Source organism: Rhodovulum sulfidophilum DSM 1374 (assembly GCF_001633165.1).
GTDB classification, from domain to species: Bacteria; Pseudomonadota; Alphaproteobacteria; order Rhodobacterales; family Rhodobacteraceae; genus Rhodovulum; species Rhodovulum sulfidophilum.
Genome location: NZ_CP015418.1, coordinates 2171667 through 2226180, shown reverse-complemented (window position 1 = coordinate 2226180; position 54514 = coordinate 2171667). Strand labels below are relative to the sequence as shown.

Here is a 54514-nt window from a genome sequence, read left to right as displayed (position 1 = left end):
GTCACGGCACTGGGTCGAGCGCGAGATCGGCATGGAGCGGTTCGTGGCAGAAGTCCGCAGGCGCGGCTTTCACATGGTCGAATGCGGCGGACAGCTCATCGTCATCTGCAACCCGCATGGCCTGCGTGTCATCTGCTAGGCAAGTCTTCGTCGAGGAATTGAAACGATTTTTCGATGAAAAATCGAGCCCCGCATGAAACAGGATGCCCCCCTCGTCGTTTTCACGCCATCCGGCCGGCGTGGCCGGGTGCCTTCGGGAACCTCCGTTCTCGATGCCGCGCGGCGCCTCGGCGTCGATCTCGACAGCGTCTGCGGAGGGCGCGGCATCTGCTCGAAATGCCAGATCGCGCTTGGCACCGGCAGCTTCCCCAAGCATGGGATAACCGTCACCGAAGAGGCCCTGTCCCCGAAGAACGCCGTCGAGCAGCGCTATGACGAGAAACGCGGCCTGCCCCCTGCCCGCCGCCTGGGCTGTCAGGCACGCATCCTCGCCGATGCCGTGATCGACGTGCCCCCCGAAAGCCAGATCCACCGCCAGGTCGTGCGCAAGGATGCCGAGCTCCGCGCCATCGAGATGGACACGGCCACCCGGCTGTGCCTCGTCGAAGTGGCCGAGCCCGACCTGCAGGCGCCCAGTGGCGATCTCGAACGGCTGAATTCGGCCTTGGCCGCGCAATGGCACATCGGCCCCGCACGCTGCCCGCTGCCGGTTCTGGCCCGGCTTCAGGCGACACTGCGCCGGGGCGACTGGCAGGTGACCGTCGCGCTGCATCGCGCGCCGGACGGGCTTGAAATCCTCGACATCTGGCCCGGCTTCTTCGAAGGGCCGCTCTGCGGGCTGGCAATCGATATCGGGTCGACCACCATCGCCGGGCATCTGACCGATCTCTCGACCGGGACGGTCATCGCCTCCTCGGGCCGGATGAACCCGCAGATCCGCTTCGGCGAAGACCTGATGAGCCGGGTGTCGCATGCGATGCTGACCCCGGGCGGCGCGACCGAGATGACCGCTGCCCTGCATGCCGGGCTCGACCGGCTTGCCACCGAGATCGCCACCGAGGCCGGGGTTGCGCCGCGGCAAATCGTCGAGACGGTCCTGGTCGGCAATCCGGTGATGCACCACCTGGCGCTGGGTCTCGATCCGGTCGAGCTGGGACAGGCGCCCTTCGCGTTGGCAAGCTCGGGCGCGCTGTCGCTCGCGGTCAGCGATCTGGGGATTGGCGCGATCAATCCCGAAGCCCGGGCCTATCTGCTGCCGCTGATTGCGGGCCATGTCGGCGCGGATGCGGCCGCCGTGGCGCTCAGCGAAGCCCCCGAAGAAGCCGACGAGCTGACCCTCATCGTCGATGTCGGCACCAATGCCGAGATCCTGCTCGGCGACCGAAGCGGTGTGCTGGCCTGCTCCTCGCCGACCGGCCCTGCCTTCGAGGGGGCGCAGATCAGCGCGGGTCAGCGCGCCGCCCCCGGGGCCATCGAGAGGGTCCGGATCGACCCCGCCACGAAAGAGCCGCGTTTCAAGGTGATCGGCTGCGAGCTGTGGTCCGACGACCCGGATTTCGCCGAAACCGTGGGTCCTGCCGGCGTCACCGGCATCTGCGGTTCGGGCATCATCGAGGCGGTTGCCGAAATGCGGCTGGCCGGACTTGTCGACATGTCGGGCCTGATCGGCTCGGCCGCCCAGACCGGGTCCGAGCGCTGCCGCCCCGAAGGCCGAACCCAGTCCTATCTGCTGCATGACGGCTCTTCTGCGGGCGGGCCGGTCATTGCCGTGACGCAAACCGATATCCGGGCGATTCAGCTTGCCAAGGCAGCGCTTTACGCCGGCGCGCGGTTGCTGATGGACCGCCGCGGCGTCGACCGGGTCGAGCGGGTGGTGCTGGCCGGGGCCTTCGGTGCCCATATCAGCCCGCTGCATGCCATGGTGCTGGGCATGATCCCCGACGTGCCCCTCGACCGGGTCCGTTCCGCCGGAAATGCCGCCGGGACAGGCGCGCGGATCGCGCTGTGTTCGGTCGCCGCGCGGCGCAAGATCGAAGAGGTCGTGCGCAGGATCGAAAAGGTCGAAACCGCGACCGAGCCCCGGTTTCAGGAGCATTTCGTGGCCGCGAATGCCCTGCCCCATGCCTCGGATCCGTTCCCGGAACTCGCCCGCCAGCGGCATCTGCCGGAGGTCGTCTTCAATGCCGATGGCGGCGGAAACCGGCGCAGACGTCGCCCGCGCTGATCGCATTCGGAACGTCTCCCGGATGGGCTCCGACCACGGCCATCCGCGCAGGCCGCGGTCGCATGGCACGCCGTCCGCTCTCAGGGGCCAGACCGGACATCCGGGGAGGTTATCGGAGATGTCCGGATGGCATATACTGCCGACATCTTTGCAAATCGGCCGCTCGGGGCAGCCCGTGGCGAATGCAGGCTTCTGCCTGATTTTTATTTTATATCAATAATATAACGACCCCACGGGACGTTCGAACATAAAGAGCATGCCACGAACGAACTGCCATCCTGCAAAGCGTATCCTGAGCCTTTACGGCAATGACATGCGGCGGCGGGGCTGCTCTGCCCATTTGCGACACACGGCCTGCGACACGGTTCGCAAAGCCTCATTTCCGGCCCCTGGCTGACCTTCTCACGACCCGCCGTCACGCAGGACGGCCGACCGCGGTCGTTCATCGCCACTGCAGCATAGTCAGGTGCCGCCAAGGCCCGGGATGCGTGAAGCCCGACCATTTGCATGGCCTCCGGACACCGTTTCCTTCGGTGGCGTTTCAGTCGGCGCTGGCCAGCTTCATCGTGACGATGCCGCTGATGATGAGAAGCGCCGCAATGATCCGGGCCGGCGTGATGGCCTCTCCCAGGACGGTGATCCCGACGACGAATGCGCCAACGGCGCCGATGCCCGTCCAGATCGTGTAGGCCGTGCCCAGCGGAAGCGACTTCATCGCCACGGATAACAGCCCGAAACTGGCAAGCATCGTGATGATGGTGATGGCGGTCGGGGTGAGAAGCGTGAAACCGGCGGACTTCTTCATCGAGAAGGCCCAGACGACCTCCAGGATACCGGCCGCAAAAAGACAGATCCAGGCCATGCTCGATCTCCTTGTGGCGGGCCGTCCCGCATGATGACCAGAATGGTGAGGCCGTCCTCGGGCGAGCAATTAGGACCTCGCGAAGACGTTGGCAACCAGAGGCTCAAAACGACCGTCATGGAGGGGCCGCGCCCGAGGCGGCACGCGGGACGGCGGGGCCAGACAGGCCCGCTGCGGATTGTCGACGGGAACGTAGCATGCGGCAGATGTCTACTTGCCCCCATAGCCGATTTCCGACGTCTTGAGCGCGTCGGAGATTGCGGGGCTGCCCGCAGGCCATCAAGACAAGGGCCGTATATCGCATCGCCTTGTCCGGAAGCCGGTGTTGCCCGATAGTGTCATCTGCCATGAACATCGGTTCCCTGCCCTTCCCGCCACTGCGCCGCGGTCGTGCCCATGAGGTCTGCGGCCCGGGGTCGGTTTTCTTTGCCCTGGCCCAGGCTGCCCGGATCGGGGGGCCGCTGCTCTGGGTCGCCGAAAGCTGGCAGACCGAGCGGATCAACCCCGCCGGGATCGCCGCCCTGATCGACCCCGGACGCCTCCTGCTGGCCGAGCCCCGGGACCAGACCGAGGCGCTGGCCGTGACCGAAGAGGCGCTGCGCTCGGGCGCGGTGCCGCTGGTGGTGACGGAACTGACCAAGCCCCTGGGGCTGACACCGGGGCGGCGGCTGCAGCTTGCGGCGCGGGACGGCAACGCCACCGCCCTGTCGATCATCGCCGACCGCCTCGAAAACGGGGGCGCTGGCAGCAACGCGGCCGAGACCCGCTGGCACTGCGCCCCCGTTTTCGACGCGGTCTTCGATGCGGCCGGGTCGACTCTGCAGCGCTGGTCCCTTATAAAGAACAAATCGGGAACACTTGAGGGCTGGCATGTTCGATGGGATGCACAGACGCATCGTCTCGATCTGGTTTCCCCGGCTGGCGAGCGACCGGGCCCTGAGGCTGCGCCCGGTTGAGGCGCCTTTCGCGCTGAGCCTGACCCGCGCCGGGGTCGAGCGGATCCACTGCCTGAATCTCGCGGCCGTCTCCCGTGGCCTGCATCGCGGCATGGGCCTTGCCGATGCCCGCGCGCTCTGCCCCGATCTGCTCAGCCGCCCGGCCGATCCGGCCGCCGATGCGCGGTTTCTTCGCGCGCTCTGCCGCTGGGCCACGCGCTACTGCCCCTGGGCGGGGATCGAGGGCGAGGATGGGCTGGTCCTCGACATCACCGGCGCGGCGCATCTTTTCGGCGGCGAGGCGGAGATGCTCGCCGACATGCGGGCGCGGCTGCTGCGGGCGGGGATCGCCGCGCGGCTGGGACTGGCCGCGACCCGTGGCGCGGCCTGGGCCCTGGCCCGCCATGGCGAGGGCGTGGCCGCCCCCGGCGCGGACCCGCTGCAGGCTCTGGGCCATCTGCCGGTCCGGGCGCTGCGGCTGGAGGAGGACACCGCCGCCGCGCTGGACCGGCTGGGGCTGCGCAGGGTGGCCGACCTGGCCGCGCGGCCGCGCGCGCCGCTGGCCCGCCGCTTCGGACCCGAGTTGCTGAAGCGGCTGGACCAGGCGCTCGGGACCGAGGCCGAGGCGATCGCGCCCGTGGCCGAGCCGCCGCATTACGCCGTCCGCCTGAGCCTGCCGGACCCGATCGGGCTGGTCAGCGATGTCATGGCCGGGACCGGACGGCTGCTCGAGGCGCTTTGCGCCCGGCTGAAAGACCGGCAGGACGGTGCGCGCGTGCTGCGACTGACACTGAACCGGGTCGACGGGGACAGCCGGCAGGTCGAGCTGCGCCTGGCCCGCCCCCTGCACGAGCCCGCGCGCATCCTGCCCCTGTTCGAGCGTGGCGTCGCGGGCGTCGAGGCGGGCTTCGGCATCGACCGGCTGCGGCTCGAAGCGGTGCAGGTGGAACCGCTGCCGCCTTGCCAGACCGGCTTTCACGGCGGCGACCGGACGGACGGGCTGGACGACCTGATCAGCCGGATCGGCACCCGGATCGGGCTGGAGAACATCCGCCGCTTCCTGCCCGCCGACAGCCATATCCCCGAACGCAGCTTCCTGATCGCCCCCGCCGCCTGGTCCGAGCCGGGCAGGGCCTGGATCGTGCCGCATCCGCGCCCGCTGCGACTGTTCCCGCCCGAGCCCATCGCCGGGACCGGGCCGCAGCCGCCGGGGCGGTTCCGCTGGCGGCGCATGACGCTGGAGACCGCGCGGGCCACCGGCCCCGAGCGGATCGCGCCGGAATGGTGGCTGGAGGACGAGGCCTGGCGCTCGGGCCTGCGCGACTACTGGCGGATCGAGACCCGGCAGGGCCGGCGGCTGTGGCTGTTCCATACGCCGCAGGCCCCGGGCTGGTTCGTGCAGGGAGAATTCGCATGAGCGGAGAGCCCCGAGACCCGCTGCCCAATGCCCCGGGCACCGCGGGCTATGCCGAACTCTGCGTGACGACGAATTTCACCTTCCTGACCGGTGCCTCGCATCCCGAGGAACTGGTGCTGCGCGCCGCCGAGCTGGGGCTTGCCGCCATCGCGATCACCGACCGCAACTCGCTGGCGGGCGTCGTGCGCGCCCATGCCGCGCTGAAGGAGATGCGGCGCGAGCGGATCGAGGCGCTGCGCATCCGCTCGCAGCACCGCATCGACACCTGTTCGCGGCAGGCAGTTGGCGAGCCGCAGGACCTCGGCCTCCCCGAAACGCCCGCCCTGCCGCGACTGATCGTGGGCGCCCGGCTGGTGCTTCGCGACAGTCCCGTCGACTGGATCGCGCTGCCTACCGACCGCGCCGCCTATCAGGGGCTGAGCCGTCTTCTGACCCGGGGCAAGCGGCGGACCGAGAAGGGCGGCTGCCATCTCGACCGGCAGGACCTGACAGAGGCCGCGCAGGGCCTGATCCTGATCGCGCTGCCGCAGGCCGACCCCGAGACCTGCGCCGAGCCGGTCCGCGAGATGCAGCGCCGCCATCCCGGCCGGGTCTTCCTGGGCGCGGCGCCACGCTATGACGGAACCGACCAGGCCCATCTGGCCGCCTGCGCCCGGCTTGCGCTGCGGGCTGCCGCGCCGATGGTGGCGGTGGGCGACGTGCTGATGCACCGCGCCAATCGGCGGCGGCTGGCCGATGTGCTGACCTGCCTGCGCGAGAAGATCACCATCGACCGGATCGGGACACGGGCGCTGCCCAATGCCGAGCGGCGACTGAAGGGCGCCGCCGACATGGTCCGGGTGTTTCGCGACCATCCCGCCGCGCTCCGCCGCAGCCTCGAGATCGCGGCGCGCTGCTGCTTCGATCTCGACGAGCTGGCCTATGAATATCCCGACGAGGCCGCCGGGGGCGAGGCCCCGCAGGCACGGCTGGACCGGCTGGCGCGCGACGGTCTGGCCCGCCGCTGTCCCGAGGGCATTCCCGAGCGCTATCAGGCGCTGGCCGAGAAGGAGCTGCGGGTGGTGGGCGAGCTGGGCTTCGCCGCCTATTTCCTGACGGTGCACGACATCGTCGCCCATGCCCGCTCCATCGGCATCCTGTGCCAGGGGCGCGGCTCGGCGGCGAATTCGATCCTGTGCTGGGCGCTCGGGATCACCGATGTCCCGCCCGACCGGATCGCCATGGTCTTCGAACGCTTCGTGTCGAAACACCGGGGCGAGCCGCCCGATATCGACGTCGATTTCGAGCATGAGCGGCGCGAGGAGGTGATCCAGCACATCTACGAAAAATACGGCCGCGACCGGGCCGGGCTCTGCGCCACCGTGATCCATTTCCGCACCCGCGCCGCGATCCGCGAGGTGGGCAAGGTCATGGGGCTGTCGCAGGATGTCACCGCCGCCCTGTCGGGCCAGGTCTGGGGCATCTCGGGCAAGGGCCCCGATCCGGAGCGGATCCGCGAGCTGGGGCTCGATCCGGCCGACCGGCGGCTGGCCCAGACGCTGCGCCTGATCGGCGAGATCATCGGCTTTCCCCGGCATCTGTCCCAGCATGTCGGCGGCTTCGTCATCACCCGCGGGCTGCTGGACGAGCTCTGCCCGATCGAGAACGCGGCGATGGAGGACCGCACCGTGATCGAATGGGACAAGGACGACATCGACACGCTGGGCATCCTCAAGGTCGACATCCTGGCGCTGGGGATGCTCACCTGCATCCGCAAGGCCTTCGAGCTGATCGAGCGCCACGAGGACCGGACCCTGACCCTCGACACCGTGCCCCAGGAGGACGCGGCCACCTACCGGATGCTGCAGCGGGCCGATGCGGTGGGGGTGTTCCAGGTCGAAAGCCGGGCGCAGATGAACTTCCTGCCGCGGATGAAACCCGCCACCTTCTACGATCTCGTCATCGAGGTCGCCATCGTCCGCCCCGGCCCGATCCAGGGCGGCATGGTGCAGCCCTATATCCGCCGCCGCCAGGGGCTGGAGGCGCCCGAGGCCTTCGGCCCGGCACTGGAAGAGGTCACGCGGCGCACCCTCGGCGTGCCGCTTTTCCAGGAACAGGCGATGCAGATCGCGGTGGTGGGCGCGGGGTTCAGCGCCGAGGAGGCAGACCGGCTGCGCCGCTCCATCGCCTCGTTCCGGCGCATGGGCACCATCGGCCGGTTCCGCGACAAGTTCGTGGCGGGGATGCTGGCAAACGGCTACGGCCCCGAGGTGGCCGAACGCTGTTTCGGTCAGATCGAGGGCTTCGCCGATTACGGCTTTCCCGAAAGCCATGCCGCGGCCTTCGCCCTTCTGGTCTATGTCTCGGCCTGGCTGAAATGCCATCGCCCGGCGGTCTTCGCCTGCGCGCTGCTGAATGCCCAGCCGATGGGGTTCTACGCCCCCGCCCAGATCGTGCGCGATCTGCGCGAGCACGGCGTCGAGGTCCGGCCGGTCTGCATCAACCACAGCGCCTGGGACAACAGCCTGGAACGGCGCGCCGACGGCGCGCTGGCGCTGCGGCTGGGGTTTCGCCAGATCAAGGGGGTCCGGCGGGACGAGGCCGACTGGATCGTCGCCGCCCGCGGCAATGGCTATCGCGATCCCGGAACGGTCTGGCGCCGCGCGGGTGTCCCGCCCGCCATGCTGGAACGCCTGGCCGAGGCCGACGCCTTTGCCGGGATCGGATTTTCCCGCCGCGAGGCGCTGTGGCAGATCCGGGCGATCCGCGCGCAGGCGCCGCTGCCGCTGTTCGACGACCCGATCGACGGCGAGGCGATCCGCGAGCCGGATGTGGCACTGCCCGCCATGCATCTGGGCGAGCAGGTGGTCGAGGATTATGTCTCGCTGCGCCTGTCGCTCCGCGCCCATCCGATGGAGCTTCTGCGCCCTTCCCTGTCCGGCCTCACGCCCCATGACCGGCTGGCCGGGGCGCCCCTGCAGCGGACCGCCATCTGCGGACTTGTCATCACCCGGCAGCGCCCCGGCACTGCCTCGGGGGTGATCTTCCTGACCCTGGAAGACGAGACCGGGGTCGCCAATGTGGTGGTCTGGCCCAAGGTCTTCGAGCGGTTCCGCCGCGCGGTGATGGGCGGGCGACTGCTGCGGGTCACCGGGCGGCTGCAACGCGACGGTATCGTCGTTCACCTGATCGCAGAGCGGGTCGAGGACCTGTCCGGCCGCCTGTCCGATCTGCACCACCCCCTGGCCGGGACCATAGCCGCCCCCCAGCCATGCGCCGACGATGCCCCCCGTCCCCCGCGGATCGCCACCGCAGCCCGCCACCCCCGCGAACAGGCCAAACGGCTCTTCCCCAGCCGCGATTTTCATTAGGTGTTCACCGGACCCGGATAGGAAATAGGTCCCGCGCCGAGAACTCTGTCCGGCAGAAGCATGCACTTGCCGCGCATTCCGCCCCTCCGTACCTAGCACCGCATGGCCGAAACGGGCCCAGGGCCTGTTGCACATATCGGAGAGAGGGATTCCGTTCGGGGATATTGGAGGTAAAATCGGTCGCATGCCGAAGTCTGACGCGCCCCGCCACCGCAGGACCGACTGGTCCGAATAGAACATGTCGCTGAGACGTCGCGGCGCGCCATCGGTTCGGTTCGATCCGGAAATGGATTGGCCGGCCGCCGGAACCGGCAAACACAGTCACCCCGAGACGTCCTCCGAGAGTGCCGCCCATGACCTGCCTTACCTTGACGATCCTGTTGGGCCGGTCGCGTCGTCAGGTCGCCGGGCTGGTCGAGATGGCCAGGCCCGACTGGCGGGTGCCATGCTATTCGACACCTTGCCGCCGCGAAGCAAGGATCTCCGCACAAATCCCATACAGCTGTTCCAGCCAGCCGCTGATCGAGAGCGCGGGGCTCCGCTTCCGGACCGATGGTGACTGACCGGGACGCAGCATGGTGCGACGCGGCGGCACGAGGTCCACTTGGCAAAGAACACCACGAAAGGCGATATCCGCACGGTCGGGCTCACCGCCGACAGGACGTGTGACACACACCGTTGCCCTACTGCGATCCTCGAGCGCGCGGCCGAACCGTTCGGGCAGTCCTTCGGGCCAATGCCGTCATGCCCTCACTCCCGATCCGACGACATGGTCTCACCTGGAACCCGCCGCGACCTCACGCAAAGAGATCCTGCGGGCAACGCGCCATCCGGGACGAGCGCTCTGGAAAGGGTGGGCTGGCGACCACATCAGAAATCGCGTCGAAACCCAAATGAAACGCCTCAAGCTCTTCGGCAAGCGGATCATGTCACGCGATCCCCACCGGCAGACCGCCGTAATCCAGATCCGTATCACCATCATGAACCGCTGCCCGGCCCTGAGACGAACCGAGACCGTCGCTTGAAGCCAGAGGGTAAAAGGGAGAGGCGCGCTTGCAGCCGATGAGCGCAACAAGACGGCGGACCGTCCGCGGCCACATCGTCAGAGCTTTGCTCTCCCCTCAGTCGTCATCGACGCCTTCGGACCGCACTCTTCGCGAAATGGAGAACACTCGTTCGGGAAAGAAGCACTATTGCAAGCCCGCCCGAGTTTTTCCGACACAATCAGTCCAGACTATCAGGGAGCTGACCTGCGCCGAGCCGCGGCAACTCCTGACCCGAAATGCGCGCGGACGGCAAGGCTCAGGCTCTGCTTTCCTCGGGCTCCTCGGCGGCCACAGGGTCATTGTAGTCGTCGGGATTGAACTCTTCCGGGTCGTAAGCCTCCTCTTCCTCGCCGATGCCGGTCACGTAAGAGGTTCCCGTTTCCTCATCGAACACAAGGCCGTAGGTGGCACGGCCGTCCGATTTGAATCGCAGGTACTCGTGAACGCCTGCATAGCCGAAAGCCAGCACGAAGGGCGTCAGGATCAGGGCAGTTAGCATATGAGCGTCGATGGGGGCCTCCTTTCAGGGCGCACGGCGGGGTTGGCTTTTACCAGCGTGGCGCGGGCAGCGTATTGGCACTATAGCATCAATCGGAGGCAGTTTCGAATGATCATCGAAGGCACTGCCCCGGATCTCCTGTTGGTTCTGGCTCAGCGAGCGTCAAGATGGCCCGCCAACCTCCGTCGCGGAGGTCGGGAAACCGGACCGTTGCACGCGCCATCTGGCGCCCTTCATCTGGCGCAACGGCCCTCGGTTCACTGCAGTGCCGCCGTGGCATCCGCCTGGACCGTCCGTCATAATGCCCCGGCGGGCATACTAATGGCAAGAGCCTGATGGGACAGGCAGTTGTCGCGGAAGGCGGTCCGCTCACCGATGTCGCGCCTCGCATGCCGGATGCTCTCGAAGCGATGTCGATGTACATACCGCTCCTGCGGGGGCCGGATGAATCTCTGCTGCGGGCAGTGTGTCCTGTTTAAGCCCATGGCTTCGGACGAGGCCCCTGAAGTGATGGCTGCTGAAAACCGGGCCATTTTCGGATCTCGGCAGGCCCCCTCCTCGCATCAACTGCTTCGCCAAGGCAGATGGCGAATGCGGCGATCCGGCTGCGCGGTGCGGGAGATAAGGCTTTGAAATTCTCCGACATGGCGGGGAGGTCGGTCGAGATGGTCGAACGGGACCCCCGGTATGCAGACAGGAAGGCCAGCGGGCAGGCGGAACCGAGGGAAGACAAACGCCATGAGAATGGGCAGCAGACTGAATGCTTTCCAAAGACTTAAGCCATGGGGATAAAGTGCAGGCTTCTGTTGCCAGGTGCCTGCGAACCCCGCCTTACGTTGCTAGACGCAAGGGCTTAAGATTTGGTTTTGCGGACTGCTTACGCAGCCAGCGCCACCGGAGCACGGTTGTCATTGGCAACTATCATGCTTGCACCGATAACGGTGGTAGCTCACCGGGCAAAAGCTAACCCCTTTAGACGTCCGTCGATCCTGTTTCGGCCCCATGATCCCGCCAATGTGGGATATTTGGTGGAGCCGCCGGGTACCGCCCCCGGGTCCGATCCGCTTATTACGGGCGCGTTTATCGCCATAGTCCCTTGCGGGACAGGGTGAAGATAGGCCGGACAACGCGCCGGTTCAAGGGGGCATCGGTCCCGCTCAGCGGGTGGGAAGGGCCGCGCAATGGGCGCCGCCCGCCGCCTCGCCGGAGCCAAGCGCAAACAGCGGCGGCGAAAGATAGGGATCAAGCGGGGCCGAGCTCGCAAGGTCGAAGGCCAGAAACCCCGACACCGCCGCCAGCAGGCTCAGAACCACCGGGCGCCGGGTCACGACCGGCCCTCGAGCCCGAGCCAGGGCCGGAGCTTGATGCCATACCAGGACCCGGTGAAGGCGGCGGCGAACCAGGCCCAGCCATGCAGGCTGCCGGTCGAGATGCCCGAGAAGAAGGCGCCGATATTGCAGCCGAAGGCCAGCCGCGAGGAATAGCCCAGCAGGAAGCCCGCGATCACCACCGCGATCCAGGCCCGGGCCGGGTGATCGGCGATCCGGCCCGAAAGCCCGTCGCGCCAGAAGGCGGCCAGCGCCGCGCCCGCGATCAGCCCCAGATCAGTCAGCGAGGTCACGTCGGTCAGCACGCTTTCGCGAACCCGCTCGACATTGCCGGGCGCCGACCAGAAGGCCGAGCCCGAAAGATCGGCGCCGAGCGCGCTCGCGCCCTTCGCCACCCAGAGCCCCAGCCCGTAGACCACGCCCCAGGGCTGGCCCGCGACCGCCAGATGCAGGATCGCAAGCCCCGCCAGCAGGATCGCCGCCGCCCAGTAGCGGCCCGGGATCGCACGCTTGCCCGGATCGGCCAGCGCCAGCGCCAGCCCGGCCACCGAAGCCAGCAACACCAGCGTCAGCGCCAGCCCGTCGCCCCCCGCCAGCACCGCGACCGGCAGCGCGCCAAGCCCGGTCCACCAGACCAGATGATAGGCGCCGAAGAAGCTGCCGAGACAGAAGAAGGGCAGAGCGACCACGGAGACCAGATTGCCCGAGCCCGCATTGACCAGCGTGCCCGAGCCGCAGCCCAGCACGATCTGCATGCAGGCGCCGAAGACGAAGGCGCCGCCGAGCATGGCGAACCCCACCGGCGCATGGGCCCCCAGAAGCTCGCCCGGATGGCTGGCCAGCATCGGAAAGGCCGCCGCCGCAACCAGCGCAAGGCAGGCCATCTGCGCCACCAGCCCGGAGGCGTCGCGCTGCAGGATCATCCGCCGCCAGGGGCCGGTAAAGCCGAAGCGCAGCCCTTCGAGCACGAGGCCGAAGCCAAGCCCGATGGCCAGCAGCGCGCCCGAGCGCGGACCGGCCATGGCGGCCACGGCCAGCACCGTCAGGGCAAGAAGGCCGAGGCCAGCGGTTCGGGGCAGGAGACGGGAGGAAACGGGCATTGCCTGGCTGCTATCGGTCATTGTCTTGTCAGTTCCTCCGGGTCAGTAGCGTCCGCGCAGGCGGTTCCAGAGATTGCGAAGCGGGCTGGGAACATTCGCCGCCTCATGGCCCGAGCGGGTCCAGCCGACCATCGACTCGGGGTAGAGCCTGACGCCCTCGATCCCCGCCAGCTCGCTCAGTGCGAACCAGTTGGTGGCGGCCCAATGGCCGGTATTGCAGAAGGAAACCGGCGCGTCATCGGCGCCGAGGCGATTGGCGGCGGCCAGCCCGGCGGCCGCCTCGGGCGCGATCCGGGCTGGGTCGTCGGCCTCGAACCAGCCTGAATGGGGCAGCGGGCGCGATTGCGGCAATGTGCCGGGCCGGAACGCGGCCGGGTGCTTGGCATTGCCCGCCCAGAACGGCTCGGGACGGGCATCGATCAGCGTGCCCTCGGCCTTGCCCGCGACGATGGCCTCGACATCCTCGGTGGTGGCCAGCCATTCATGGCTGAAGCGGACCTCGATATCGCTTGGCGCCGGGGCAAGCGCGGGGCCGGTCTCGACCGTCAGCCCGGCCGCGTTCCAGCCCGCCATGCCGCCATTCAGGATCGCAAGCGCGCTGACCCCGCTCGATTTCAGGGTCCAGTAGACCCGCGCGGCGGCGCCGAAATCCGAATCCCCGCTGCCCTGATGCACGATCACCGTCGGCCGGTCGCGGGTGACGCCGAGGCTGCGCAGCACCTCGGTCAGCCGGTCCTCCGGGATCAGCTGGCCCGGGTTCTCGGCCGGTCCGCGGAACAGACCGTAAGGCGCCGAGATCGCGCCCGGAACATGACCCGCCTCGAAGACCGGCGCGGCGCCGTCGGGCCCGGTCCGGATGTCGAGCACCAGCGGCGCGGAGGCGTCGAGCGCGTCGGCCAGGTCCCGGGGCTCGATCAGCGGGCCGAAGTCCGGGGCCGACAGCGCCGGTCCGGCCAGAAGGGCAAGGGCGAAGGCCGCGCTCGGGGCATGTCTCGTCATCGTGTCACCTCTTGATTCCGGCCCCAGGCTGTGGCTCCCTGCCGCGCGACGCAAGGCCGCAATGCCACGTTAACCCCAAGAAGAATTGTTGTGAAGATCGCCTGTTCGTTGTGCACCTGTCGCAGGCATTCACCCGTTCCGGGTTGCGGGCGCGTTCCGGAACGACAGGGCCTGTCCCTCTGGCATAAAAGAAGTCCGGCATAAAGAAGGGATGTGCCTCGCGCGACACTGTCGCACAAATCGTGCGATGGCCGGGGGCCTCCGTGCACCGGACAGACTTCCCCCACAGCGTCCGTGACGGATCTGCCAGCCGCGGCGAGGCCGCTCGGACGGCGATGCGAGGGTGTGCCTTGGCACGCTGACGGTCGAGGTCGCGGACCGCGAGACATCGGCACAGGCGCTTGATGCAGTGCCCCCTGGTTTCTGCGCGGCATCGGCCCGGTCATCTCCGCGCCATCGCCGCCATATGCTCCGCCCGAGGCGCCTCGAAGCCGCCGTTGCCCCCGTCCTGATCTTTCAGGCGGTGGCGGTCGGCCTGCTCATGTCGCCCAGAGACCCCGCGAGTTTCACAACAGGAATTCCGCGCGGGATCTGTGCACCACTGCCCCTAGCCCAGACGCGCCAGCGCCGGGAAGGTCTCGAGCAGCCAGTAGCTGAAGCTGCTGAAGGCGCCGGTCAGAAGCGCGAGCCCGACCGCGAGCAAGAGCAGCCCCATGGCCTTCTCGATCAGCGCCATGTGCCGCTTGAGACGGTTCATGATCCCCATCGCACGCTGGATGAAAAGCGCGGCCAGCAGGAAGGGAATGCCAAGCCCCGCGGCATAGACCGCCAGCAGGATCGTCCCGCGCGACAGGCTGGCCTCGGAGGCCGCGAGCGACAGGATCGCGCCAAGCTGCGGCCCGATGCAGGGGGTCCAGCCGAAGGCGAAAGCAAGCCCGAGAAGATAGGCCCCCAGCGCCGATCCGCCGCGATCGCCCGCATCGACACGGACCTCGCGATCCAGCACCGGGATCCGGATCACATGCAGGAAATGCAGGCCGAAGACCACCACCACCGCCCCCGAGACCCGCGCAAACACTGTCTGGTTCTGCAGGAAGAAGGCGCCGAAGGCCGAGGCGGTGAACCCCAGCAGCAGGAAGACCGTCGACAGCCCCAGCACGAAGAAAAGCGCGGCCACCGTCGCCCGCCGCCGCACCTGCCCTGCCCCGGTCAGCTCGCCCATCGAAATCCCGCCCATATAGGCCAGATAGGGCGGCACGATCGGCAGCACGCAGGGGCTGAGAAAGCTCAGAAGGCCCGCCGCCAGCGCCACCAGCATGGCGGGCATGAGCCCCGCGTCGATCAGCTCTATTCCGAACATCGCCCCTCCGTCGGTCCGCCTCTGGCCCGGTCCTAGCCGAAGCCGGTCCATTCGTCACTGGCCGCTGCCTCACAAAGCCGTGGACATGTCGGCGCATCGGGCCTAAGCGCGGCCGCATGGGACCCGAGATCGAGATCGACCTGCGGGGGCTCAAATGCCCCCTGCCCGTCCTGAGGGCGCGCAAGGCGCTTGCGTCGCTTGCCCCGGGCAACCTGCTGCGGCTCTGGGCGGATGACCCGGTCGCGGTCATCGACATCCCGCATTTCTGCCGCGAGGCCGGGCACGAACTGGTCGGCACCGAAGAGACCGGCGCGGCTACGCTCTACCTGATCCGGAAAGGATAGGCCCGGCCCCCTTTCGGGAACCGGGCCTCGATCATCAGGTCCGGAAAGGTCGCGGCTCAGCGGCCGACCGACCACCACCCCTGCCGCTTGGGCGCGCTGTCTTTCGACGCCCCGGCGGTTTCGGGCGCCGGTTCAGGCTGCGTTTCAGGCTTCGGCGCGGGCTCTGCCTCGGGGGCCGCCTTTTCCTCGACCTCGACAGCAGCCTCGGCGACCGACGCCTCCGCGGCCAGTTCGGCCTCGGGCAGTTCGACCGTCTCGGGCGAGGCCTCGGCAGCTTCCACAGCAACGTCTTCCACCGCGGCTTCTTCGACCAGGGCTTCTTCGACCACTGGGGCCTCTACCGGGGCCGCCGCTGCAGGGGCCGCCGCCTCTGCAGGAACCTGGGTTTCGAGCGCGGCAGGTTCCTCGGCTTTCGGCGCGACAGGCTCTTCGGCCCGAGCTTCGGCCCCGGCTTCGGGACGCTCGGTCTTGCGACCGCGCGACCGGCTGCGGCGCGAGCGCCGGGGTTTCTCTTCCGCGGGCTTCTCTTCAGCCGAAGCAGCCTCGTTGGAGGCTTCGGCCGTCACCGCCTCGGGCGCCTCCGCGTCGGTATCGCCATCGCTATCCGCGTCGTCGGACTCGTCCTGACCGGCCTCATAGCCCTGATCGTCCCCGCCCTGCGACGGTTTCTTGCGGCGACGACGACGACGGCGCTTCTTGCTGGTCTTGTCCTCGGCCTCGGGGGCAGGCGCAGGTGCCGCGGCGGCGACCGGCGCCTCTTCCTCGTCCTCCTCCTCGACCGCATCGGGCATGTCCGACATGTCGAGAGAGACCACAGGCGACACGACTTCGGGCACCGCACGGGTGGCGGTCTTGAACCGCTCGATCGAGAAATCGGGCGAGATCAGGAAGGGGTCGGCCTCGACGCGGACCGACAGGCCGTAACGGGCCTCGATCTGCGCCACATGCTCGCGCTTCTGGTTCATCAGGAAGTTGATGATGCCGATCGGCGCCTTCAAGAGCACCTCGCGCGAGCGGCCGCGCACGCCCTCTTCCTCGATCTGGCGCAGGATCGACAGCGCCAGATTGTCGTCCGAGCGGATCAGCCCGGTGCCGTGGCAATGCGGACAGGGCTGGGTGGTGGCCTCGATCATGCCGGGGCGCAGACGCTGGCGCGACATCTCGAGCAGGCCGAAGCCGGAGATCCGGCCGACCTGGATCCGGGCGCGGTCGGTCTTGAGCTTGTCCTTGATGCGCTTCTCGACGGCGGCGTTGTTCTTGCGCTCTTCCATGTCGATGAAGTCGATGACGATCAGCCCCGCAAGGTCGCGCAGACGCAACTGGCGGGCAACCTCCTCGGCAGCCTCGAGGTTGGTCTTCAGCGCGGTTTCCTCGATCGAGCCTTCCTTGGTGGCCCGGCCCGAGTTCACGTCGATCGCCACCAGCGCCTCGGTCACGCCGATCACCAGATAGCCGCCGGATTTCAGCTGCACCACCGGGTTGAACATCGAGGTGAGGTAGCTTTCGACCTGATAGCGCGCGAAAAGCGGCATCGGATCGGTGTAATTCTTCACGTTCTTGGCATGGGACGGCATGATCATCTTCATGAAGTCCTTGGCCAGACGGTAGCCGCCCTCGCCTTCCACCAGAACCTCGTCGATCTCGCGGCTATAGAGGTCGCGGATCGAGCGCTTGATCAGATCGCCTTCCTCGTAGATCGGGGCGGGCGCGATGGATTTCAGCGTGAGTTCGCGGATCTGTTCCCAGAGCCGTTGCAAGTATTCGTAGTCGCGCCGGACCTCGGACCTGGTGCGCTTGGCGCCCGCGGTCCGGATGATGAGCCCCGCGCCTTCCGGCACGTCCATCTCGGCGGCGATTTCCTTCAGCTTCTTGCGGTCGGCCGCATTGGTGATCTTGCGGCTGATGCCGCCACCGCGCGCGGTGTTGGGCATGAGCACGCAATAGCGCCCGGCAAGCGACAGGTAGGTGGTGAGCGCCGCCCCCTTGTTGCCGCGCTCTTCCTTGACGACCTGGACCAGCATGATCTGCCGGACCTTGATCACCTCCTGGATCTTGTAGCGCCGCGCACGCGGTTTGCGCGGGCGGATCTCTTCATGCACATCCTCTTCGGCGACCGACTCGATCTGGTCGTCATGGTGGATCTCTTCGGGACCGTCTTCGCCGGTCTCATCGGCGGAAGACGCCGTGTCTTCGGCCTCGTCGGTCTTCTTGCGCGGGCTGCGGCGGCGGCGGCGCGAGGACGACTTGCGGGTCTCGGCGGAGTTGTCCTCCTCGGCAGGGTCCTCGCTTTCCTCATCATCGCCCAGATCGACCACATCCATGCCCGGAATGCCCGCGCTCGGCTCGCGGGTCTCGACCGGATCGTCGCTATGCGCGGCCATTGCCATCACCGTGGTAGGCGGCTCGTCATCCTTCCCGGCCCGATCGGTCGCATCCTCTTCCGCATCCCCGGCGGGCGCGGCATCTTCGGCCTCAGCGGCCTCAGCGGCCTCAGCGGCCTCAGCGGCCTCAGTCTCTGCGGGGCGGGTATCGTCGCCCGCGGACTGAACGCCATCGGTATGCTCGGCATCGGTGGGCGCGACATGATCCCCGCGGTCCTCCGCCTCATCGGCGTTGCCCTCGGCCCCGTCTTCCCCGGACGCACTGTCGGACGCCGCCGAAGCGGACTTGTCGGCGCGCGGCTTGCGGCGCGAGCGGCTGCGGCGTTTGGGCTTGTCGCTGTCGCCCTCGTCGTCGTCCATCTCTTCGGCCAGGGCGCGTTCCTCGGCCAGAAGCGCCTCGCGATCTGCGACCGGGATCTGGTAATAGTCGGGATGGATCTCCGAGAAGGCGAGGAAACCATGGCGGTTGCCGCCATAATCCACGAAGGCCGCCTGCAGCGACGGCTCGACCCGGGTAACTTTCGCTAGGTAGATATTGCCAGCAAGCTGGCGCTTGTTGACCGTCTCGAAATCGAACTCGTCAACCTTGTTTCCGTCCACCACGACCACGCGGGTCTCTTCCGCGTGGGTGGCGTCGATGAGCATCTTCTTTGCCATTGGATCTCTTTGCACCACGGCAAGTCGCTCGGCCCCGGCGGGGCAGATCGGCTTGATGGGCGTCTTGTTGGGGCGTCAAGGCGTGCATGAGAGGCGCGGGCGGCGGCGGCGAGCCGTCTGCGTCCCTGCCTCGTCATCTCTGCACGCTCCATCGCGGTTCGTCTCCGATGCCGCTGAGGCGGCATCCATTCGGTTGTCCCGGCGTCATTTCCGCGCCGGAATGCGGTTGGCCGAAACCGGCCAGATCGGTCTGTTTCCTGCAGGCAACGGGTCTTGCGACCCTGCGCCACGCGAAAAAACAGCGAAACTCAATATCTTCCGAAGCGGCCGACAAGCGGCACGGTCCTCCGTCAGCCGACATTAGCGGGTGGATGCCGTCAAATACAATGACTTTTTCCACACCCCGCGATCGCGGTTCAAAGATAGTCCGCGCGACTGAGGCCATATTTGGCCATCTTCTCGTTCAAGGTGCGCCGCGGCAGGCAGAGTTCTTCCATCACCGCCGCGATCGACCCCTTGTGCCGCCGCATCGTATTGTCGATCAGCATGCGCTCGAAAGCCTCAACATATTCTTTCAGAGGCTTGCCTTCGGTCGTCATCACCGGCTGGCTGGCCTCGTTATCGGCCATCAGCAGGCTGGCGATGGTCCCCGAGCCGCGCCGGTTCTGCAGCACCGCGCGTTCGGCGATGTTGATCAGCTGGCGCACATTGCCCGGCCAGGGCGCCTGCATCAGCTGGGCGGCCTCCTGTGCCGTGACCTCGGGCGCGTCGCAGCCATATTCCTCGGAGAACTGCTCGCTCAGCCGATTGAACAGCGTCAGCATGTCTTCGCCGCGATTGCGCAGCGGCGGCGGCGTGATCCGCATCGCCGCCAGCCGGTAGAACAGATCGGGCCGCAGCACGTCCTCGACGGTCTTGTCCTGCTCCTGCAGGTTCGACACGGCGATGATCCGGGTCTCGGCCGGGCTGCCCTGCTCGTTGATGAAGGTCAGAAGACGCGCCTGCAGCGCGGGCGAGAGCGCCTCGACATCCTCGAGACAAAGCGTCCCGCCCCGGGCCTCCTCGACGGCGGGAAGCGTGTTCGAGCCGTCCTCGATCGGGCCGAACAGCCGCGCGGCCAGCGCCTCGGGGGCAAAGGCGGCGCAGGAGATCTGAACGAATTTGCGCCCCGCGCGCGGCCCGACCGCATGCAGCGCATGCGCGACGAGGGTCTTGCCGGTGCCGGTCTCGCCGTCGATCAGCACGTGACCGTCGGCCTGGCCCAGATCGAGGATGTCCTCGCGCAACCGCTCCATCACCGCGGAGGAGCCGATCAGCTTCCTGACCAGCACACTGCCATCGCCCAGCTCGCGCCGCAGCGCCCGGTTGTCGAGCGCCAGCCGCCGGGTCTGGCTGGCGCGCTTGGCCAGCTCGGTCATGCGGTCGGGATTGAACGGCTTCTCCATGAAGTCGAAAGCCCCGATCCGCATCGCCTCGACCGCCATCGGCACATCGCCATGGCCGGTGATCATGATCACCGGAAGGCTCGAATCCTGGCTCATCAGCCGTTTCAGGAAGGTGATCCCGTCCATGCCCGGCATCTTGATGTCGGTGACGACGACGCCGGGATAATCGGGGCCGATTTCCTTCAGCGCATCCTCGGCCCTGGCATAGGTGTCGGTGTCGAACCCGCTCAGCGCCAGCCACTGGCTGATCGACTGACGCATGTCCTGTTCGTCGTCTACGATGGCGATCTTCATGGCCTGGGGCATGTGCTGCTCACTCCGCGGCTTCTTTGTCGTGGTTCAATACGGGAAGCTGGACCTCGAAGACAGCCCCCTCCTCGCGCGCGTTGCGAGCGGTAAGCCGCCCGCCGAGATCGGCGACGATGCTCGACGAGATGGCGAGCCCCAGACCGACACCGTCACCGGCCTGCTTGGTGGTGTAAAACGGTTCGAACAGCTTGTCGATGTCCTCTATCCCGTGGCCGTTGTCGCGCACCGTCAGCGTCGCGGTCTCGCCCGCCGACAGGATCAGGTCGACCCGGGGCTCGGGGCTTTCGCGGGTGGCGTCGAGCGCGTTGCGCAGAAGGTTGATGATGACCTGCTCCAGCCGGATCCGGTCGGCCATCACCATCACCGGCTCGCGCGGGACAGACCGGGTGATGGTCACCTTCCGGCGCTTGAGCTGCGGCTCCATCATCGACAGCGCCGCCGAGACGCAAAAACGCATGTCGAGCGGCTCGAACGCATCGCCGCCTTTCCTGGCATAGCTTTTCAACTGGCGGGTGATCGCCCCCATCCGCTCGATCAGATCGTCGATCCGCTGGAACGAGGACAGCGCCTCCTCGGGGCGCTTGCGCTGCAGCAGAAGCCGCGCGCCGGCCAGATAGGTCTTCATCGCCGCGAGCGGCTGGTTCAGCTCATGGCTGATCGCCGCCGACATCTCGCCCAGTGCGGCCAGTTTCGAGCTTTGTTCCAGCGTCTGTTCGGCCACTTCGAGGTTCTTCTCGGCCCGCTCGCGCTCGGCGATCTCGCGCTGAAGCCGGGCGTTCAGTTCGCGCAGCTCGACCGTTTCGCGCTGATAGCCCAGCGACTTCATCTGCGCCCGGCGCGACAGCAGGTAGAAGGACAGGGCCAGCAGCATGGCGAAGCCCATGATCTCGAGCGCGAGCACGGCATTCACCTTGTCGCGGATCGAGACATAGGGGGTGAACGAAATGATGCGCCAGCCGCGGAACGGGATCCGCGCCTCGTTGCGCATCACCGCCTCGCCCCGGACATAGGCATCGGGCGGCAGCGCGCCCCAGTCGGCGGTGGCCTGGATCGCGCGGGCGATGGCCGAGGGGGCGGACCGCGCCTCCAACGCCTCCTCGACCTTGTGGCCGCGCCAGCGCGGTTCGGTCGCGAGGATGATCTGGCCCTCGCTGTCGGTCACGATCACGGCATCGGAAATCCCGGCCCAGCTCTGTTCGAACTTGGCCAGATCGACCCCCACCACGATCACCCCCGCCTTGCGCCGGTCGACCATGATCGCGCGGGAATAGGTGAAGGTGAAATTGCCCGCCTCGGCGCGCGAGGTGATGAAGACGGTATCGTTCGAGCGCAATGCCTCGACGAAGAACGGCGCACTGCGCAGGTTGGTGCCGATCTTCGAACGGTCGGTGGCCGCGACCACCCGCCCGCTATCGTCCAGAAGCTGCAGCGAGGCCGCGCCGATCTCGTCGACATAGGAAATCAGCAGCTGCGAGCTTTGCGAGAAATCGACATTCTCCAGCGCGCGAATCAGCGTCGGGTCGCGCGACAGCAGCAGCGGCACCACCGAGGCACGCTGCAATTCGCTGACCACATTGCCCGAATAAAGCGCCATCCGCACCTGGGCGCGGCTGCGGGTGCTTTCGGTGAAGCGTTCGGTGAGCCAGGCATTGGTGGTCCAGACCGTCGCGACCGCGGTCGATATCAGTACGAAGATCGCAACACGCAGGAACCATCCCCCCCGCAGGGGGAATGCGGACCGATACGGGCTGCGCCGGGCACTTGACATGGCCGCAAATTACGCGCGCGCGCCGGAACGCTCAAGCGGCAGCAGGGTCACGCCGGGACAAGCGCCCCGAGGAGCGAGCGGAAAAGCGCCGCCCCGTCGGTGCCGCCATGGGCGGGTTCGGCTGCCCGTTCGGGATGCGGCATCAGCCCCAGCACACGCCGGTTTTCCGACAGGATCCCGGCGATGTCGGCGGTGGCGCCATTGACCGGCTCGGCATAGCTGAAGGCGATGCGGTCCTCGTCCTTCAGCCGCGCCACCAGATCGGCATCGGCGACATAGTTGCCGTCGTGATGCGCGACCGGGATCTCGATCCGCTGGCCCCGGGCATAGCCCGAGGTAAAGGCGCTGTCGGCGGTCCCGACCGTCAGCGGCACCGGACGGCAGACGAATTTGAGCCCGGCATTGCGCATCAGCGCCCCGGGCAGCACGCCGGTCTCGGTCAGGACCTGAAAGCCGTTGCAGATCCCCAGCGCGTACCCGCCGCGCGCGGCATGCTCGATCACCGCGCGGGTGATCGGCGAACGCGCCGCGATGGCGCCGCAGCGCAGGTAATCGCCGAAGGAGAAGCCGCCCGGAATGCCGACGACATCGACGCCCTCGGGCAGGCTGCTCTCCTTGTGCCAGACCATGCTGACCTCGGCCCCGGCATTGCGGAAGGCCACGGCAAGGTCGCGATCGCAGTTCGACCCGGGGAAGACGAGAACGGCGGCTTTCATGGGGCAGGTTCCTCTCTGGCGAGCCTCAGGCGAGAAAATTGGTGATGACCGCGACCCCGGGCGGTGCGGGCGCGTCGAAGGCGGCCAGTTCGGCACTGGCCTCGGTCAGCTTGACATGGCGGCCGATCAGCGGCGTCAGATCGACATGCCCGCCATCGATCAGCGACAAGAGCGACGGATACCGCCAGGTCGCCATGCCGCGGGTTCCGAAAACGGCAAGCTGGCGCGCATAGACCGTGTCCATGGGCAGCTCCATCGACGCGTTCTTGCCGGTCGGCATGCCCACTTGCACCATCCGGCCAAGCTTGCGCAGCGATGTCATCGCGCCGATGGTGGTTTCGGGAATGCCCAGTGCCTCGAGCGCGACATGGGCGCCGCCGCCGGTGATCTCGCGGATCGCCTCGGCCGCATCGCCCTGGCGCGCATCGATGGTGGCATCGGCGCCAAGCGCGCGGGCAAAATCAAGCTTGTCGGGCACCACATCGACCACCGCCACCCGCGCCCCCAGCGCCCGGCCAAGCAGCAGCGCCGAGATCCCGACGCCACCGCCGCCGAAGACGGCAAGCCATTCGCCGGGCCGAAGCTCGGCGCGGCCGGTCAGCGCCTGCCAGGCGCTCGTCACCCGGCAACCGAGCGCGGCGGCAAGCGCAGGCTCCATGGTCTCGGGCAGCGATGTCAGATTGGCATCGGCAAAAGGCACCGCGATCAGCTCGGCGAAGGCACCGGCCTGGGTGAAACCCGGCAGAAGCTGATGGGCACAGATGGTCTGATGACCCGAGGCGCAGTCGGAACAATGGCCGCAGGCCAGGATGAAGGGCGCGATCACCCGGTCTCCGACCTGCCAGCGCGTCACCGCCGGACCGACCTCCTCGACCACGCCGCAATATTCATGCCCCGGGATCAAGGGCAGCGCCACATCCGGATCGGCCCCGGTCCAGGAATGCCAGTCCGAGCGACAGATGCCGCAGGCCAGCACCTTCAGCACCACCCCGTCCCGCGGGCAGTCGGGGTCATCGACCTTGGAGACTTCGAGCGGCTTGCGCCATCCGGTGAGGACCGCGGCCCGCATCGCTCAGACGATCTCGATGTCGTAGCGTTCGATCACAGTGTTCGCGAGCAGCTTCTCGCACATCTCGCGCACCCGCGCCTCGGCCTCGGGCCTGTCGGTCGCCTCGATATCGAGATCGATCACCTTGCCCTGCCGGACGCCGCCGACCCCCTCGAAACCGAGCGCCCCCAGCGCGTGGCGCACGGCCTCGCCCTGCGGGTCGAGCACGCCGTCCTTCAGCATGACATGAACGCGGGCCTTCATCGGGTCGTCCTTCCTTGGCTTTTACTGGTCCTGTCCGCCCCGTCCGGCACAGCCTCCGGATGCGGCGGTCGATACGACGCCGGCCGGAACCAGCGCTCAGTCGCGCCGGGGCCGCCCGCCCCGCGCGCTTCGTCTGGGATCATGTTCGGTCGAACCCTGTGATGACACAAGCCGAACACGCTTACCCTTTCAATTGATCAGGGTCGGCTTGCTCGCATGGGTGACATTCGTCGGCAGCACGCCCAGGCGCTTGGCCACCTCGGTATAGGCATCGGTCAGCGAGCCCAGATCGCGGCGGAACACGTCCTTGTCGAGATGCTGGCCGGTCTTGACGTCCCAGAGCCGGCAGCTGTCGGGACTGATCTCGTCGGCGACCACCAGACGCATGAAGTCGCCATCCCAGATCCGGCCGATCTCGATCTTGAAATCGACCAGCTTGATGCCGACCGCGACCATGATCCCCGACAGGAAGTCGTTCACCCTGAGCGCCAGCGCCACCATGTCGTCGAGATCCTGCTGGCTGGCCCAGCCGAAGGCGATGACATGCTCTTCGGTGACCAGCGGATCGCCCAGCGCATCGTCCTTGTAGTAGAATTCGATGATCGGGCGCGGAAGCTGGGTGCCCTCCTCGATCCCGAGCCGCTTGGACATCGACCCGGCGGCGACGTTGCGCACCACCACTTCCAGCGGAATGATCTCGACCTGACGGATCAGCTGCTCGCGCATGTTGATGCGCTTGATGAAATGGGTCGGCACCCCGATCGCGTTCAGCCCCGACATGAAGAACTCGGACAGGCGGTTGTTCAGCACGCCCTTGCCCTCGATCACGTCATGCTTCTCGGCGTTGAAGGCGGTGGCGTCATCCTTGAAATACTGCACCAGCGTCCCCGGCTCGGGGCCTTCGTAGAGAACCTTCGCCTTGCCTTCGTAGATCTTCTTCCGACGTGCCATGGAAACTCCAAGTGCCCCAGGCGCGGAAGGCGTCTGCCCGCCCGCGCGATTTGACGCGCTTGTAGTCCAAGGCGCGCGCTGCCGCAAGGCGGCTGCGCCCCGCCACGGCCTTATCTTCTCCCCCATCTTCATCTACCCTGTCTTCTGCATGCTGCGGCGACAACCGTGCCAAGGGCGGCAACCGTGCCAAGAGCGACATCCGTGCCAAGCGCGGCCTTGCCGTTCGCGGCGCCCCCTGCCAACCTGCCCCTAGGCAGGCCGGGGAAGTTCCCTTAAATGGCACGGGACACCGGAATTCCACGATGGGGGGTACTCCTATGACCACGTTCGACGATCGCGAACTCGCTTTCGAAAACAAGTTCGCCCATGATTCGGAACTGCAGTTCAAGGCCGAAGCGCGTCGCAACAAGCTTCTCGGCCTCTGGGCCGCCGAGCTCATGGGCCTGAGCGAGGAGGCCTCGCTCGACTATGCCAAGCAGGTGGTGAAGGCCGATTTCGAGGAAGCGGGCGACGAGGATGTCTTCCGCAAGGTTTCGGGCGATCTCGGCGACCGGACCGACGAGCCGACGCTGCGCGCCAAGATGGCCGAGCTGATGGCCGTCGCCAAGGCCCAGATCATGAGCGAATCCTGACCCCGGCCGGCACCCGCTCCGGCGGGTGCTGCGGGGGTTCGGACCTTCGGCCGGTCACCGGCGGGCGGCAACGCCGCCGGCCCGGCCTCAGTGCGAAAGGACTGCCCAGATGACCGATGCCCTTTCCCGTCTGCTCGCCGAGCGCGACTGGCTGATGGCCGACGGCGCGACCGGAACCACCCTGTTCAACATGGGGCTCGGCTCCGGCGATGCTCCCGAATTCTGGAATGCCGATCACCCCGACAGGATCCGCGCGCTGTATCGCGGCGCGGTCGAGGCCGGCTCGGACATCTTCCTGACCAACAGCTTCGGCGGCAATGCCGCGCGGCTGCGCCTGCACAATGCCCAGGGCCGGGTCGGCGAGCTGAACCGGCTGGCGGCCGAACTCGGCCGCGAGATCGCCGATGCCGCCGACCGCCCGGTGGTGGTGGCGGGCTCGGTCGGACCGACCGGCGACATCATGGAACCGATGGGGCCGCTTTCCTATGCCCGCGCGGTCGAGATCTTCCATGAACAGGCCGACGCCCTGAAGGCGGGCGGCGCCGATCTGCTCTGGGTCGAGACGATCAGCGCGACCGAGGAATTCCGCGCCGCGGGAGAGGCCGCGCGTCTGGCCGGCATGCCCTGGTGCGGCACCATGAGCTTCGACACCGCCGGACGCACGATGATGGGCGTCACCTCCTCCGGTCTGGCCGATCTGGTCGAGAAACTGCCCTGTCCGCCGCTGGCCTTCGGCGCCAATTGCGGTGTCGGGGCCTCCGATCTGCTGCGCACCGTTCTGGGATTTGCCGCCTCGGGCAGCGAGCGGCCGGTCATCGCCAAGGGCAATGCGGGCATTCCGCGCTATGTCGACGGCCATATCCATTACGACGGCACGCCCGAGCTGATGGCCGATTATGCGGTGCTCGCCCGCGATTGCGGCGCCACCATCATCGGCGGCTGCTGCGGCACCACGCCCGAGCACCTGAAGGCCATGCGCGCGGCGCTGGAAACCCGGCCCAGAGGCGCCCGCCCCAGCCTCGACGAAATCACCGAGCGGCTCGGCGGGTTCTCGTCGGCCTCGGATGGCACCGGCGAGGGCGAGAGCCCGGCCCGCGCGCCGCGTCGGCGCCGCCGGAGCTAGCGCCCTCCCGGCACGGGCCGCGCCCGCCTCGGGGCGCGCGGGCCTCAGAACAGCGAAAGCTGGTCGCCTGCCCGCGGCGGCACACGGAAAAGCTCGGTCGACAGGCCGGGCTGCGTCACAGCCAGCCCGAGCCGGGCCGTGGCCAGCCGGAACCGCTGTGCGATCATGTCGGCATGGGGCCCCGTGCCGCGCATCCGGTGGCCCCAGCCGGACCTGTAGGCCTTGCCGCCATGGATCTCGCAGAGCCGGGCCATCACCCGCTCGGCGCGGTCGGGACAATTCTCGGCCAGCCAGTCGCGAAACAGCGGCTCCACCTCGAGCGGCAGGCGCAGCATGATCCAGCTTGCAGCCACGGCCCCGGCATCGCAGGCCCGGGTCAGGATCGCCTCGAGCTCGGGATCGGTCAGGCCCGGGATCACCGGCGCCACCATCGCCCGCACCGGCACCCCCGCCGCCGCAAGCCGTTCGATGGTCTGCAGCCGCCGTTCGGGCGCGGGCGCGCGCGGCTCCAGCCGGCGCGAGAGATCGCGGTCGAGCGTCGTCACCGAAATGCCGACCCGCACCAGCTCCAGCTCGGCCAGTTCCGCGAGCAGGTCGAGATCGCGCTCGATCAGCGCGCCCTTGGTCACCACCGCCACCGGATGGCGGAAATCACGCAGCACCTCCAGCAGCCCGCGCATCACCCGATGGGTCCGCTCGATCGGCTGATAGGGATCGGTATTGGTGCCGATCGCCAGGGTCGCGGGCCGGTAGCCCCGGCGCGAAAGCTCCTCGGCCAGCAGCCGCGGCGCCTCGGGCCGGGCGATCAGCCGCGATTCGAAGTCGAGCCCCGGCGACAGGCCCAGCCAGGCATGGCTCGGCCGGGCAAAGCAGTAGATGCAGCCATGCTCGCAGCCGCGATAGGGGTTCACCGACCGGTCGAAGGGCAAATCGGGCGAGCTGTTGCGGGTGATCGCCGTGCGCGGCCGTTCGATCCGGGTCTCGGTCCTGAGCGGCGGCGGCGCCTCGCCCGGGTCCCAGCCGTCATCCTCGGGCACCACTGTCAGCCGGTCGTAGCGGTTGGCCGGGTTGCCGCCGGCCGCGCGCCCCGGCGTCGGGGGTGCTGATGCGACAGCGGCAGTCGGGGAGGCCGCCGGAGAAGAGGTCGAAGAGGCATGGGGACGGGTCATGCCGAATGATTGGAACATTTGGCGAACATTTGCAAGATTCCCGATCTGCCGGAGGAATGCTGCCGCAAGGTCACAGGCGCGACGTAATTTCGCGGCGAGGTCGTTTCGGACGGGCCGCTGGTCGCAATTCGGTAAGCGTTCCCGGTGCAGAATTCCGATCAAGGATGCAGAGGCTCCGGCAAAGCGCCGGGCCCCAATGGGAGCGTGAAATGGCCAACGAAGACGACGACATCGTTCTGGCAGAGCTGCCGGACGAAGAACTGGTCCCGCAAATGCAGGACGATCTTTACGACGGGCTCAGGGAGGAGGTCGTCGAAGGGGTCGAGATCCTGTTGTCGCGCGGCTGGGCACCCTACCGGGTGCTGACCGAAGCGCTGGTTTCGGGCATGACCGTCGTCGGTCGCGATTTCCGCGACGGGATCCTCTTCGTGCCCGAGGTGCTGCTGGCGGCCAATGCCATGAAGGGCGGCATGGGCATCCTAAAGCCGCTGCTGGCCGAAACCGGCGCGCCGCGCATGGGCAAGATGGTGATCGGCACCGTCAAGGGCGACATCCACGACATCGGCAAGAACCTCGTCGCGATGATGATGGAGGGCGCCGGGTTCGAGGTCGTCGATATCGGCATCAACACCGATGTGGACGGCTATCTCGCCGCGCTGGAAACCGAACAGCCGGACATCCTGGGCATGTCGGCGCTGCTGACGACCACCATGCCCTACATGAAAACGGTGATCGACACGCTGGCCGCCAAGGGCATCCGCGAGGATTACATCGTGCTGGTGGGCGGGGCGCCCCTGAACGAGGAATTCGGCCGCGCCATCGGAGCCGATGCCTATTGTCGCGACGCCGCCGTCGCGGTCGAGACCGCCAAGACCTTCGTCGCGCGCAAGCATAACCGCGCCGTTGCCAGCTGAGCCCGGCGGCGCGCAGACGGCAGCCGCCAGCCCCTGCCCCGACCGCGGGATTGCCGCGGCCCGGCCTGTCGTGGACGAGCCTGTCGCGGTCGATACCGAAACGTTGTCGCGGCACGGGACAACCGGTACGGGATAATCGGCATGGGGCAACCAGCATGGGACACGGCAAGATCCTGTGCCACCGGCGCCGCAGCGGCAGGACCGCCGCGGGGCGACTGCACGCGCCCGGACGATCCCCTCGGACTGGCGAAGACCGACGTGGCTCCCCTGCCGGAACGCTCTGGCCCGCCTGCGATCCACTGTCGTTCCTTGCGGCCACTCCCCGCGGCAATGCAGAGCATCCCAACCGGACGCGGCGTGGTTGCGATCCGCAACGCCGCCCAAGGAAATCGGGCCCTATCGGCGGCGCCCTGCCCTGCATGGTTGTGCAAGGTCGACGAACGGAACAGCAGGGCGTCGCTCTGTGTCCGACCCGTCATCCAACCGCCGTCATCCGGCCCTCGCCCGCCTGCCGGGCGGAGATACTCGCCGCATGCCGGTCCGCCGCCCACACCAGCCCCCGATCTGCCGGGAACAGCACACAAGACAAACCGGATCGCCCTCTCATCAACCGCTTGCAGCGACCGCACGGACCGGGACAACGCAACGAAAGCGCGGCGAGGAAACCTGCATCCCGCCGCTTTCTTGAACCGGTCCGGATCTTTGCCCCATAGGCCCACGCGCCCCTTGCCCGATGCCTGCCCCCGGCCCACATCTTTGGCGAAAAGGAGTATCGCATGCCCGGACGCGTCCTCGCCCTTCTTCTTGCCGTCGTGCTGACGGCTGCCGGCCTGACAATCTGGCTCGCCAGCCTGCTGCCTGCCAGCGGCGTTGCAATACTCGTACCGCTGGCGCTGCTGGCCGTGCTGGGGTTGCGTCTCTTGCAGAGGCGGCAGTGAACGCGCCAGACGACCACCGCCTGACCGAGACCGGGCTGCCGCCGGAAGGGCGCGGACGGGTCCTGGTGATCGGCTGCGGCGCGCTGGCGCATGAGATCCTTGCACTCAAGCGGATCAACGGCTGGGACCATCTGGACCTGACCTGCCTGCCCGCGATCTGGCACAACCACCCGGACCGGATCGCACCGGGGCTCCGTGCGCTCGTCGAGCGCCACCGCGCCGCCTATCCCACGATCCTCGTGGCCTATGCCGATTGCGGCACCGGCGGCGACTTGCAGCGAACCTGCGCCGAACTCGGGGTCGAGATGATGGAGGGCCCGCATTGCTATGCCTTTTTCGAGGGCGCCGCCGCCAGTGCCGACCGCGCCGGGGACGAGATCGACGCCTTCTACCTGACCGATTTCCTCACCCGGCAATTCGACGCCTTCGTCTGGCGCCCGCTCGGGCTCGACCGCCATCCCGAGCTTGCGACGGTTTACTTCGGCAATTACCGCCGTCTCGTCTATCTGGCCCAGACCGAGGATGCCGCGCTGGACCGGCAGGCCGAGGCCTGTGCCACGCGCCTGGGCCTTGCCTATGAGCGGCGGCCCACGGGCTATGGCGACCTGGCCGGTTTCCTGGCCGGGCGCGGCTGAGCTGAGGTCGGCTATTTCGGCGGGGTCGAATAGGTCAGGCTGGCCCGGGCGACGACGCCCTCCATCCCCTCGGACCGGATCATCGCATCGCCCACCGCCAGCACCCGGCCCAGCTTCAAAAGCCGCGCCTCGCAGATCAGATCGCGGCCCGAGGCGGGCTTGCGCATGAAATCGATCGAACAGTTGGTCGTGACCGCCAGCGCCTGCGGCCCGATCATCGCCAGCACCGCCAGATAAATGCCGACATCGGCCAAGGCGAACATCGACGGCCCCGACACGGTACCGCCCGGCCGCAGATGCCGCTCGGTCACCGCCAGCCGCACCCGCACCTGCATCGGCGCCACCTCCTCGACCACGAACTCCTCGCCGATCTGCGGAAAGGCGCTCCGCAGAAAAGCGGTCAGCGCCGACGCATCCATCACCGGCTGCCTGGCCTGCATGGACTTTCCCCCTCTCCCGTTCCGCCCTAGTCTTCGCGACCAGAGGGAGGAAACACAAGATGACCGAAATCCTGTTACGTGACGATACCCGGGGCGTGGCCATCCTGACGATGAACGCGCCCGAACGGCTGAACGCGCTGTCCGACGCGATGCTGGCCGCGCTGCAGGCCCAGATCGACGCGCTGGCCGAGGACCGGAGCGTGCGCGCGGTGATCCTGAAAGGCACCGGCAAGGCCTTCTGCGCAGGCCATGACCTCAAGGAGATGCAGGCCGGACGGCAGGCGCTCGATGGCGGGCGGGCCTATTTCGCCGATCTCTTCGAGCGGTGCGCGCGGGTGATGACGGGGCTGATGCGCCTGCCCCAGCCGGTGATCGCGGCCCCCCACGGCATCGCCACCGCCGCGGGCTGCCAGCTGGTGGCGTCGTGCGATCTGGCGGTCGCGGCCGAGGGCACGCGGTTCGGGGTGAACGGCGTGAATATCGGGCTGTTCTGCTCGACCCCCATGGTCGCGCTGAGCCGGAGCATTCCGCGCAAGCACGCCTTCGAGATGCTGACCACGGGCCAGTTCATCGATGCCGCGCGCGCCGAGGCGCTGGGGCTGATCAACCGGGCCGTACCCGAAGAGATGCTGGAGGATGCCGCCTGGCGGCTGGCCGAGACGCTGGCAGGCAAGCTCTCGCCCGCGATCAGGGTCGGCAAGGGGCTGTTCTACGACCAGCTCGACTGCGGCATCGACGAGGCCTATGCCCGCGCGGGCGCCGCGATGGTCGAGAACATGATGCTGGAGGAGACCCAGGAAGGGATCGGGGCCTTCCTGGAAAAAAGGGCTCCCGCCTGGCAGGGCTGAACGGGGCGCGCGAAGTCAAGGCGGCAGAAGGCCGGAAAACGGTCGGGGCCGGGGGTCATCCGCCCGGCCCCGATCCGGGGCATCTCATTCGGCCGGAACGGCCCGGCCGACGCGGGCAGCGGCGCGTTGTTCGCGTTTCTCGCGGCGCTCGCGCGAAGCCTTGAGCTGTTCCTCGGTCTGGCGCAGGTTGATATAGGCAAAGGCAAGCACGAAGCCGAGGGTGCCAAGACCCAGAACGGCGTTGATCGCATCGATATCCATTGGTCGCGTCCTCTCTGTGCAGGTTGCAATGTACAAGGAGATACGCGCGCCCTCCGGGACCGGATCACCCGCATCACAAGAAAAACCGCATTTTCAAAGGCATGCGGGGAAATCCCTGACGCAAGCCATTGAAAATGGGCGGAAAAATGGCGGCATTTCGTCGCAATCAAACACCTGTGAACGCCGCATCCGAGGGGGTCTCGCCGGACGCGGGGCCCCATCAGCGGATCAGGAGGATCACCAGAAGCAGGAAGCTCAGAAGGCCCAGAATGCCTGCATGGGCAAAGAGCAGGCTTGTCAGGAAAAGGCCCGCCAGCACCGTCCCGACGATCAGGACCTGTTCGCGCAGCGGCCGTGCCTCGAGCCGGGCCGCGATCTCTTCGGGCGGGCGGCGCCACCACAGCCGCCCGACAATGGCGAAGGCCACCCGGCGCGCGGGCGGCCAGATCCTCTGCCAGAGCGGGTCATGCCAGGTCATGCGCGCCCTTCCAGCAGCGCCGCCGCCACGGGGCCAGCCTCGGCACCAAGCTCGGGATCGGGCCCGGCGCGACGATCAAAGCCCGTAGATCGCGCCGAACTTGGCATCGAGATAATCCAGCAGCGGCCCTTCGTCGGGCTCGAAACCGCAGGCCCGGCGGATCGTCTCGGCCGGCTCGTAAAGCCCGCCATGACGCTGAACCTCGACCTTCAGCCAGGCGGTCGCGGGCTCGGCATGGCCGCGCGCCAGATCGGCATCGAGCGAGGGCACCGCCGCGCGCAGCGCCTGATAGAGACAGCCGGCATAGACATTGCCCAGCGCATAGGTCGGGAAATAGCCGAAAAGCCCCACCGACCAGTGCACATCCTGCAAGAGCCCCTGGCTCGGCCGCTCGACCGCGACCCCGAAATCGGCCTCGAAGCGGGTATTCCAGGCCTCTTCCAGATCCTCGACCTCGAGCCCGCCGGCGATCAGGTCGCGTTCCAGATCGAAGCGCAGCATGATGTGCAGATTGTAATGCACCTCGTCGGATTCGGTCCGGATATGGCCCGAATGGACCCGGTTCACGGCCGCGTAGAAGGCCTCGGCATCGGCCGCGCCGGCTGACCCGAAAACCTCGTTCATCCGGCCGTGAAGCCAGCCGCAGAAGGCGCGACCGCGCCCGAGCTGGTTCTCGAAGATCCGGCTCTGGCTTTCATGCACCCCCATCGAGACGCCCGCCCCCAGGGGCGTCAGCCCATAGGCCGGATCGATCCCCTGCTCATAGACCCCATGTCCGGTCTCGTGCAGCGTCGAATACAGCGCGCCCAGCGGCTCGGCCTCGTCGACCCGGGTGGTGATCCGGACATCCGAGCCCGACCCCGAGGTGAAGGGATGGACCGAGAAATCAAGCCGCCCATGCCGCCAGTCATAGCCGAAATGCGTGGCGACCTCGCGCGAAAGCGCCATCTGCACCGCCTCGGGGAAATGGCCCTCAAGCGGCGCGGGCGCCCGGCCCGAGCCCATGATCCGTTCGCGCAGGTCTACCAGACGCGGGCGCATCCGGTCGAACATCGCCGACAGCCCGGCCGCGGTCGCGCCGGGCTCGTAATCGTCGAGAAGCGCGTCGTAAAGATCGCCCCCCATCGCCAGCGCCGCAGCCTCCTCGCGCTTGAGCCGCACCACCTCGCGCAGGGTGGGCAGGAAATGCGCGACATCGTCGGCGGCACGGGCCTCGGCCCAGATCCCCTGGGCACGGCTCGTCACCCGGGCGATCTCGGCCGACAGCGTCTCGGGCAGGCGCGTCGCGCGGGCATAGCTGCGACGGATATGGCGCATCTGCGCGCGGCCGGTCTCGTCCAGAAGATCGTCGTCGATCGCCCCCAGCCAGTCGCCCAGGCGCGGGTCGCTGCGGCGACGGTGCAGCACCGTCTCGAGCGCGCCCATTTCCTCGGCGCGCTGCTGCGCGGCGCCGCGCGGCATCACCGTCTCCTGGTCCCAGCCCAGCCGCATCGCGACCTGACCGAGCGCCTCGGTCTCGCGCTGGAAGCTCATAAGCTCGTCAAAGGCGGTCATATCGCGTCACCCCCGGATGGATTGCTGAACGGGATATTGCGCCATGAACCGGGCGCGCAGCACCAGAACCCACAACAGGACGGCCCCCACCAGATGGGTCAGCGCCATATGCCACTGGCCCGCGTAAAGCACCGAGCCGACGCCCAGCACCGCCTGGCCGAAGATCATCACCCCCAGCCAGTCGAAGGCGCGGCGGGTGCGGGCATGCGGGCTTTTCCGCGCCCGCAGCCAGGCCGCGATACCCAGCAGCACGACAAGATAGCCAAGCCCGCGATGGATGAACTGCACGAGGCCGGGATTGTCCCAGAGATTGCGCCAGACCGGCTCCAGCGCCAGCGGCTCGGGCGGCAGGACACCGCCCGCCATCAGCGGCCAGTCGGGGAAGCTGCGGCCCTGATCGAGCGCGCCCAGCATCGCCCCGAAGAGGATCTGCAGGAAGGCCAGATGCATGACACCGGTCGCCATGCCGAAGGCGCGCCCGTCGCGGGCCCGGCGGGCCTGCATCAGCTGGGCCTCGGTGCGGCGCAGTTGCATCGCGCCCCAGGCGGCAAGCCCCATCCCGGCGAAACCGAAGCCCGTCATCGCCGCGAGCCGCAGCGAGGCGGCATCGAAGGGCGCGGGCAAAAGCCCCGCGGGCCCCATCGCCCAGTCGGCCGCGCCGATCCCGAGGATGGTGCCGCCAAGCGGCAAGAGCCGGACCGCCCAGCCCTTTGGCAGCTTGCCGAAGATCAGGAAGCCCAGCGCGCCCAGCGCCCAGACGAGGGCCGCAAGCATGCCGGCCTGCCGGACGCCCCAGTCCCACCAGTATAGTCTCTGGAAGCCCGCGAGATCGGCCGTGCCTCCGGCGGCGGCAAAACGGTCGAAGGCGGCGGACCAGCCCGCCGCGTCAAGCGGCGGCAGCTGGCCGTAAGGCGGCGCGAAGCCCGGCAGGCTGGCCGGATGCCCGGTCAGGCGCGCCACGCCGGCCGAGATCAGCATCGCCGCGATCAGCACGAAGATCGAGATCAGCCACCAGGCGACAGCCCCGCGCGCACCGCGCCGGGCGGCGCGGTCGATGGCGCCGGGCTGGACCACCGGCCGGTCCGGCGGCGCATCGGTGCCGACCTCCTCGAAAATGCTGCGGGTCTTCGGCTTGCTGCGGGTCTTGCTCATAGGCCCCTCTCCGTCTTGCGCGGCGAGACTAGGCGGGCGGGCGCGACGCCGCAAGTCACTCGCCGCGGCTCCGCGCCCGCGTCAATTGCCGCAGTACCCCGTGCAGGATCTGCACATCGGGCCGGGTCAGCGGCATCCGGCTCCACATGTTGCGCAGAGCGATCTTCATCCCCGGCGCCTTGGTCTCGGGAAAGAAGAACCCCGCCTCGGACAGCCGCTCTTCGTAATGCTCGGCCAGTTTCTCGACCTCGATCTGGCTCGCGGGATCGGCGCCGGCCAGTTCCAGCCGTTCGGGCAGGATATCGGCGGTCTGGCGGCGCCATTCATAGGCGCTGAGCAGAACGCATTGCCCCAGATTGAGCGAGGCGAAATCGGGGTTCACCGGGACGTTCACGATGGCATTGGCCCGCGCGATGTCGTCGTTTTCCAGCCCCGCGCGTTCCGGCCCGAACAGCACCGCCACCCGGCGCCCCTCGGCCAGCAGGGCGCGGGTTTCGGTCATCGCCTGTTCCGGGGTGACGACAGGCTTGGTCAGGCCGCGCGGCCGCGCGGTGGTGGCGAAGACATAGTCGCAATCGGCAACCGCCTCGGCCGTCGTGGCATGGATCCCGGCATTGTCCAGAAGCCGTCCCGCCCCGCTGGCCAGCGCCACCGCGCGCGGATTGGGCCAGCCGTCGCGCGGCGCGACCAGGCGCATCCGGTCGAGCCCGAAATTCCACATCGCGCGTGCCGCCGCCCCGATATTTTCGCCCATCTGCGGGCGGACGAGAACAAAGACAGGCTGGGCTGCGGTCATGGGGCTCGCTTTCTTGAAAAACGGCGGGGTGATACGCCCTGCCCGACGAAAGGGCAAGCGGAGGGGCTCTGTCCGCCGCCGCGCTTGGCCAAAGGCGACAGAAGTCCCGAGGCCGGCCGGACGGGCGCGCGCGGGCCGCTGGGGCTTGCAGCCTCGGGCGAGGCGGCCCTCTTCCGGGACGCCCCTGGGCCGATGGCAAAGGGGACGCGACCCGCGATGGTCCGACCGTAGCCAATCGCGAAAAACCCCGTTATAGCGGCGTCACGGATAACAGGAGCCCGCCAATGGCCGAACCCGAGCGCCCGCAGATCTACCTGATCACCCCGCCCGCCTTTGATCCCGACAGCTTCGCGCCGCGCCTTGCCGCGGTGCTCGACGCCCATGAGATCGCCTGTCTGCGCCTGTCCATGGCCAGCCATGACGAGGATCTCGTGGCCCGTGCCGCCGATGCGCTGCGCGAGATCGCCCATGCCCGCGACATCCCGCTGGTGGTCGAGGCCCATGTCGGGCTGGTCGAGCGGCTGGGGCTGGACGGGGTGCACCTGACCGACGGGCAACGCAGCGTCCGCAAGGTGCGCAAGCTACTTGGCGCCGATGCGATCGTCGGGGCCTTCTGCGGCGCGTTGCGCCATGACGGGATCGGCGCGGCCGAGGCCGGGGCCGATTACATCGCCTTCGGACCGGCGGGCGAAAGCGGCCTTGGCGATGGCAGCCGAGCCGAGGCCGATCTGTTCGGCTGGTGGTCCGAAATGATCGAGATCCCGGTCGTGGCCGAGGGCGCGCTCGATGCGACCACGGTTGCGGCGCTGAGCCCGCTCACCGATTTCTTCGCCCTTGGCGAGGAGATCTGGCGCGAGGAGGACCCGGTCTCGGCGCTCGGCGCGCTGATCGCCGCGATGGGCTGACAGGCCCCTGCCCTGGCCGGGGCACGGTTCGGCGAGGCGCCGGGGGCTTTTCTCAGAGCTTCGGCGCCGCGCTCCGGACCGCCTCTTCGCAGGCCAGCGCCAGGGCCTTGCGGTCGGGGAAATCCGCCACCTTCAGCGGCGGATGAAAGACCAGCTCAACCCTCCCCGGCCGCGCCGAGGCCAGCAGCTTCAGCGCATGCGGTCCGAACCCCATATCCCCCCACCAGCCATAGAAGGCCACGGCCTCGCCCTCGGGCGCGGTATAGATCACCGTGACCGGCTGGACCCACAGGATCTCGCGCAGCCCGGCCCCGAAAAACGCGGCAAACAGCGTCGATTTGAAGGACAGCACCCGCCGCCCGTCGGTCGAGGTGCCCTCGGGGAAGAAGACCAGCCGATGCCCCGCCTTCAGCCGGGCCTCGAACAGATCGGCCTGCGCCCGCGCCTCGCGCTTGTCGCGCGCGATGAAGACCGTACCGGTGGCCCGCGCCAGCCAGCCGATGCCGGGCCAGGAGGCGACCTCCGCCTTCGAGACGAAATAGATCCGCCCGCGCGCGTTCAGCGCGAAGATGTCGAGCCAGGAGGCATGGTTGGCCACCCAGGCCCCGCGCGCCCGCATCGGCCGCCCCCGCATCCGGCAGCGCAGGCCCAGAACCGCCAGCGCCGCGCGGCTGACGCCCTGCGTGATCCAGGGCGTCACCGGCCGCCGCAATCCGAACAGCGGCCGCTCGGCCAGCCGCAGCGTCAGCTTGAGCGCCATGCCGATGGCCAGAAGCCCGACCAGCGCTGTGCCGCGGAGCGCGACGCGCAGCCAGCCGGCCACACCGATCCGCGGCATGTCGGGCGGCGGCGCGCCCCGCCAGGTGGTCACTCCTGCCCCCGCATGTAGCGCGACCGGCTCTTCGCGTTCATCCGCGCCGTATCCATCAAGAGGCAGACATCGGTGGTGTTGAAGGCGCGGTCGATGAAGGCCCCCTCGCCGACGAACCCGCCGAGCCGCAGATAGGCCTTGATCAGGGCGGGCATCGCCAGCATCGCGCGTTTGCGGTCGATCGCGGCCTCGGGCATCAGGTCCATGTTCTGGACATGATCGGGCAGCACCCGCACCCGAAGCTCGGGCGGCGCGAGATGCCGGTGATGCAGATAGGACAGCGGCTCGGCCAGCGCTTCGGCATCGGTGCCGTGAAAGCTCGCCACGCCGAACAGGACCTCGATCTCCTTGTCGAGCACGTAATCGGCCAGCCCGTTCCATAGGTGATAGAGCGCGGTTCCGCCGCGATAGTCGGGATGCACGCAGGAGCGCCCCAGCTCCAGCAGCCGCCGCCCCGAGGCCTTCAGCGCCGACAGATCGTATTCGTCCTCGCTGTAGAACTTCCCGAGCGCCGCCGCCCGTTCGGAGGTCAGAAGCCGGTAGACCCCCACCACGTGATCGAGCGTCGCCGCGTCGCGCCGACTGTCGATCAGCAGCAGATGGTCGAAATGCGGATCGAGATCGTCGCGTTCCAGCCGCGCCTCATGGTCGACCAGCGGGCCGTCCGCCCCCAGTTCGGCCACGAATACCTCGTAGCGCAGGCGCTGGGCGGCCATCAGATCGGCCTCGGTCCGGGCCAGGCGCAGCTGAAAGAAATCCTCGGGCGGCTGCATGCCTTACCCCCTGCAGAGACTGTCGCCCGCTTCTAGGGCGCCACCGGGCCAAGTGCAACCGCGCCGCCCGACGCAGGCGCAGACCGCAATGACATCTGTCATGTTAATATGCCATTAACGATGATGGGTCAGCCTGACCCCATCAGGATGTTCAGGACGAAAAGACAGGCATGAGCTCGATCCGCGTTCCGTCGATGACGACTTTTCCCGCATCGGTGAAATTCACCGTGATACGTGCGCCGATCACGGATTGCACCTGGCCCAGGCCCCAGTCCGGCTCTCCGGGATGGCGCACCAGCATCCCGGGTTCGAGGATCGCGTTCATCGGTCTCATTGTCACTCTCCTGTCGGCGGTCCCGGCGGTGTCGCATGTCTGATCTCACCGCGCTCGTGGGCTCGCGCATCTGCCACGATCTTATCAGCCCGATCGGCGCGATCGGCAACGGGATGGAGCTTCTGGCCATGGCCGCGGCCGAGACCCATGGCGAGGCGCCGGGCGAGGAACTGGCGCTGATTTCCGACAGCGTCGCCCGTGCCAATGCCCGGATCCGGATGTTCCGCCTCGCCTTCGGCGCCGCCGGCGAGGATACCGCGGTGGCCGGGCGCGAGGTCTGCGAAATCCTCGCGGACTATTTCGGCGGCAGCCGGCTCAGCGTCACCGCCGACCCGCCCGCCTCTCTCAGCCGCAGCGCCGCCAAGACCGCGCTTTTGTCGGTCCTCTGTGCCGAGACCGCCCTGCCCCGCGGCGGCCGGATGGCGCTGAGCTGGCGGGACGGCCGCATCACCCTGACGGCCGAGGCCGAGCGGATGACGCTTGAGCCAAGGCTCTGGGCACCGCTGACCGATGGCCAGCCCTCCGGCGACGACCTCCGGCCCGCCGAGGTACAATTCGCGCTTCTGCCGATCGCGCTGACCGATCTGGGGCGGAGCCTGTCGCTCGGTCACGACGAAACCTCGCTGACACTGGCCTTCTGAGCCGGAGCCCCATACGCCAGATCCCCATACGCTAGATCCCCGGGCCTCAGGCCCGGAGCGTGCCGTCGCCCTCGACCAGGTACTTGAAGCTCGTGAGCTGTTCGGCGCCGACCGGCCCGCGGGCATGAAGCTTGCCGGTCGCGATCCCGATCTCGGCGCCCATCCCGAACTCGCCGCCATCGGCGAACTGGGTCGAGGCATTGCGCATCAGGATCGCGCTGTCGAGCCGCTCGAAGAACCGCGCCGCCGCGGCATCGTCCTCGGTCAGGATGGCATCGGTATGGCCCGACCCGAAGGCGCGGACATGTTCGATCGCGCCGTCGATATCGTCCACCACCCGGGCGGCGATGTCCATGTCCAGATATTCGCGCCCCCAATCCTCGGCGGTGGCGGGCTGCGTGCCCGGCAGACGGGACAGCGCCTCGTCGGCATGGACCCGGACCCCGGCCTTGACCAGCGCCGCGACCAGATCGGCGCCAAGCGTCGCGGCCACGTCCCTGTGGATCAGCAGGCATTCGGCTGCGCCGCAGATACCGGTGCGCCGGGTCTTGGCGTTCAGCACCACCGACAGCGCCTTGGCGGGATCGGCGACCTTGTCGACATAGATATGCACGATGCCCTCGAGATGGGCGAAGACCGGCACCCGCGCCTCGCGCTGGACGAGGCCCACAAGGCCCTTGCCGCCGCGCGGCACGATCACGTCGATATACTGGGTCATGGTCAGCATCTCGCTGACCGCGGCACGATCGCGGGTCGGCACGCGCAGGATCGCATCCTCGGGCAGCCCGGCTTTGGCCAGCCCCGCCACCAGGCATTCATGCAGCGCGCCGGAGGAATGGAAGCTCTCCGAACCGCCGCGCAGGATCACCGCATTCCCCGCCTTGAGGCACAGGGCCCCGGCATCGGCGGTGACATTGGGCCGGCTTTCATAGATCACGCCGATGACGCCCAGCGGCGTGCGCACCCGGCGGATATGCAGCCCCGTGGGCCGGTCCCATTCCGCCATCACCTGCCCCACCGGGTCGGGCTGGGCGGCAACCGCGCGCAGACCCGCGGCAATGGCCTCGATCCTGGCCTCGTCCAGCATCAGCCGGTCCAGCATCGCCGGGCTCAGGCCCTTGTCGCGGCCATACTCCATGTCGGTCGCGTTATCGGCGAGAATCTGCGGCTTGTGGTCAACCACGGCGTCGGCCGCCGCCTCCAGCGCATGGCGCTTGGCCTCGGACGAGGCGAAGGCCAGTTCGGCCGAGGCGACCCGGGCACGGGCACCAAGATCGGCCATGAGGGCGTGAATATCGGTAATGTCCTTCATATCGCCATGTCGTCCCTGTGAATGAGCGCCGCCCGCCCCGGATAGCCGAGGATCGCCTCGATGTCACCCGAGCGACATCCGAGGATCAGCCGCGCCTCGGCAGAAGTATAGCGCGAAAGCCCGGCGCCAAGCCCCTCGCCCTTCGGGCCGAGGATCGCGACCGGCTCGCCCCGGCCGAAATCGCCGGTCACCTCGGTCACGCCCGCGGGCAAAAGCGACTTGCCGCGCGTCAGCGCCCCGGCCGCGCCCGCGTCGACCCGGATGAAGCCATGCGGCTTCATCGCCGCGATCCAGCCCTTGCGCGCGGCGCGCGGATCGCCCTTGGGGCGGAACCAGGTGCAGGCCGCGCCCTCTTCCAGCGCCTTCAGAGGCCGCAGCCGCGAGCCCTCGGTGATCGCCAGCGCGCAGCCCGCGCCGGTCGCGGTCCGGGCCGCCATCAGCTTGGTCTTCATGCCCCCCTTCGAGAGCCCCGAGCCCGCATCGCCCGCCATCGCCTCGATCTCGGGGGTGATCTCCTCGATCAGATCGAAGCGATGCGCCTCGGGATCCTGCATCGGGTTGGCGGTATAGAAGCCGTCGACATCCGACAGCAGCACCGCCACATCGGCCCCCACCGTCACCGCCACCTGCGCCGCCAGCCGGTCATTGTCGCCGAAGCGGATCTCGTCGGTGGCGATGGTGTCGTTCTCGTTGACGATGGGCACCGCGCCGAAGCCCAAGAGCGTCTCCATCGTCGAGCGGGTGTTCAGATAGCGCCGCCGGTCCTCGGTATCCTCAAGCGTCACCAGCACCTGCGCGGTGGTGATCCCGTAAGGCTCCAGGCAATCCTCATAGGCACGGGCCAGCCGGATCTGCCCGACCGCGGCGGCAGCCTGGCTCTGTTCCAGCGCCAGGGGGCCGAGGCCCAGCCCGAGAACGCCCCGCCCCAGCGCGATCGAGCCCGACGAGACCAGCACCACATCGGTGCCGCGCGCCTTCAGCATCGCGACATCCTCGGCCAGGCCCCTCAGCCAGTCCGCGCGCAGATTACCCGTGCTCCGGTCGACCAGAAGCGCCGAGCCGATCTTGACCACAAGCCGCCGGGTAGCGATCAGGGACGCCACGCCTCGCCCTCCTCGCTGTCCTCGCGCTTCAGGCGCAGCCGGTCCTCGTCGATTTCGGCACGCAGCGCGCGCAGCACCTCGGTCACGCCCTCGCGCGCGACGCCCGACATCAGCATCACCGGGCCGCCGCTCGCCGCCTCGAGAGCGGCACGTTTCTCGGCCCGCTCGTCCTCGTCGAGACTGTCGATCTTGTTCAGGACCGTCACCCGCGGCTTGTCGGCCAGATCGCCGCCGTAAAGTTCAAGCTCGGTCAGAACCGTCCCGCAATCGGCCACGACATCCTCGGAGGTGCCGTCGATCAGATGCAGAAGCACCGCGCAGCGTTCGACATGGCCGAGGAACCGGTCGCCGATGCCGCGGCCCTCATGGGCGCCCTCGATCAGGCCGGGAATGTCGGCGATGACGAATTCGGCCCCGTCGACGCCGACCACGCCCAGATTGGGATGCAGCGTCGTGAACGGATAGTCGGCGATCTTGGGCCGGGCATTCGAGGTCGCGGCCAGGAAGGTCGACTTGCCGGCATTGGGCAGCCCCAGCAGCCCGGCATCGGCGATCAGCTTGAGCCTCAGCCACAGCGTGCGCTCGACCCCCTCCTGCCCCGGATTGGCGCGGCGCGGCGCCTGGTTGGTCGAGGTCTTGAAATGCAGGTTGCCCCAGCCGCCATTGCCGCCCTGGGCCAGCAGGACCCGCTGGCCAAGCTCGGTCAGGTCGGCGACCACGGTCTCTTCGTCCTCATCGAGGATCTCGGTGCCCACCGGCACTTTCAGCACCATGTCCCGGCCCGAGGCGCCCGATTTCTGGCGGCCCATGCCGCCCTGACCGTTCTGGGCGAAGAAATGCTGCTGGTAGCGGAAGTCGATCAGGGTGTTCAGCCCCTCGACCGCCTCGACCCAGACATCGCCGCCCCGGCCGCCATCGCCCCCGTCGGGACCGCCGAATTCGACGTATTTCTCGCGGCGGAAGCTTGTGCAGCCGTTTCCGCCGCTGCCCGAGCGGATATAGACCTTTGCGAGGTCAAGGAATTTCATGAAGAGCCTCGAAATTTGCGCGCATCAGGCGATAGTGGATATTGGGCGCGGGCTCAAGCCGCGCCAGCGAGCGTCCGGTACCGGGCCCGAGCCGCTCGAAGCCGAGCTTCCCGAGCACGCGGCCCGATCCGGGATTGTCGGCGAAATGATCGGCAGCCAGCACGTCGAGCCCGGGAAACCGCGCGAAGACCCCGGCCAGAAAGCCGCGCATCGCCTCGGTCGCATAGCCCCGGCCCCAGACCGCGGGATCGAGGAAATAGGCCAGCGAGGCCGGCGCACCGCCCAGTCCCGCCACGCCCAGCAGCCCCTCGTCGCGCCCGTCGATGGCCAGCCGGAAGGCGGGCTCGCCCCGAAAGCGCGAGCGTGCGACCCAAGTCGCGGCCTGCCGCCGGGTCCAGCGCACCGGAAGGCTGCACATCATCGGGGCCACCCGCGGATCCCGGCCGATCCGCAGCAGCGCATCGAGATCGGCGGGCCGGAACGCCCTGAGGACAAGGCGCGGCGTCTCGATCCGAAATCCGTCCGCCGCGCCCCGCATCGCTCAGTCGAGCTTCTTGAGATAGGTCCAGGTGGCCACCTTGGCCTCCCGCGCCACCGAATAGGCCTCGGCATCGCCGATATATTCAAAACCGGCATTGGTCAGCACCCGGGCCGAGCCGGGATTGTCCTGAAACACTTCGGCAAAGACCGTCTTGGCCTTCTGCGGATTGGCGGCCAGCAGCGCGCCCACCGCCTCGGAGGCGATGCCGGTATTCCAGAAGGCCGGCGCGACCCAGTAGCCGATCTCGGACTGGTCGCGCTCCATCCGGTCGAGCGCGATCACGCCCAGCACCTCGGAAAGCCCCTGCTCGGCCCCGTCCATCACCCAGACATCCTCGCTGCGCTCGGGATCCTGAGCGCGGTGGATGAAGGCCTCGGTGGCGCCCGGCGGCAACGGATGCGGGATCGACCGGGTGAACCGCGCCACCCGGAGATCGCTGGTGTAAAGCGACAGCAATCCGGCATCCGACCGGCGCACCGGACGCAGCACGAAGCGTTCGGCCGCGATCGGAGGCTGGGGCGGGATCAGGTCGAGTTTCATGGCTTTCCTCCTCCGAAAAGCACGAGGACCACCGGGCCGTCGGCTGACGCCCCGATCTTCACTGCAGCGCCCGGACCGCGGCGGACGCGAGCCGCCCGCAGGGGGCTCCGGGAACAAGATGGCAACCGCCCCGGCGCGGCGCAAGACGCCCCCGCTGCCCGAAGCCCCTGCGGAGCTTTCCGGGCGCGGACCCTTCCCGGTGCCGGGAGGCCTCTTGCCATCATCTTTCCTGCTCCGGTTTCCGAAACAGAAACGGGGGAACGGCTGGCGCCGATCCCCCAATTTCAGTCATCCTGAGGTTTCGGCTTACTCGGCGGCCTCCGCCACCGGGAGAACCGAAATGAAGGTGCGCCCCTTGAGGCCCTTCTTGAAGGTCACTGCGCCCTCGCAGGTCGCGAAGATGGTATGGTCCTTGCCCATGCCCACGCCTTCGCCCGGCCAGAACTTGGTGCCGCGCTGACGGACGATGATGTTGCCCGAAGCGACCGCCTGGCCGCCATAGATCTTCACGCCGAGACGGCGACCAGCGGAGTCGCGCCCGTTGCGCGAGGAGCCGCCTGCTTTCTTGTGTGCCATGTCGTCCTCTCCTCTCGCTTAGGCCTTGCCGGCCAGGTCCTTGGCAAGCGCCACCCAGCCATCATTCACGATCTTGCCCTTCAGGCCGAGACGGGTATCCATCGCGGCGACCTGCTCGTCGGTCCAGGCGGCAATCTGCGCGAAGCGGGTGACCCCGGCCTCATGCAGTTTCTTTTCCATCGCCGGGCCGACGCCGGGCAGCTTCTTCAGGTCGTCGCCCGCGGCGGCTTCGGCGGCTTTCGGCGCCTTCGCCTTGGCGGCCTTGGGCTCGGCGGCGGGGGCGCCCGCAACCGACCCGGCCCCGATCGCGGCCTTGACGCCGGTCTCGGCGCCGCCCGAAGCGAGGATCTCGGTCACGCGCAGAAGCGTCAGCTGCTGGCGGTGGCCCTTGGTGCGCTGCGAGCCGTGCTTACGGCGGCGCTTAACGAAGTGGATGACCTTGTCGCCCTTGATCTGGTCGATCACGGTGGCCTGCACCGCGGCACCATCGACGATCGGCGCGCCGACCTGGCCGTCCAGCATCAGGATCTCGTTGAACTGAACCGTCTCACCGGCTTCGGCAGCAAGCTTCTCGACGCGCAGCACGTCACCCGACTGCACCTTGTACTGCTTGCCACCGGTCTTGAGGACCGCAAACATCGGCCATTTCCTTCTTACCGCCGCGTCCTTCGGCCCCACCTCTAGGCGGCGTTCCCGCGCTGCTGCGCACCCCGGACAGCGTGCTCCCTTCGGAGCGTTGTCAATATATGGTCTATCGCGAACGGTCCGGCAAACCGCGCAGGAACGCAGTCCGGACCAGAACCGTGCGTATCGGCGATTTCGGCCCCCAAGTCAAGCCCGGCCCTGCGGCGCCCCAAACCGCCCCGGGAACGGGATCTCAGAGATCCTGTCCGGCGATGAACCGCGCCGCGGCCAGCCCCAGCTCATGCGAGATATCCTCGAACACCGCCTCGACCCCCTCGAAGAGCGCGTCGTTCAGATCCCGGCCGGGCCGACTTTCGGAAAGCCCGATATAGGCCTCCATCGTCGCGGCGTCGAGCGGCGCATAGGCCATGGTCAGATAGGAAAAGAGCCAGGTCCGGGTATCTTCGCGAATCTCGGGCGCCTGGCGCCGGACATCGTCGAGGATCTGGTCCTCGGTCACCGGGTAATCGAAGGCACGCCCATCTACGAGCCCCGTATAGAAGGCGTAATTGGCATTCAGCGCGCCCGCGACATTGGCCTCGATCAGGCCATTGACGGCGATGAAACGCCCGACGAGGTCGAGCTTCGGATCGCCATCGGCCTGCATCTCCTCCAGCCGCTCGCGGCTGGCCCTGTCGATCTCGGGATCGAGCATCGCCTTCCGGGCCGAAAGCTCCAGCGCGACGATCCGGGCGCCCCGGGGCGAAGTGAAGAAGGCGACCAGAGGCGCGATCTCGGCCGCGCCCAGCCGCCTGTCGAGCGCCGCGCGCATCTCCGCCTCGATTCGACCGCCGTCATAGATGCGGTCGACCGCCGCCTCCCAGCGGGCCCCACCGCGACCGGGAAAGAGCTCGTCCTCGAGCCCCTCGCCATAGACGAGCCCCTCCTCGCGCATGACCTCGACGAGTTCCGGCAAGGCCAGCGCCTCGACAAGCGCCTGCAGCGAGGCGGTCTCGGCCGCCTCATCTGCCCGCGCCGCTCCTCCGGCGAGGACGGCGATCAGAGCGGTTGCTGCAACGAGGCGTAACATCGGCGGCTCCGGGTCATGGCGCTTTCAGAGCTATCGCGAAGCGTCCGGAAATCCAACAGCGGCGCAGTCCCGGGATGAAGTTTCCTCCCGGGACGAAAAACCGGTTGCACGCGGTCGCCGTTACCACTACATGACCGCTCCACAAGGCCACGGGCGTGCGGAGAGGTGCCGGAGTGGTCGAACGGGGCGGTCTCGAAAACCGTTGACCCTTCACGGGGTCCCAGGGTTCGAATCCCTGTCTCTCCGCCACTATGGAAGATAAGCTATAGTTATTTATGAATAACTTGGCTCACACTTAACGCCGTACAACTTTCAAACCAACATTCCCAAGATGTACTTCGCAACTTGGAACGCGCGCCATCTGACAAGGATCTCGCGCCCGAACCAGGCAGGATAGCATGAAAACGACGGCCTGTCCGTGGTACTCAGCAATTGTTCCAACAATTACGGGCCTTACCACTTTCCAGAAAAGCTGATCCAGGTGGTTATTCTGAACGCGCTGGCGGGGCGGACACTGCCGATTTACGGCGCTGGCAGCAATATCCGCGATTGACTTTATGTCGAAGATCACGCCGATGCGCTGCTTCTGGTGGCCTTGGAGGCGATCAGGGGCGAGATGACGGTCGCCGAGCTGGAGGCGAAAAACGGCGTGCATCAGACGGTGATCAACACCTGGAAACGCCAGGCGATCGAGGGGATGGACCCGCGATACGGTATCCCCCACACCGTAACTGTCACCATTCCATTCCGCGTGGCCAAGCGCGGCGGTCGGAAAGAGGTTCAGCTTCCGCTTGGGACGAACAATCACAGCCCTGACTATACGCTGATCAAGGCGGTGGCGCGCGCCTATCGTTGGCGCCAAATCCTCAAGGACGGCGACATGGGAACCATCGCGGAGCTGGCAGAGCACGAGAAAATCTCACCATCATATCTGACCCGGGTCATGCGGCTCACCTTATTGGCACCCGACATCATCGAAGCCATCCTGGACGGAAACCCACCGTCTGTGGGTATGACGGAATTCCTCGAACCGATGACGCCCGTTTGGGCCGAACAGGGGGCGGCGCTCAGCTATGAGGGTAGATGACACTCGACGCACCACCAACGCCAATCCATTCCAAGCGGTTGATTTGGAAAATTTTTTACTACAAAAAGAGGGCTTGTTGCACAAAGCGGTAAGGAGGATTCATTGCGCGCATCCCGTGCTTTAGATCGATGCCATGCCGAAGCCCTCTCCCACCCGCTATCGCAGGACGAACTGGTCCGAATACAACGCCGCGCTCCGCCAGCGGGGATCGCTCTCGGTCTGGTTTGATCCCGGCACAGTCTGGCAGGCTGGAAAGACCGGCACGCGGGGGCGGCCCGAGACGTTCTCTGATGCGGCGGTCCAGGTCTGTCTCACGCTGAAAGTGCTCTTCGGCCTTCCGCTTCGGCAAACGGTTGGGCCGGTCGAGAGCCTGATCCGGATGGCTGGGCTCGACTGGCCGGTGCCGGACTATTCGACGCTGTGCCGACGCCGGGCGCGGATCGGCGTGCAGATACGCTATCGCCGCTCAGGCATGCCCTTGACCCTCCTTGTCGACAGCACCGGTATCAAGTTCCGTGGCGATGGCGATGGCGAATGGTTGGCTCGCAAGCACGGGCCGTCGCGTCGCAGGCAATGGCGCAAGGTCCACATCGCAATGGACACGGAGACCGGCGACATACGCTCGGTCGAGTTCACTTCGAGCCGCCAGGGCGACAGTCCCCTGCTGCCCGACCTGCTGTCGCACATTCCCGAGGATGAAGAGAGTGCCACCGTCACCGCGGACGGCGCATACGACAGGCGGCGATGCCCCACTGCCATCATCGCGCGCGGCGCGGATGCCGTCATACCCATCCGCCGGAACGGCCGCGCCTGGAAAGAAGACTGCCCCGCAGCATCGGGGCGCAACGAGATCCTGCGGGCGACGCGGCACCTCGGCAGGGCGCTCTGGAAGAAGTGGGCCGGCGACCATGTCCGAAGTCGGGTCGAGGCCCAGATGAACCGCCTGAAGCTCTTCGGTGAGCGGATCATGTCACGAGAACCCGACCGCCAGACCGCCGAAATCCAGATCCGCATCATTCGCCATTGTCGCTCGGACCAATGGCGCGACATGGCTTATTCATGAATCGCTTCTCGGCCCTCGGCAGGGCCGAGATCGAGGCCGTCGCCTGAACGGCCACGGGAAAGGGTACAGTCAGCACGAACGCTGATTTGCGCAACAACGCCACAAAAAGACCAAAGAAGGCGCCGCGACGTCACAGATTTAGACGCGAGTCGCTGGGGCCATACGCACGACTCCGGTCGGAACGAAAAACAGCGGGACATATTTTCGATTCAGTTTCAGCAAATTATTGAAACCGTATTGAAAGATGCGCGGTTAACAGGCCCGGAGAATGTGGGGGCGAGAGAGCGGGGTTGTGGGGTAAGTTCGGGCATGACCACGTTTCATCCAGAACCGTTCTGGCGCTACAACACTAAAATATAAAGGAAATTTCTTGAATCTGCGCCGATTAGAGACAGGCCTCAAAAGGCTTGGTGGCGGAGGGAACGGAGCGCCTGAAAACTCTGCTGGAAGTAGCGACCGGGATCTATTCTGAACTCGGGGAATCAAAGGAGGTTCTGTCCAACACCTGTGCCTACGCTTGCTTGCGCTCCTTGCAAAACGAAACACGATCAAAACAAATACAAACCAAGAGCATTCTGTCCGCCGTTGCCGGCTCAGGGCCTTGGAGAATGGTCTTCGCACCGAACTTTATCCGAAGAAATCTTCCTTGAAACGATCAATCTGGTGCATCCGCTCGTGGAGGATCGTGACAATACCGATATCGCCATTCGAAAGGTGCCTCCAATACGCGAAATGCCGCTCGTACCGGAAGAAGTACCCTTCCACCCCGAATTCGACGGGCACGGCCCGCGAATGCACATCCGCGTTTCGATCTGCTCGAATGCTGCGAACAAGCCGGTGATGTAGGTCTCGGCCTGCGCCTCGCCCCACATGTCACGCGTGTATCGGTAGATCTCGTCGAGACGGACGGAAGCCGCCTCCTGGACCCGGATCGCCATCGGGTCAGGTCCGGTTCCGGGCGATCACCTCGGCGGCAGTCAGCGGCTTGCTGCGGATGCCAGCGTCATCCAGGCTGACGCGAACCGGCAGAACTCGACGCCGAAATCGGACTGGCATCCCGACAGGATCGATCCTGAAGACGCGCCACGGGCTGTCAGGGAGTACCTAGAAACGCTCGACGGTGAGTGCATGAACGCCACTGGTTCGAGGAATGCACGAACGCCTTCGGCGCAGCAAGCCCGGTCGAGCCGAAGTTCACCTCGCATTCCGATCCAGCCTCACAATGGACCGGGGCCCGTGGAGGGCCGGCCTATTTTGCCTATTCCACCAACTACCTGATCGACACCGACAACGGCGTGATCCTCGACGTGGAGGCCACCCGGGCGATCCGCCAAGCCGAGGTTGGATCGGTGCAGACCATGATCAACCGGGGGAGGATACCTTTGGCATCGTACCGGAGCGGCTGATCGCCGACACGGCATACGGCACCGGCGTCATGCTGGACTGGCTGGACCGGCAGCGAGGGATCGCGCCACATATCCCGGTATTCGACAAGTCGGGGCGCAAGGACGGAACGTTCGAGCGCGCCGACTTCACCTATGATGCGGAGAGCGGCCTCTACACCTGCCCGGGCGGCAAGGAGCTGAAGCAAAGCCGACGGCCCTTCACACCCCTCGTGAGAAGAAGCCCGATGAGGACAGCATGCTCCGCTACCGGGCCAGCAAGGCCGATTGCGATGCCTGCGAGTTGAAAGTCCGCTGCTGTCCCAAGGAGCCCTCGCGCAAGGTCCTCCGGTCGACCTTCGAACCATCCCGGCATCGGGCGCGTGCGATTGCCCAGCCCCCCCCGAATACGCGATCTCCTGCAAACTGCGAAAGAAGGTCGAGATGCTGTTCGCGCACTTGAAGCGCATCTTGGGCCTCAGCCGTCTCCGATTACAAGGACCGAACGGCGCACGCGATGAATTCCACCTCGCAGCCACCGCCCAGAACCTTCGGAAGCTCGCAAAGCTGCTCCCGGTTCCGCAAACCGCCTGCTGAGGAAGGGTCGGCACGGACGCCGCAAATTCAGAGCGCAGATCAGTGCGGCCGCAAAGCCGAGTTTTTCAAAGGAATAGGCTTGTAGCTGTCCTCGGGCGCGGCGAAGGCGCGGTTCAGTTCGGCCTTCAGCCGATCAAAGGCTTCACGCTCGACGCGCTCCTTGTCGCGGCGGATCAAATCTCGGATGTACTCGCTGACATTCTCGTAGGCGCCGTCCTCGCCGACATTGGCCGCGGCGAACTCGCTGAGCGCGCCGCTGACGCGCACGGTCATGGTGGTGGCCCGAGACATGGCGATCACCCTACATCGTGCGTGTTCAAGATAACCAATATCGAACACGAAACAAGGGCCACGCTCGCCGGGCGGCGGTCCTGCCTACCCTTCTCCCTCCTCGAGAACCAGGCGATCTGCCATCGTCAGCAGCAGAACCAGCACAACGTCTGAATGCCGCGCGAGCGACACCAGGTGCTCGCCGCTCGGCCCACGCTCGCCCGCGAACCAGTATTTCACCGTTCGCTCGCTCGCGCCGGTCCATCGCATGGCGGACTTGATCGCTCGGTGGGTCGATCCGAGCTCTGCGTGCAACGCCATCGCCACGGCCGCGCGATAATCGCCCGGAACATCCTCGGGGTGCACAAATATGCCCATCTTCGGCACAACTGTGCCCATCTTCATCCGCATCTTCATGTGTTTCTCCGCTAAATGTCTGGAGAGACATGAAAACCGCAGAATCCGTCTGTGCCCGTGACGGACCGGTCCGGAAAGCTGCGGCGGGCATCCGCACTTCCGAAGGTGAGGAATATGAACGGCAGAACCGGAACGCCGGCGCATGGACGCATGAGAGGGCCAATGCGACTGGCCGCCCGCCGAGGCACAGCGCGGCACCCGCAACGGGCTGGCCGGGACTTCGCGTTGTGAACAGGGGCACGGTGAATGGCAGGTCAAAGCGGCAATACCGAAACGGGCAGCACGGCGGTCGAGCAAGACGTCCCAGCTATCGCCTACGTCCGGATGTCGACAGACCACCAGAGATACTCGACCGAAAACCAGCTGGACGTCATTCGCAAGTATGCCGAAGCCCGTGGACTCACGATCCTGCGGTCTTTCGAAGACTCAGGGCGCTCCGGCCTACGGCTCGATGGCCGGGAGGCGCTGCAGAGCCTGATGGCCGAGGTTCAGTCGGGCCAAGCCGATTTCAAGGCGATCCTCGTCTATGACGTCAGCCGCTGGGGCAGGTTTCAGGACGCCGACGAGGGCGCCTATCATGAGCACGTCTGCTCCCGCGCCGGCATCCGGGTCCATTATTGCGGCGAGCAGTTCGAGAACGACGGCAGCATCGGCTCGAACCTGCTGAAGACCGTGAAGCGCGTGATGGCCGGCGAGTACAGCCGCGAGTTGTCGGTGAAGGTCTTCGCCGGGCAGTGCCGGCTCGTCGAGCTGGGCTATCGCCAGGGCGGTGCCGCTGGATACGGGCTGCGTCGCGTGCTGATCGACGAGCACGGCAATCCGAAGGGAGAACTGTCCCGCGGCGAGCAGAAGAGCCTCCAGACCGACCGCGTGATCCTGGTGCCCGGCCCCGAAGAAGAGCAGCGGGTCGTTCAGCGCATGTACGAGATGTTCGTCAACGAGGGGCGGCCGGAGCGCGAGATCGCGGAGGTTCTGAACGGCGAAGGACACCGGACCGACCTTGATCGGCCTTGGACCCGGGCGACCGTCCATCAAGTTCTGACCAACGAAAAGTACATCGGGAACAACGTCTTCAACAAGGTGTCGTTCAAGCTGAAGCAGCGTCGTGTCGTGAACCCTCGGGACATGTGGATCCGAGCGGAGGGCGCGTTCCCGGCTATCGTCGACAAGGCCCTTTTCCTGCGGGCCCGGGAAATCGTCGATGCCCGCAGCCGTCATTTTTCCGACGAGGAACTGCTCGATGCCTTGCGCGCGATCCTCAAGCGGCAAGGCATGCTCTCGGGGCTGATCATCGACGAGGCGGATGATCTTCCGTCCTCGAGCGCCTATCGCAGCCGCTTCGGCAGCCTGCTCCGCGCCTACCGGCTGATCGGCTACGAGCCAGACCGCGACTACAGCTACATCGAGATCAACCGCGCTCTGCGACAGGCGCATCCACAGGTCGTGGCCGAGATCATCGCCGGGGTCACGCGGCACGGCGGGCGGGCTGTCCAGGACCCGGAGACCGATCTGCTTCGCGTCAACGACGAGTTCACCCTGTCCATCGTGCTGGCCCGCTGCGCGGCGACGGCGGCCGGGTCACTGCGGTGGCGCATCCGCCTCGACACCGGCCTCGTGCCGGACATCACGATCGCCGTGCGCATGGACGAGGTGAACGAGGCGCCGCGCGACTACTACGTGCTACCCAGCATCGACATGACTTTCGGGAAACTGAAATTCGCCGAGCAGAACGGGCTCGCGCTCGATGCGTACCGGTTCGACACGCTCGATTTCTTCTACGCGCTCGCCTCGCGGGCCAGGATCACGGAGGTGGCGTGATGCCCGATGACATGGAGCCGACCAGCCAGAAGCAGGTGACCCTGATCCCTTGTGACCGGATCCGGATCCTCAACCCTCGCGTCCGAAATCGGCGCACCTTCGAGGCGATGGTGGAGAACATCGCCCGCATCGGTCTGAAGCGGCCGATCACCGTGGCCCCGCGCGCCGGGACGGACCCGCAGGAGTATGACCTCGTCTGTGGTCAAGGCCGCCTCGAGGCCTTCATCGAGCTCAAGCAGGACCAGATCCCAGCCATCGTGATCGAAGCCGACGAGAGCGATTGCCTCGTCATGAGCCTCGTGGAGAACTGCGCAAGGCGACAGCACAACCCGATCGATCTGATGCGCGAGATCGGCTCGCTTCGCGAACGCGGCTACAACGACCGCCAGATCGGCGAAAAGATCGGGGTCTCCTACGAATACGTGAACATGATCGCCGGGCTGCTCGAGAAGGGTGAGGAGCGCCTGGTCTCCGCCGTGGAGACCGGACTGCTGCCGCTCAATCTGGCCATCGAGATCTCCAAGACCGACGCCAAGGGCGCGCAGAAGGCGCTGATGGACGCCTATACTCAGAAAAAGCTGCGTGGTCGAAAACTGACGCTTGTGCGCCGCCTGATCCAGCAGCGCGAGCTCCGCGGGCCCCACCAGATCAAGAGCAATGCACTCGGGCGGAGGGTGGCGAAACGCGCGCTGACCAGCGAGGGACTTGTCCGAGCCTATCAGCAGGAGGCGGCACGTCAGAAACTGCTGATCAAGAAGGCCGAACTCGCGCAGAGCCGGCTCATTTTCGTGCGGGAGGCGTTCCGGAAGCTTTGCGCGGACGAGCACTTCATGACGCTGCTGCGGGCCGAGGGTCTGGAGACGATGCCCGCCGATCTCGCCCAAGCGGTCACCAGTGGACCCTCGTCATGAAACGGGCCGCGGACAAACGCCCGGCCAGCGTCAATCACGGCTTCGAAGCTGACTGTGTCACCCTGCCGATCGACGTGATCTTGCCCCTGCGAGCCCTCGGCAAGAGCGCAAAAGCCAGTCGAAAGTACCGGCAGATCGTCGCCTCCATCGCCCAGATCGGGATCGTCGAACCGCCGGTGGTCGTCCCGAACCCCGACAAATCCGCCACCTGGTTGTTGCTCGACGGGCACCTGCGGATCGAGGCCTTGAAGGATGACGGCGTGCAGGAGGTGGAGTGCCTCGTGTCCACCGACGACGAGGCGTTCACCTACAACCGGCAGGTCAGTCGCCTTGCGCCGATCCAGGAGCACAGGATGATCCGGAAGGCAATCGAGCGCGGCGTACCCGAGGAGAAGATCGCAGCCGCGCTCGATCTCGGCACGCGCAGCATCCAGAAGAAGATCAAGCTTCTCGATGGCATCGCCGAGGAAGCCATTGCGATTCTGAAAGACAAGCCAGCTACGGGCGCCGTGTTCGACGCGCTCCGCAAGATGAAGACCATGCGCCAGATCGAGGCGGCCGAACTGCTGGTCAACGCCAACAACTACTCCGTCGCCTACGTGAAGGCGATCCTCGCTGGCACGCCGCAGGCGCAGCTGGTCGACGCGTCCAAGCCGAAGAAGGTGAAGGGCATCACGCCCGAGGCGAT

Annotated in this window: 53 protein-coding genes, 1 tRNA gene, 1 other RNA gene and 6 pseudogenes (2 of these 61 only partly in view); 26 read left to right on the top strand and 35 right to left on the bottom strand. The window is 67.2% G+C overall.

The features are described from left to right. On the top strand, window positions 1–139 hold the 3' portion of the coding sequence (locus A6W98_RS10555) for a hypothetical protein (RefSeq protein WP_042461230.1). 92 nt of this gene lie to the left of the window's left edge; the window shows 139 of its 231 coding nt (coding positions 93–231); the start codon falls outside the window, past its left edge; it ends in the stop codon at window positions 137–139. 54 nt (window positions 140–193) lie between these two features. Continuing rightward, window positions 194–2224, top strand: coding sequence for an ASKHA domain-containing protein (locus A6W98_RS10550; RefSeq protein WP_042461227.1), 2031 nt, complete (start codon window positions 194–196; stop codon window positions 2222–2224). A gap of 541 nt (window positions 2225–2765) precedes the next feature. Here the strand turns inward: A6W98_RS10550 and A6W98_RS10545 are convergent. Continuing rightward, window positions 2766–3086, bottom strand: a complete 321-nt coding sequence (locus tag A6W98_RS10545; protein ID WP_042461225.1) for a DMT family transporter — start codon at window positions 3084–3086, stop codon at window positions 2766–2768. A 347-nt stretch (window positions 3087–3433) separates the two neighbouring features. Here A6W98_RS10545 and A6W98_RS10540 point away from each other — a divergent pair, with 347 nt between their 5' ends. The 5 genes from A6W98_RS10540 (at window position 3434) to A6W98_RS22340 (ending at window position 9813) form a co-directional block, all read left to right on the top strand. Continuing rightward, window positions 3434–4042, top strand: coding sequence for an ImuA family protein (locus tag A6W98_RS10540; RefSeq protein WP_042461222.1), 609 nt, complete (start codon window positions 3434–3436; stop codon window positions 4040–4042). Then, complete coding sequence (locus tag A6W98_RS10535; RefSeq protein ID WP_045291869.1) at window positions 3957–5438, top strand: Y-family DNA polymerase; 1482 nt, start codon at window positions 3957–3959, stop codon at window positions 5436–5438. The genes A6W98_RS10540 and A6W98_RS10535 overlap by 86 nt, the downstream gene beginning before the upstream one ends. Next, on the top strand, window positions 5435–8788 hold the full coding sequence (locus A6W98_RS10530; protein ID WP_042461219.1) for an error-prone DNA polymerase: 3354 nt from the start codon (window positions 5435–5437) through the stop codon (window positions 8786–8788). The genes A6W98_RS10535 and A6W98_RS10530 overlap by 4 nt, the downstream gene beginning before the upstream one ends. A gap of 353 nt (window positions 8789–9141) precedes the next feature. Beyond that, complete coding sequence (locus A6W98_RS22345) at window positions 9142–9351, top strand: transposase (protein ID WP_406678837.1); 210 nt, start codon at window positions 9142–9144, stop codon at window positions 9349–9351. Between the two features lie 330 nt (window positions 9352–9681). Beyond that, the gene (locus A6W98_RS22340; RefSeq protein WP_406678836.1) at window positions 9682–9813 is read left to right on the top strand and encodes a hypothetical protein; all 132 of its coding nucleotides are present in this window, start codon (window positions 9682–9684) and stop codon (window positions 9811–9813) included. A gap of 277 nt (window positions 9814–10090) precedes the next feature. On the opposite strand, the gene A6W98_RS10520 is transcribed toward A6W98_RS22340, so the two are convergent. From A6W98_RS10520 to A6W98_RS10495, 6 genes are all read right to left on the bottom strand, one after another. Beyond that, complete coding sequence (locus tag A6W98_RS10520) at window positions 10091–10333, bottom strand: hypothetical protein (RefSeq protein WP_081251889.1); 243 nt, start codon at window positions 10331–10333, stop codon at window positions 10091–10093. Window positions 10334–11125: 792 nt separating this feature from the next. After that, window positions 11126–11477: a transfer-messenger RNA gene (gene ssrA, locus A6W98_RS10510) on the bottom strand. A 13-nt stretch (window positions 11478–11490) separates the two neighbouring features. Continuing rightward, window positions 11491–11661, bottom strand: coding sequence for a hypothetical protein (locus tag A6W98_RS21485; RefSeq protein WP_168161826.1), 171 nt, complete (start codon window positions 11659–11661; stop codon window positions 11491–11493). After that, window positions 11658–12782, bottom strand: coding sequence for a YeeE/YedE thiosulfate transporter family protein (locus tag A6W98_RS10505; RefSeq protein ID WP_042461210.1), 1125 nt, complete (start codon window positions 12780–12782; stop codon window positions 11658–11660). The genes A6W98_RS21485 and A6W98_RS10505 overlap by 4 nt, the downstream gene beginning before the upstream one ends. Before the next feature lie 21 nt (window positions 12783–12803). Next, the gene (locus A6W98_RS10500; RefSeq protein ID WP_042461208.1) at window positions 12804–13760 is read right to left on the bottom strand and encodes a sulfurtransferase; all 957 of its coding nucleotides are present in this window, start codon (window positions 13758–13760) and stop codon (window positions 12804–12806) included. A gap of 607 nt (window positions 13761–14367) precedes the next feature. Continuing rightward, window positions 14368–15120: a cytochrome c biogenesis CcdA family protein gene (locus A6W98_RS10495; protein WP_042461205.1), complete on the bottom strand. Its 753-nt coding sequence runs from the start codon at window positions 15118–15120 to the stop codon at window positions 14368–14370. Between the two features lie 116 nt (window positions 15121–15236). On the opposite strand from A6W98_RS10495, the gene A6W98_RS10490 reads away from it, so the two are divergent. Then, window positions 15237–15464 carry a sulfurtransferase TusA family protein gene (locus A6W98_RS10490; RefSeq protein ID WP_042461203.1) on the top strand — a complete coding sequence of 76 codons (228 nt, stop codon included), beginning with the start codon at window positions 15237–15239 and terminating at the stop codon, window positions 15462–15464. Window positions 15465–15520: 56 nt separating this feature from the next. On the opposite strand, the gene A6W98_RS10485 is transcribed toward A6W98_RS10490, so the two are convergent. The 7 genes from A6W98_RS10485 to purC all read right to left on the bottom strand — a co-directional run bounded on the left by A6W98_RS10485 (window position 15521) and on the right by purC (window position 25003). Next, entirely contained in the window at window positions 15521–18502 is a 2982-nt protein-coding gene (locus tag A6W98_RS10485; RefSeq protein WP_042461200.1) for an Rne/Rng family ribonuclease, read from the bottom strand. Window positions 18503–18918: 416 nt separating this feature from the next. Then, window positions 18919–20253 (bottom strand): sigma-54-dependent transcriptional regulator, encoded by a 1335-nt coding sequence (locus tag A6W98_RS10480; protein WP_042461198.1) that lies wholly within the window; start codon window positions 20251–20253, stop codon window positions 18919–18921. Window positions 20254–20260: 7 nt separating this feature from the next. Beyond that, window positions 20261–22024: a sensor histidine kinase gene (locus A6W98_RS10475; protein ID WP_042461195.1), complete on the bottom strand. Its 1764-nt coding sequence runs from the start codon at window positions 22022–22024 to the stop codon at window positions 20261–20263. Between the two features lie 47 nt (window positions 22025–22071). Continuing rightward, the gene (gene purQ, locus A6W98_RS10470; protein ID WP_042461193.1) at window positions 22072–22740 is read right to left on the bottom strand and encodes a phosphoribosylformylglycinamidine synthase subunit PurQ; all 669 of its coding nucleotides are present in this window, start codon (window positions 22738–22740) and stop codon (window positions 22072–22074) included. A 25-nt stretch (window positions 22741–22765) separates the two neighbouring features. Next, window positions 22766–23809, bottom strand: coding sequence for a zinc-dependent alcohol dehydrogenase family protein (locus A6W98_RS10465; protein WP_042461190.1), 1044 nt, complete (start codon window positions 23807–23809; stop codon window positions 22766–22768). 3 nt (window positions 23810–23812) lie between these two features. Continuing rightward, a complete protein-coding gene (purS, locus tag A6W98_RS10460) occupies window positions 23813–24052 on the bottom strand; it encodes a phosphoribosylformylglycinamidine synthase subunit PurS (RefSeq protein WP_042461188.1) in 240 nt (79 codons plus the stop codon). Between the two features lie 189 nt (window positions 24053–24241). After that, on the bottom strand, window positions 24242–25003 hold the full coding sequence (gene purC / locus A6W98_RS10455) for a phosphoribosylaminoimidazolesuccinocarboxamide synthase (RefSeq protein ID WP_042461185.1): 762 nt from the start codon (window positions 25001–25003) through the stop codon (window positions 24242–24244). Window positions 25004–25320: 317 nt separating this feature from the next. Between purC and A6W98_RS10450 the strand changes: the two genes are divergently transcribed. Then, a complete protein-coding gene (locus A6W98_RS10450; RefSeq protein ID WP_042461182.1) occupies window positions 25321–25635 on the top strand; it encodes a DUF1476 domain-containing protein in 315 nt (104 codons plus the stop codon). A gap of 109 nt (window positions 25636–25744) precedes the next feature. Continuing rightward, window positions 25745–26758 carry a betaine--homocysteine S-methyltransferase gene (bmt, locus tag A6W98_RS10445; RefSeq protein ID WP_042461179.1) on the top strand — a complete coding sequence of 338 codons (1014 nt, stop codon included), beginning with the start codon at window positions 25745–25747 and terminating at the stop codon, window positions 26756–26758. A 44-nt stretch (window positions 26759–26802) separates the two neighbouring features. Here bmt and A6W98_RS10440 read toward each other — a convergent pair whose 3' ends face one another. Continuing rightward, window positions 26803–27945 carry a PA0069 family radical SAM protein gene (locus A6W98_RS10440; protein WP_247904404.1) on the bottom strand — a complete coding sequence of 381 codons (1143 nt, stop codon included), beginning with the start codon at window positions 27943–27945 and terminating at the stop codon, window positions 26803–26805. A gap of 191 nt (window positions 27946–28136) precedes the next feature. Between A6W98_RS10440 and A6W98_RS10435 the strand changes: the two genes are divergently transcribed. From A6W98_RS10435 to A6W98_RS10430, 3 genes are all read left to right on the top strand, one after another. Continuing rightward, on the top strand, window positions 28137–28841 hold the full coding sequence (locus tag A6W98_RS10435; RefSeq protein WP_042461176.1) for a corrinoid protein: 705 nt from the start codon (window positions 28137–28139) through the stop codon (window positions 28839–28841). A 776-nt stretch (window positions 28842–29617) separates the two neighbouring features. Beyond that, window positions 29618–29779, top strand: coding sequence for a hypothetical protein (locus tag A6W98_RS21945; RefSeq protein ID WP_202253965.1), 162 nt, complete (start codon window positions 29618–29620; stop codon window positions 29777–29779). After that, complete coding sequence (locus tag A6W98_RS10430) at window positions 29776–30414, top strand: DUF1638 domain-containing protein (protein ID WP_042461174.1); 639 nt, start codon at window positions 29776–29778, stop codon at window positions 30412–30414. Before A6W98_RS21945 ends, A6W98_RS10430 begins: the two co-directional genes overlap by 4 nt. An 11-nt stretch (window positions 30415–30425) precedes the next feature. Here A6W98_RS10430 and A6W98_RS10425 read toward each other — a convergent pair whose 3' ends face one another. Further along, on the bottom strand, window positions 30426–30854 hold the full coding sequence (locus tag A6W98_RS10425; protein ID WP_231098259.1) for a PaaI family thioesterase: 429 nt from the start codon (window positions 30852–30854) through the stop codon (window positions 30426–30428). 59 nt (window positions 30855–30913) lie between these two features. Between A6W98_RS10425 and A6W98_RS10420 the strand changes: the two genes are divergently transcribed. After that, window positions 30914–31702, top strand: coding sequence for an enoyl-CoA hydratase (locus tag A6W98_RS10420; RefSeq protein ID WP_042461171.1), 789 nt, complete (start codon window positions 30914–30916; stop codon window positions 31700–31702). 84 nt (window positions 31703–31786) lie between these two features. On the opposite strand, the gene A6W98_RS21480 is transcribed toward A6W98_RS10420, so the two are convergent. The 5 genes from A6W98_RS21480 to A6W98_RS10400 all read right to left on the bottom strand — a co-directional run bounded on the left by A6W98_RS21480 (window position 31787) and on the right by A6W98_RS10400 (window position 35943). Then, entirely contained in the window at window positions 31787–31963 is a 177-nt protein-coding gene (locus A6W98_RS21480) for a hypothetical protein (protein WP_168161825.1), read from the bottom strand. Window positions 31964–32183: 220 nt separating this feature from the next. After that, complete coding sequence (locus A6W98_RS10415; protein WP_052678006.1) at window positions 32184–32441, bottom strand: hypothetical protein; 258 nt, start codon at window positions 32439–32441, stop codon at window positions 32184–32186. Window positions 32442–32516: 75 nt separating this feature from the next. Beyond that, on the bottom strand, window positions 32517–33995 hold the full coding sequence (locus tag A6W98_RS10410; protein WP_042461167.1) for a carboxypeptidase M32: 1479 nt from the start codon (window positions 33993–33995) through the stop codon (window positions 32517–32519). 6 nt (window positions 33996–34001) lie between these two features. Continuing rightward, entirely contained in the window at window positions 34002–35147 is a 1146-nt protein-coding gene (locus tag A6W98_RS10405; RefSeq protein WP_042461164.1) for a COX15/CtaA family protein, read from the bottom strand. Window positions 35148–35202: 55 nt separating this feature from the next. Next, window positions 35203–35943, bottom strand: coding sequence for an RNA methyltransferase (locus A6W98_RS10400; RefSeq protein WP_042461161.1), 741 nt, complete (start codon window positions 35941–35943; stop codon window positions 35203–35205). Window positions 35944–36227: 284 nt separating this feature from the next. On the opposite strand from A6W98_RS10400, the gene A6W98_RS10395 reads away from it, so the two are divergent. Then, window positions 36228–36848 (top strand): thiamine phosphate synthase, encoded by a 621-nt coding sequence (locus tag A6W98_RS10395; protein ID WP_042461158.1) that lies wholly within the window; start codon window positions 36228–36230, stop codon window positions 36846–36848. 52 nt (window positions 36849–36900) lie between these two features. Here the strand turns inward: A6W98_RS10395 and olsA are convergent, their stop codons facing one another. The 3 genes from olsA to A6W98_RS10380 form a co-directional block, all read right to left on the bottom strand. After that, entirely contained in the window at window positions 36901–37719 is an 819-nt protein-coding gene (olsA, locus tag A6W98_RS10390) for a lyso-ornithine lipid O-acyltransferase (RefSeq protein ID WP_406678835.1), read from the bottom strand. Next, complete coding sequence (gene olsB / locus A6W98_RS10385) at window positions 37716–38492, bottom strand: L-ornithine N(alpha)-acyltransferase (RefSeq protein WP_042461156.1); 777 nt, start codon at window positions 38490–38492, stop codon at window positions 37716–37718. The genes olsA and olsB overlap by 4 nt, the downstream gene beginning before the upstream one ends. A gap of 151 nt (window positions 38493–38643) precedes the next feature. Continuing rightward, window positions 38644–38826, bottom strand: coding sequence for a DUF3553 domain-containing protein (locus tag A6W98_RS10380; protein WP_042461154.1), 183 nt, complete (start codon window positions 38824–38826; stop codon window positions 38644–38646). A 35-nt stretch (window positions 38827–38861) separates the two neighbouring features. On the opposite strand from A6W98_RS10380, the gene A6W98_RS10375 reads away from it, so the two are divergent. After that, window positions 38862–39467 (top strand): histidine phosphotransferase family protein, encoded by a 606-nt coding sequence (locus A6W98_RS10375; protein ID WP_042461151.1) that lies wholly within the window; start codon window positions 38862–38864, stop codon window positions 39465–39467. A 46-nt stretch (window positions 39468–39513) separates the two neighbouring features. On the opposite strand, the gene A6W98_RS10370 is transcribed toward A6W98_RS10375, so the two are convergent. The 8 genes from A6W98_RS10370 to A6W98_RS10335 all read right to left on the bottom strand — a co-directional run bounded on the left by A6W98_RS10370 (window position 39514) and on the right by A6W98_RS10335 (window position 46281). Further along, complete coding sequence (locus tag A6W98_RS10370) at window positions 39514–40779, bottom strand: glutamate-5-semialdehyde dehydrogenase (protein ID WP_042461149.1); 1266 nt, start codon at window positions 40777–40779, stop codon at window positions 39514–39516. Then, window positions 40776–41882 (bottom strand): glutamate 5-kinase, encoded by a 1107-nt coding sequence (gene proB / locus A6W98_RS10365; RefSeq protein WP_042461146.1) that lies wholly within the window; start codon window positions 41880–41882, stop codon window positions 40776–40778. The genes A6W98_RS10370 and proB overlap by 4 nt, the downstream gene beginning before the upstream one ends. Continuing rightward, window positions 41870–42910 (bottom strand): GTPase ObgE, encoded by a 1041-nt coding sequence (gene obgE / locus A6W98_RS10360; RefSeq protein WP_042461144.1) that lies wholly within the window; start codon window positions 42908–42910, stop codon window positions 41870–41872. Before obgE ends, proB begins: the two co-directional genes overlap by 13 nt. Further along, complete coding sequence (locus A6W98_RS10355) at window positions 42897–43448, bottom strand: GNAT family N-acetyltransferase (protein WP_052678005.1); 552 nt, start codon at window positions 43446–43448, stop codon at window positions 42897–42899. Before A6W98_RS10355 ends, obgE begins: the two co-directional genes overlap by 14 nt. A 3-nt stretch (window positions 43449–43451) precedes the next feature. Beyond that, complete coding sequence (locus A6W98_RS10350) at window positions 43452–43991, bottom strand: GNAT family N-acetyltransferase (protein WP_042461142.1); 540 nt, start codon at window positions 43989–43991, stop codon at window positions 43452–43454. A 306-nt stretch (window positions 43992–44297) separates the two neighbouring features. After that, window positions 44298–44567 carry a 50S ribosomal protein L27 gene (rpmA, locus tag A6W98_RS10345; RefSeq protein ID WP_042461139.1) on the bottom strand — a complete coding sequence of 90 codons (270 nt, stop codon included), beginning with the start codon at window positions 44565–44567 and terminating at the stop codon, window positions 44298–44300. Window positions 44568–44585: 18 nt separating this feature from the next. Then, window positions 44586–45206 carry a 50S ribosomal protein L21 gene (locus tag A6W98_RS10340; RefSeq protein WP_042461137.1) on the bottom strand — a complete coding sequence of 207 codons (621 nt, stop codon included), beginning with the start codon at window positions 45204–45206 and terminating at the stop codon, window positions 44586–44588. 238 nt (window positions 45207–45444) lie between these two features. Further along, window positions 45445–46281, bottom strand: coding sequence for a DUF2059 domain-containing protein (locus tag A6W98_RS10335; RefSeq protein ID WP_042461134.1), 837 nt, complete (start codon window positions 46279–46281; stop codon window positions 45445–45447). Between the two features lie 159 nt (window positions 46282–46440). Here A6W98_RS10335 and A6W98_RS10330 point away from each other — a divergent pair. The 5 genes and pseudogenes from A6W98_RS10330 to A6W98_RS10320 all read left to right on the top strand — a co-directional run bounded on the left by A6W98_RS10330 (window position 46441) and on the right by A6W98_RS10320 (window position 48478). Further along, a tRNA-Ser gene (locus tag A6W98_RS10330) sits at window positions 46441–46530 on the top strand. Between the two features lie 148 nt (window positions 46531–46678). After that, window positions 46679–46831: pseudogene (locus A6W98_RS21065) on the top strand (NAD-dependent epimerase/dehydratase family protein); the annotation flags it as partial. Window positions 46832–46861: 30 nt separating this feature from the next. Further along, window positions 46862–46981, top strand: a pseudogene (locus tag A6W98_RS22450) (transposase); the annotation flags it as partial. After that, on the top strand, window positions 46979–47368 hold the full coding sequence (locus A6W98_RS10325; protein ID WP_042464901.1) for a hypothetical protein: 390 nt from the start codon (window positions 46979–46981) through the stop codon (window positions 47366–47368). The pseudogene A6W98_RS22450 and the gene A6W98_RS10325, both read left to right, overlap by 3 nt. Window positions 47369–47501: 133 nt before the next feature. Continuing rightward, window positions 47502–48478 (top strand): annotated as a pseudogene (locus A6W98_RS10320) (IS5 family transposase). Between the two features lie 580 nt (window positions 48479–49058). On the opposite strand, the pseudogene A6W98_RS21940 reads toward A6W98_RS10320, so the two are convergent. Further along, window positions 49059–49369, bottom strand: a pseudogene (locus A6W98_RS21940) (type II toxin-antitoxin system RelE/ParE family toxin). 55 nt (window positions 49370–49424) lie between these two features. Between A6W98_RS21940 and A6W98_RS22335 the strand changes: the two are divergent. Continuing rightward, window positions 49425–49848 (top strand): annotated as a pseudogene (locus A6W98_RS22335) (IS5/IS1182 family transposase); the annotation flags it as partial. 406 nt (window positions 49849–50254) lie between these two features. Next, window positions 50255–50410 (top strand): annotated as a pseudogene (locus tag A6W98_RS22330) (transposase); the annotation flags it as partial. Between the two features lie 39 nt (window positions 50411–50449). Here the strand turns inward: A6W98_RS22330 and A6W98_RS10305 are convergent. Together A6W98_RS10305 and A6W98_RS10300 are read right to left on the bottom strand one after the other, a co-directional pair. Further along, a complete protein-coding gene (locus tag A6W98_RS10305; RefSeq protein ID WP_042464898.1) occupies window positions 50450–50701 on the bottom strand; it encodes a ribbon-helix-helix domain-containing protein in 252 nt (83 codons plus the stop codon). Window positions 50702–50785: 84 nt separating this feature from the next. Then, window positions 50786–51097, bottom strand: a complete 312-nt coding sequence (locus tag A6W98_RS10300; protein WP_042461129.1) for a hypothetical protein — start codon at window positions 51095–51097, stop codon at window positions 50786–50788. 246 nt (window positions 51098–51343) lie between these two features. On the opposite strand from A6W98_RS10300, the gene A6W98_RS10295 reads away from it, so the two are divergent. The 3 genes in view from A6W98_RS10295 to A6W98_RS10285 are tightly spaced (each overlapping or abutting the next) and all read left to right on the top strand, a layout consistent with a single transcriptional unit that may run on beyond the window. Then, window positions 51344–52915: a recombinase family protein gene (locus A6W98_RS10295; RefSeq protein WP_042461126.1), complete on the top strand. Its 1572-nt coding sequence runs from the start codon at window positions 51344–51346 to the stop codon at window positions 52913–52915. Continuing rightward, window positions 52915–53826 (top strand): plasmid partitioning protein RepB C-terminal domain-containing protein, encoded by a 912-nt coding sequence (locus A6W98_RS10290; protein WP_042461123.1) that lies wholly within the window; start codon window positions 52915–52917, stop codon window positions 53824–53826. Before A6W98_RS10295 ends, A6W98_RS10290 begins: the two co-directional genes overlap by 1 nt. After that, window positions 53823–54514 carry the 5' portion of a plasmid partitioning protein RepB C-terminal domain-containing protein gene (locus tag A6W98_RS10285; RefSeq protein WP_042461120.1) on the top strand. It continues 226 nt past the right edge of the window, so 692 of the gene's 918 nt are visible here — the first part of the coding sequence; it begins with the start codon at window positions 53823–53825; the stop codon falls past the right edge of the window. Before A6W98_RS10290 ends, A6W98_RS10285 begins: the two co-directional genes overlap by 4 nt.

Excerpts from the sequence above, each read along its gene's own strand:
- A6W98_RS10550 (WP_042461227.1), top strand. The coding sequence starts at position 194 with ATGAAACAGGATGCCCCCCTCGTCGTTTTCACGCCATCCGGCCGGCGT.
- A6W98_RS10545 (WP_042461225.1), bottom strand. The coding sequence starts at position 3,086 with ATGGCCTGGATCTGTCTTTTTGCGGCCGGTATCCTGGAGGTCGTCTGG.
- A6W98_RS10540 (WP_042461222.1), top strand. The coding sequence starts at position 3,434 with ATGAACATCGGTTCCCTGCCCTTCCCGCCACTGCGCCGCGGTCGTGCC.
- A6W98_RS10535 (WP_045291869.1), top strand. The coding sequence starts at position 3,957 with ATGTTCGATGGGATGCACAGACGCATCGTCTCGATCTGGTTTCCCCGG.
- A6W98_RS10530 (WP_042461219.1), top strand. The coding sequence starts at position 5,435 with ATGAGCGGAGAGCCCCGAGACCCGCTGCCCAATGCCCCGGGCACCGCG.
- A6W98_RS22345 (WP_406678837.1), top strand. The coding sequence starts at position 9,142 with ATGACCTGCCTTACCTTGACGATCCTGTTGGGCCGGTCGCGTCGTCAG.
- A6W98_RS22340 (WP_406678836.1), top strand. The coding sequence starts at position 9,682 with ATGAAACGCCTCAAGCTCTTCGGCAAGCGGATCATGTCACGCGATCCC.
- A6W98_RS10520 (WP_081251889.1), bottom strand. The coding sequence starts at position 10,333 with ATGCTAACTGCCCTGATCCTGACGCCCTTCGTGCTGGCTTTCGGCTAT.
- A6W98_RS10505 (WP_042461210.1), bottom strand. The coding sequence starts at position 12,782 with ATGACCGATAGCAGCCAGGCAATGCCCGTTTCCTCCCGTCTCCTGCCC.
- A6W98_RS10500 (WP_042461208.1), bottom strand. The coding sequence starts at position 13,760 with ATGACGAGACATGCCCCGAGCGCGGCCTTCGCCCTTGCCCTTCTGGCC.
- A6W98_RS10495 (WP_042461205.1), bottom strand. The coding sequence starts at position 15,120 with ATGTTCGGAATAGAGCTGATCGACGCGGGGCTCATGCCCGCCATGCTG.
- A6W98_RS10490 (WP_042461203.1), top strand. The coding sequence starts at position 15,237 with ATGGGACCCGAGATCGAGATCGACCTGCGGGGGCTCAAATGCCCCCTG.
- A6W98_RS10485 (WP_042461200.1), bottom strand. The coding sequence starts at position 18,502 with ATGGCAAAGAAGATGCTCATCGACGCCACCCACGCGGAAGAGACCCGC.
- A6W98_RS10480 (WP_042461198.1), bottom strand. The coding sequence starts at position 20,253 with ATGCCCCAGGCCATGAAGATCGCCATCGTAGACGACGAACAGGACATG.
- A6W98_RS10475 (WP_042461195.1), bottom strand. The coding sequence starts at position 22,024 with ATGTCAAGTGCCCGGCGCAGCCCGTATCGGTCCGCATTCCCCCTGCGG.
- purQ (WP_042461193.1), bottom strand. The coding sequence starts at position 22,740 with ATGAAAGCCGCCGTTCTCGTCTTCCCCGGGTCGAACTGCGATCGCGAC.
- A6W98_RS10465 (WP_042461190.1), bottom strand. The coding sequence starts at position 23,809 with ATGCGGGCCGCGGTCCTCACCGGATGGCGCAAGCCGCTCGAAGTCTCC.
- purS (WP_042461188.1), bottom strand. The coding sequence starts at position 24,052 with ATGAAGGCCCGCGTTCATGTCATGCTGAAGGACGGCGTGCTCGACCCG.
- purC (WP_042461185.1), bottom strand. The coding sequence starts at position 25,003 with ATGGCACGTCGGAAGAAGATCTACGAAGGCAAGGCGAAGGTTCTCTAC.
- A6W98_RS10450 (WP_042461182.1), top strand. The coding sequence starts at position 25,321 with ATGACCACGTTCGACGATCGCGAACTCGCTTTCGAAAACAAGTTCGCC.
- bmt (WP_042461179.1), top strand. The coding sequence starts at position 25,745 with ATGACCGATGCCCTTTCCCGTCTGCTCGCCGAGCGCGACTGGCTGATG.
- A6W98_RS10440 (WP_247904404.1), bottom strand. The coding sequence starts at position 27,945 with ATGTTCCAATCATTCGGCATGACCCGTCCCCATGCCTCTTCGACCTCT.
- A6W98_RS10435 (WP_042461176.1), top strand. The coding sequence starts at position 28,137 with ATGGCCAACGAAGACGACGACATCGTTCTGGCAGAGCTGCCGGACGAA.
- A6W98_RS21945 (WP_202253965.1), top strand. The coding sequence starts at position 29,618 with ATGCCCGGACGCGTCCTCGCCCTTCTTCTTGCCGTCGTGCTGACGGCT.
- A6W98_RS10425 (WP_231098259.1), bottom strand. The coding sequence starts at position 30,854 with ATGCAGGCCAGGCAGCCGGTGATGGATGCGTCGGCGCTGACCGCTTTT.
- A6W98_RS10420 (WP_042461171.1), top strand. The coding sequence starts at position 30,914 with ATGACCGAAATCCTGTTACGTGACGATACCCGGGGCGTGGCCATCCTG.
- A6W98_RS21480 (WP_168161825.1), bottom strand. The coding sequence starts at position 31,963 with ATGGATATCGATGCGATCAACGCCGTTCTGGGTCTTGGCACCCTCGGC.
- A6W98_RS10415 (WP_052678006.1), bottom strand. The coding sequence starts at position 32,441 with ATGACCTGGCATGACCCGCTCTGGCAGAGGATCTGGCCGCCCGCGCGC.
- A6W98_RS10410 (WP_042461167.1), bottom strand. The coding sequence starts at position 33,995 with ATGACCGCCTTTGACGAGCTTATGAGCTTCCAGCGCGAGACCGAGGCG.
- A6W98_RS10405 (WP_042461164.1), bottom strand. The coding sequence starts at position 35,147 with ATGAGCAAGACCCGCAGCAAGCCGAAGACCCGCAGCATTTTCGAGGAG.
- A6W98_RS10400 (WP_042461161.1), bottom strand. The coding sequence starts at position 35,943 with ATGACCGCAGCCCAGCCTGTCTTTGTTCTCGTCCGCCCGCAGATGGGC.
- A6W98_RS10395 (WP_042461158.1), top strand. The coding sequence starts at position 36,228 with ATGGCCGAACCCGAGCGCCCGCAGATCTACCTGATCACCCCGCCCGCC.
- olsB (WP_042461156.1), bottom strand. The coding sequence starts at position 38,492 with ATGCAGCCGCCCGAGGATTTCTTTCAGCTGCGCCTGGCCCGGACCGAG.
- A6W98_RS10380 (WP_042461154.1), bottom strand. The coding sequence starts at position 38,826 with ATGAGACCGATGAACGCGATCCTCGAACCCGGGATGCTGGTGCGCCAT.
- A6W98_RS10375 (WP_042461151.1), top strand. The coding sequence starts at position 38,862 with ATGTCTGATCTCACCGCGCTCGTGGGCTCGCGCATCTGCCACGATCTT.
- A6W98_RS10370 (WP_042461149.1), bottom strand. The coding sequence starts at position 40,779 with ATGAAGGACATTACCGATATTCACGCCCTCATGGCCGATCTTGGTGCC.
- obgE (WP_042461144.1), bottom strand. The coding sequence starts at position 42,910 with ATGAAATTCCTTGACCTCGCAAAGGTCTATATCCGCTCGGGCAGCGGC.
- A6W98_RS10355 (WP_052678005.1), bottom strand. The coding sequence starts at position 43,448 with ATGCGGGGCGCGGCGGACGGATTTCGGATCGAGACGCCGCGCCTTGTC.
- A6W98_RS10350 (WP_042461142.1), bottom strand. The coding sequence starts at position 43,991 with ATGAAACTCGACCTGATCCCGCCCCAGCCTCCGATCGCGGCCGAACGC.
- rpmA (WP_042461139.1), bottom strand. The coding sequence starts at position 44,567 with ATGGCACACAAGAAAGCAGGCGGCTCCTCGCGCAACGGGCGCGACTCC.
- A6W98_RS10340 (WP_042461137.1), bottom strand. The coding sequence starts at position 45,206 with ATGTTTGCGGTCCTCAAGACCGGTGGCAAGCAGTACAAGGTGCAGTCG.
- A6W98_RS10335 (WP_042461134.1), bottom strand. The coding sequence starts at position 46,281 with ATGTTACGCCTCGTTGCAGCAACCGCTCTGATCGCCGTCCTCGCCGGA.
- A6W98_RS10325 (WP_042464901.1), top strand. The coding sequence starts at position 46,979 with ATGGACCCGCGATACGGTATCCCCCACACCGTAACTGTCACCATTCCA.
- A6W98_RS10305 (WP_042464898.1), bottom strand. The coding sequence starts at position 50,701 with ATGTCTCGGGCCACCACCATGACCGTGCGCGTCAGCGGCGCGCTCAGC.
- A6W98_RS10300 (WP_042461129.1), bottom strand. The coding sequence starts at position 51,097 with ATGAAGATGCGGATGAAGATGGGCACAGTTGTGCCGAAGATGGGCATA.
- A6W98_RS10295 (WP_042461126.1), top strand. The coding sequence starts at position 51,344 with ATGGCAGGTCAAAGCGGCAATACCGAAACGGGCAGCACGGCGGTCGAG.
- A6W98_RS10290 (WP_042461123.1), top strand. The coding sequence starts at position 52,915 with ATGCCCGATGACATGGAGCCGACCAGCCAGAAGCAGGTGACCCTGATC.